The 57,671-nt window shown below is 45.0% G+C and carries 42 protein-coding genes and 2 tRNA genes (1 of these 44 only partly in view); 23 read left to right on the top strand and 21 right to left on the bottom strand.

Annotated features, from left to right (window positions below):
* Positions 1–2,434, top strand: partial view of a M16 family metallopeptidase gene (locus ACRD7A_RS00680; protein ID WP_430809409.1) — the 3' portion only. The gene continues 494 nt to the left of window position 1, outside the view; only the last 2,434 of its 2,928 coding nucleotides appear in the window; its start codon lies beyond the left edge, outside the window; the stop codon is at positions 2,432–2,434.
* A 152-nt stretch (positions 2,435–2,586) separates the two neighbouring features.
* On the opposite strand, the gene ACRD7A_RS00675 is transcribed toward ACRD7A_RS00680, so the two are convergent.
* The 5 genes from ACRD7A_RS00675 to ACRD7A_RS00655 form a co-directional block, all read right to left on the bottom strand.
* Positions 2,587–3,420 carry a tRNA threonylcarbamoyladenosine dehydratase gene (locus ACRD7A_RS00675; RefSeq protein WP_430809408.1) on the bottom strand — a complete coding sequence of 278 codons (834 nt, stop codon included), beginning with the start codon at positions 3,418–3,420 and terminating at the stop codon, positions 2,587–2,589.
* A gap of 74 nt (positions 3,421–3,494) precedes the next feature.
* Positions 3,495–4,718, bottom strand: coding sequence for a phosphoserine phosphatase SerB (serB, locus tag ACRD7A_RS00670; protein WP_430809407.1), 1,224 nt, complete (start codon positions 4,716–4,718; stop codon positions 3,495–3,497).
* 647 nt (positions 4,719–5,365) lie between these two features.
* Entirely contained in the window at positions 5,366–7,063 is a 1,698-nt protein-coding gene (locus tag ACRD7A_RS00665; RefSeq protein WP_430809406.1) for an alpha-L-fucosidase, read from the bottom strand.
* Positions 7,064–7,081: 18 nt separating this feature from the next.
* Positions 7,082–8,179, bottom strand: coding sequence for a carbohydrate-binding family 9-like protein (locus ACRD7A_RS00660; RefSeq protein WP_430809405.1), 1,098 nt, complete (start codon positions 8,177–8,179; stop codon positions 7,082–7,084).
* Positions 8,180–8,194: 15 nt separating this feature from the next.
* Entirely contained in the window at positions 8,195–10,462 is a 2,268-nt protein-coding gene (locus ACRD7A_RS00655) for a family 20 glycosylhydrolase (protein ID WP_430809404.1), read from the bottom strand.
* Between the two features lie 766 nt (positions 10,463–11,228).
* On the opposite strand from ACRD7A_RS00655, the gene ACRD7A_RS00650 reads away from it, so the two are divergent.
* A tRNA-Gly gene (locus ACRD7A_RS00650) sits at positions 11,229–11,301 on the top strand.
* A 57-nt stretch (positions 11,302–11,358) separates the two neighbouring features.
* Positions 11,359–11,430: transfer RNA gene (locus tag ACRD7A_RS00645), tRNA-Thr, on the top strand.
* 254 nt (positions 11,431–11,684) lie between these two features.
* Here the strand turns inward: ACRD7A_RS00645 and ACRD7A_RS00640 are convergent.
* Positions 11,685–12,116, bottom strand: a complete 432-nt coding sequence (locus tag ACRD7A_RS00640; protein WP_430809403.1) for an HvfX family Cu-binding RiPP maturation protein — start codon at positions 12,114–12,116, stop codon at positions 11,685–11,687.
* A gap of 213 nt (positions 12,117–12,329) precedes the next feature.
* Between ACRD7A_RS00640 and ACRD7A_RS00635 the strand changes: the two genes are divergently transcribed.
* A complete protein-coding gene (locus tag ACRD7A_RS00635; protein WP_430809402.1) occupies positions 12,330–13,631 on the top strand; it encodes a Na+/H+ antiporter NhaC family protein in 1,302 nt (433 codons plus the stop codon).
* Between the two features lie 16 nt (positions 13,632–13,647).
* On the opposite strand, the gene hflC is transcribed toward ACRD7A_RS00635, so the two are convergent.
* From hflC to ACRD7A_RS00620, 3 genes are read right to left on the bottom strand one after another with little or no spacing between them, the layout of a single operon-like run.
* Entirely contained in the window at positions 13,648–14,592 is a 945-nt protein-coding gene (gene hflC, locus ACRD7A_RS00630) for a protease modulator HflC (RefSeq protein ID WP_430809401.1), read from the bottom strand.
* Positions 14,582–15,580: an FtsH protease activity modulator HflK gene (gene hflK, locus ACRD7A_RS00625; RefSeq protein WP_430809400.1), complete on the bottom strand. Its 999-nt coding sequence runs from the start codon at positions 15,578–15,580 to the stop codon at positions 14,582–14,584. Before hflK ends, hflC begins: the two co-directional genes overlap by 11 nt.
* A 27-nt stretch (positions 15,581–15,607) precedes the next feature.
* The gene (locus ACRD7A_RS00620) at positions 15,608–16,192 is read right to left on the bottom strand and encodes a DUF4136 domain-containing protein (protein ID WP_430809399.1); all 585 of its coding nucleotides are present in this window, start codon (positions 16,190–16,192) and stop codon (positions 15,608–15,610) included.
* A gap of 254 nt (positions 16,193–16,446) precedes the next feature.
* Here ACRD7A_RS00620 and ACRD7A_RS00615 point away from each other — a divergent pair, with 254 nt between their 5' ends.
* Complete coding sequence (locus ACRD7A_RS00615; protein ID WP_430809398.1) at positions 16,447–19,005, top strand: M1 family metallopeptidase; 2,559 nt, start codon at positions 16,447–16,449, stop codon at positions 19,003–19,005.
* A 223-nt stretch (positions 19,006–19,228) separates the two neighbouring features.
* Here ACRD7A_RS00615 and guaB read toward each other — a convergent pair whose 3' ends face one another.
* A complete protein-coding gene (gene guaB / locus ACRD7A_RS00610) occupies positions 19,229–20,698 on the bottom strand; it encodes an IMP dehydrogenase (protein WP_430809397.1) in 1,470 nt (489 codons plus the stop codon).
* 275 nt (positions 20,699–20,973) lie between these two features.
* Between guaB and ACRD7A_RS00605 the strand changes: the two genes are divergently transcribed.
* From ACRD7A_RS00605 to ACRD7A_RS00595, 3 genes are all read left to right on the top strand, one after another.
* On the top strand, positions 20,974–22,881 hold the full coding sequence (locus ACRD7A_RS00605; protein ID WP_430809396.1) for a RecQ family ATP-dependent DNA helicase: 1,908 nt from the start codon (positions 20,974–20,976) through the stop codon (positions 22,879–22,881).
* 31 nt (positions 22,882–22,912) lie between these two features.
* Positions 22,913–23,842, top strand: coding sequence for a tRNA (adenosine(37)-N6)-dimethylallyltransferase MiaA (gene miaA / locus ACRD7A_RS00600; protein WP_430809395.1), 930 nt, complete (start codon positions 22,913–22,915; stop codon positions 23,840–23,842).
* Between the two features lie 206 nt (positions 23,843–24,048).
* Positions 24,049–25,452 (top strand): adenylate/guanylate cyclase domain-containing protein, encoded by a 1,404-nt coding sequence (locus tag ACRD7A_RS00595; protein WP_430809394.1) that lies wholly within the window; start codon positions 24,049–24,051, stop codon positions 25,450–25,452.
* A 7-nt stretch (positions 25,453–25,459) separates the two neighbouring features.
* Here ACRD7A_RS00595 and ACRD7A_RS00590 read toward each other — a convergent pair whose 3' ends face one another.
* A complete protein-coding gene (locus ACRD7A_RS00590) occupies positions 25,460–26,497 on the bottom strand; it encodes an acyltransferase family protein (RefSeq protein WP_430809393.1) in 1,038 nt (345 codons plus the stop codon).
* A gap of 297 nt (positions 26,498–26,794) precedes the next feature.
* Entirely contained in the window at positions 26,795–28,837 is a 2,043-nt protein-coding gene (locus ACRD7A_RS00585; protein WP_430809392.1) for a M3 family metallopeptidase, read from the bottom strand.
* 157 nt (positions 28,838–28,994) lie between these two features.
* On the opposite strand from ACRD7A_RS00585, the gene ACRD7A_RS00580 reads away from it, so the two are divergent.
* The gene (locus ACRD7A_RS00580) at positions 28,995–29,960 is read left to right on the top strand and encodes a DUF6588 family protein (protein WP_430809391.1); all 966 of its coding nucleotides are present in this window, start codon (positions 28,995–28,997) and stop codon (positions 29,958–29,960) included.
* Positions 29,961–30,092: 132 nt separating this feature from the next.
* Here the strand turns inward: ACRD7A_RS00580 and ACRD7A_RS00575 are convergent, their stop codons facing one another.
* Positions 30,093–30,626, bottom strand: coding sequence for a nitroreductase family protein (locus tag ACRD7A_RS00575; protein WP_430809390.1), 534 nt, complete (start codon positions 30,624–30,626; stop codon positions 30,093–30,095).
* 91 nt (positions 30,627–30,717) lie between these two features.
* Here ACRD7A_RS00575 and ACRD7A_RS00570 point away from each other — a divergent pair, with 91 nt between their 5' ends.
* Positions 30,718–31,482: a YdcF family protein gene (locus ACRD7A_RS00570; RefSeq protein ID WP_430809389.1), complete on the top strand. Its 765-nt coding sequence runs from the start codon at positions 30,718–30,720 to the stop codon at positions 31,480–31,482.
* Positions 31,483–31,532: 50 nt separating this feature from the next.
* Here the strand turns inward: ACRD7A_RS00570 and ACRD7A_RS00565 are convergent, their stop codons facing one another.
* Both ACRD7A_RS00565 and ACRD7A_RS00560 read right to left on the bottom strand, forming a co-directional pair.
* Positions 31,533–32,078: a hypothetical protein gene (locus ACRD7A_RS00565; protein WP_430809388.1), complete on the bottom strand. Its 546-nt coding sequence runs from the start codon at positions 32,076–32,078 to the stop codon at positions 31,533–31,535.
* A 10-nt stretch (positions 32,079–32,088) separates the two neighbouring features.
* Positions 32,089–32,286 (bottom strand): hypothetical protein, encoded by a 198-nt coding sequence (locus ACRD7A_RS00560; protein WP_430809387.1) that lies wholly within the window; start codon positions 32,284–32,286, stop codon positions 32,089–32,091.
* 141 nt (positions 32,287–32,427) lie between these two features.
* On the opposite strand from ACRD7A_RS00560, the gene ACRD7A_RS00555 reads away from it, so the two are divergent.
* Positions 32,428–32,949: a DUF4251 domain-containing protein gene (locus tag ACRD7A_RS00555; protein WP_430809386.1), complete on the top strand. Its 522-nt coding sequence runs from the start codon at positions 32,428–32,430 to the stop codon at positions 32,947–32,949.
* Between the two features lie 160 nt (positions 32,950–33,109).
* Here the strand turns inward: ACRD7A_RS00555 and ACRD7A_RS00550 are convergent, their stop codons facing one another.
* Positions 33,110–34,777: an alpha-amylase family glycosyl hydrolase gene (locus ACRD7A_RS00550; RefSeq protein WP_430809385.1), complete on the bottom strand. Its 1,668-nt coding sequence runs from the start codon at positions 34,775–34,777 to the stop codon at positions 33,110–33,112.
* A 222-nt stretch (positions 34,778–34,999) separates the two neighbouring features.
* Between ACRD7A_RS00550 and ACRD7A_RS00545 the strand changes: the two genes are divergently transcribed.
* A complete protein-coding gene (locus ACRD7A_RS00545; protein ID WP_430809384.1) occupies positions 35,000–35,734 on the top strand; it encodes an acyl-[acyl-carrier-protein] thioesterase in 735 nt (244 codons plus the stop codon).
* 12 nt (positions 35,735–35,746) lie between these two features.
* Here the strand turns inward: ACRD7A_RS00545 and ACRD7A_RS00540 are convergent, their stop codons facing one another.
* On the bottom strand, positions 35,747–37,933 hold the full coding sequence (locus tag ACRD7A_RS00540; protein ID WP_430809383.1) for a B12-binding domain-containing radical SAM protein: 2,187 nt from the start codon (positions 37,931–37,933) through the stop codon (positions 35,747–35,749).
* 403 nt (positions 37,934–38,336) lie between these two features.
* Between ACRD7A_RS00540 and ACRD7A_RS00535 the strand changes: the two genes are divergently transcribed.
* Entirely contained in the window at positions 38,337–40,571 is a 2,235-nt protein-coding gene (locus tag ACRD7A_RS00535) for a TonB-dependent receptor plug domain-containing protein (RefSeq protein WP_430809382.1), read from the top strand.
* Positions 40,572–40,692: 121 nt separating this feature from the next.
* Here the strand turns inward: ACRD7A_RS00535 and ACRD7A_RS00530 are convergent, their stop codons facing one another.
* Complete coding sequence (locus tag ACRD7A_RS00530; RefSeq protein ID WP_430809381.1) at positions 40,693–41,790, bottom strand: phosphotransferase enzyme family protein; 1,098 nt, start codon at positions 41,788–41,790, stop codon at positions 40,693–40,695.
* 167 nt (positions 41,791–41,957) lie between these two features.
* A complete protein-coding gene (locus tag ACRD7A_RS00525; protein WP_430809380.1) occupies positions 41,958–43,076 on the bottom strand; it encodes an AI-2E family transporter in 1,119 nt (372 codons plus the stop codon).
* Between the two features lie 256 nt (positions 43,077–43,332).
* Here ACRD7A_RS00525 and ACRD7A_RS00520 point away from each other — a divergent pair, with 256 nt between their 5' ends.
* The 7 genes from ACRD7A_RS00520 (at position 43,333) to ACRD7A_RS00490 (ending at position 49,661) form a co-directional block, all read left to right on the top strand.
* Positions 43,333–44,757, top strand: coding sequence for a hypothetical protein (locus tag ACRD7A_RS00520; protein ID WP_430809379.1), 1,425 nt, complete (start codon positions 43,333–43,335; stop codon positions 44,755–44,757).
* Complete coding sequence (locus tag ACRD7A_RS00515; RefSeq protein WP_430809378.1) at positions 44,744–45,745, top strand: endonuclease/exonuclease/phosphatase family protein; 1,002 nt, start codon at positions 44,744–44,746, stop codon at positions 45,743–45,745. Before ACRD7A_RS00520 ends, ACRD7A_RS00515 begins: the two co-directional genes overlap by 14 nt.
* A gap of 86 nt (positions 45,746–45,831) precedes the next feature.
* Positions 45,832–46,407: an RNA polymerase sigma factor gene (locus ACRD7A_RS00510; RefSeq protein WP_430809377.1), complete on the top strand. Its 576-nt coding sequence runs from the start codon at positions 45,832–45,834 to the stop codon at positions 46,405–46,407.
* A gap of 44 nt (positions 46,408–46,451) precedes the next feature.
* Positions 46,452–46,793 (top strand): hypothetical protein, encoded by a 342-nt coding sequence (locus ACRD7A_RS00505; RefSeq protein WP_430809376.1) that lies wholly within the window; start codon positions 46,452–46,454, stop codon positions 46,791–46,793.
* Position 46,794: 1 nt separating this feature from the next.
* Positions 46,795–47,304, top strand: coding sequence for a hypothetical protein (locus ACRD7A_RS00500; RefSeq protein WP_430809375.1), 510 nt, complete (start codon positions 46,795–46,797; stop codon positions 47,302–47,304).
* Between the two features lie 96 nt (positions 47,305–47,400).
* Entirely contained in the window at positions 47,401–48,294 is an 894-nt protein-coding gene (locus ACRD7A_RS00495) for a hypothetical protein (RefSeq protein ID WP_430809374.1), read from the top strand.
* Between the two features lie 245 nt (positions 48,295–48,539).
* Positions 48,540–49,661 (top strand): PLP-dependent cysteine synthase family protein, encoded by a 1,122-nt coding sequence (locus tag ACRD7A_RS00490; RefSeq protein ID WP_430809373.1) that lies wholly within the window; start codon positions 48,540–48,542, stop codon positions 49,659–49,661.
* Between the two features lie 23 nt (positions 49,662–49,684).
* Here ACRD7A_RS00490 and ACRD7A_RS00485 read toward each other — a convergent pair whose 3' ends face one another.
* On the bottom strand, positions 49,685–50,476 hold the full coding sequence (locus tag ACRD7A_RS00485; RefSeq protein WP_430809372.1) for an EI24 domain-containing protein: 792 nt from the start codon (positions 50,474–50,476) through the stop codon (positions 49,685–49,687).
* 95 nt (positions 50,477–50,571) lie between these two features.
* Between ACRD7A_RS00485 and purB the strand changes: the two genes are divergently transcribed.
* The 3 genes from purB to ACRD7A_RS00470 all read left to right on the top strand — a co-directional run bounded on the left by purB (position 50,572) and on the right by ACRD7A_RS00470 (position 54,638).
* Complete coding sequence (gene purB, locus ACRD7A_RS00480; protein WP_430809371.1) at positions 50,572–51,927, top strand: adenylosuccinate lyase; 1,356 nt, start codon at positions 50,572–50,574, stop codon at positions 51,925–51,927.
* A gap of 137 nt (positions 51,928–52,064) precedes the next feature.
* Complete coding sequence (locus ACRD7A_RS00475; protein WP_430809370.1) at positions 52,065–53,885, top strand: ABC transporter ATP-binding protein; 1,821 nt, start codon at positions 52,065–52,067, stop codon at positions 53,883–53,885.
* A gap of 84 nt (positions 53,886–53,969) precedes the next feature.
* The gene (locus tag ACRD7A_RS00470; RefSeq protein ID WP_430809369.1) at positions 53,970–54,638 is read left to right on the top strand and encodes a hypothetical protein; all 669 of its coding nucleotides are present in this window, start codon (positions 53,970–53,972) and stop codon (positions 54,636–54,638) included.
* Between the two features lie 149 nt (positions 54,639–54,787).
* Here ACRD7A_RS00470 and ACRD7A_RS00465 read toward each other — a convergent pair whose 3' ends face one another.
* On the bottom strand, positions 54,788–56,326 hold the full coding sequence (locus ACRD7A_RS00465) for a SulP family inorganic anion transporter (RefSeq protein WP_430809368.1): 1,539 nt from the start codon (positions 56,324–56,326) through the stop codon (positions 54,788–54,790).
* Between the last annotated feature and the right edge of the window lie 1,345 nt (positions 56,327–57,671).

Raw genomic sequence — 57,671 nt, 5'->3', positions numbered from 1 at the left:
TGCCTCACGCGTTAATGCCGGTACCTCCTACGAATCAACCGTTTATATGTGTGAGATTCCCAAAAATGAACTGGAACGATGGGCACGCCTGGAGCACGAACGCTTCACCGGGCTGGTGCTTCGCCTGTTTCATACCGAGCTTGAAACGGTTTACGAGGAGTTTAACATGTATCAGGACATGGACGGACAGCGCGCCTCAGAGGCCATGATGCAGGGCTTGTATAAGAACCATCCTTATGGCCGCGATATAATTGGTTTGCCCGAGCATATTAAGAATCCCTCCATGGAGGAGATTTATAAGTTCAAAGATCAGTTTTATGTGCCCAATAACATGGCCATTGCGCTGGCCGGCGATCTGGAGTTTGAGCCCACCATACAGCTGATTGATAAACACTTTGGACAACTGGAGAAGAAAGAGCTGAGCGAACCTCAGTTTACCGCTGAGGAACCCATAACGGAGCCTGTTATTAAAGAGGTGGTGGGGCCGGATGCCGTGAGTTTACAAATGGCTTTTCGCTTTGATGGCATCGGCAGCGATGATGAGCTGATGGTTGACCTGATCAGCTCTATTCTTTACAACGGACAGGCCGGATTAATTGATCTTAACCTGGTGCAAAAGCAGAAGGTACTGAGCGCCTACACTGGATCGTGGTTTATGCGCGACTACGGCATGCACATTTTCCGGGGCAAGCCACGCGAGGGACAAACACTTGACGAGGTAAAAGATTTATTGCTGGAGCAATTGGATAAAGTAAAAGAAGGTGATTTTGAGGAGTGGCTCATCGAGGCCATTGTCAATAAGGAACGCTTGGACTTTATGAATGCCCTTGAATATCCTTTCTACTCGGCCTACTCGCTGATGAATGAATTTACCGGTGGCCGATCGCATGCTGATGTATTGGCCAGTCTGGATAAGATGAAGCAGATAACCAAAGAGCAGGTAATGGCCTTTGCCAAGGAAAAATATGCCGACAATTATGTATTGGCGTACAAGCGCACCGGTGATAACAGTGCCCTGGTGAAGGTTGAAAAACCGGCCATCACAGCGGTGCCGGTCAATCGCGAACTGCAATCTGATTTTGCCGAAGATTTCCTCGCCACGGAAGTGAGTGACATCGAGCCTGTCTTTGTTGATTTTGACAGCAAGCTGCATAAGGAAACCCTGAAGCCAGGTCTTGACTTCTTCCACTCGAAAAACGTAAACAACGGTCTATTCCGCCTCAACTATGTAATCGACCTGGGTAAGAATCACAACCTACAGTTTCCGCTGGCCGTTGATTACCTGCCGCTATTAGGCACCAATCAATATTCGCCCGAAGAGCTACGCAAAGAGCTGTTTCGCCATGGCCTTAGCCTTTATGTAGATGCAGGAAGCGAGCGCTGCTATGTTACCGTGGCAGGTCTTGACGAAAAACTGGAGAAAGGCATCGAGATACTCGAACACATCATTCATAATGCCAAGGCCGACCAGGCAACCTACGACGAGTTTGTAAGCAGTATCTTAAAGAAAAGAGCTGATGCTAAAAAGAGTCAGGGACGCATCTTCAATGCCATGGTTGATTTTGGCCTATATGGAGAAAAATCGCCCCGCAAACACCTGCTTAGTGCCGAGGAGCTCAAATCTATCAAACCCGAAGAGCTCACCCGTCAGCTCAACGAGATGACCTACTATGAGCACAAGGTTTATTACTACGGTCCATCGTCGCCCGCAACAGTTACTGGCCTGCTGACAAAGCACCATACCACACCCGATGAGCTGGCTCCACTGCCACAGGCTGTTGAGTACGAAATGCGAAACGATGAGCAATCCAATGTGTATGTGGTGGATTACGACATCAACCAGGCCAATATTCTGCTGCTGGTGAAAGATAGACCTTTTGATACCGAAATATTACCTTATGCAGAGGTGTTTAATAATTATTTTGGTTCGGGACTCTCATCAGTAGTGTTTCAGGAGATACGCGAATCGAAGGCATTGGCCTACTCCGCCGGCGCCGGTTATATCAATGCAAGCAAACATAACAAGGATAACTTTATCTATGGTCGCCTGGGCACACAGGCCGATAAGCTGGGCATTGCCACAGCCACACTAAAAGAACTGATGAATGAGATGCCACGCGCCGAAACACAATTTAAGCAGGCCTGCGAAGGAATTGTAAAGCAGCTTAATACCGAACGCATTACCAATAAAGACCTGTTTTGGGAATACTTGTCCAATGCCGACCGGGGCATTGATTACGATGTGCGTGAAGATATTTATAAGAAGGCCGAAAATATCTCATTGGATGAGTTTGAAACCTTTTTCAATGAACACATTAAAGGCAAAAACTACACCTACATGGTATTAGGTCGCAAGTCGGACCTGGACAAGAAAGCCCTGGCCAGTCTTGGTAAAGTACACGAACTGGCTTTAGAAGATATTTTTGGTTACTAGTATTTGTCTATAAGTGTCTAAAGTAGAGATATCCGAAATGGATATTTCACCCAATAACACTAAGAAACGCAAAGGCGCAAGCGATTGATTTATAATTCAAAACCTTGCTTTCTTTGCGTTTTTTTTAATTTCGCGTACTTTGCTAGATATTTTTATGCTTCTATAGAACTCGCTTCCAATTCGCGATATTTTACCTCTTCGCGTATCCGCTGAATAACCAGACCCGCCATGGTAAAACCAAATATTCCGGTTACATGTGCCAGACTTCCGTTGATGGAAGCCTTTTTAGCATCCCAGGTATGTCTTGCCAGCGCAGGATCGCCTGGCAGGGCTTCATCCTCAGCCACACCATCCTCCTCATCGCTTACCTTCAGCAAATAGGCACCTTCGTTTTCGAGTACCTCATCGCTATAAACACACGGAAAGTACTGCTCATCCACTTGCCATTTACGTAACATCTTACGCACTTTACGAGCCAGCGGACAGCCTTGTACCTTCCAAAAAGAAGACACCCTAACGCGCGTAGGATCCACCTTTAAGGCAGCGCCCATCGATGATACAAAAATAACATTAAGCCCCACGGCATGTCTGATCAGGTGTGCCTTGCTACTCAAACTATCAATGGCATCAATCACAATATCATAATCCTCCAGCCTGAATTGATCGGCTGTATCGCGACCATAAATCTGCTGTATCGGTGTTACCTGTGCATCCGGATTAATTTCCAGCAGTCTGTTTTTGAGCGCCTCCGTCTTAACCTGCCCTACCGTTTTACATGTGGCCATCAGCTGACGGTTGATATTGCTTACATCTACCCGGTCACTGTCAACAATGGTGAGATGCCGAAGACCGGTGCGTATTAGACTCTCGGCACACCAACTTCCTACACCGCCAATGCCAAATAAGATGGCCCTTTTGGTGGCCAAAGCCTGCATCACTCCCTGCCCCATCAGCAGCTCAGAACGATGAAAAATACCCTTACCCATAATCAAATCAAGTTATTGGGCGGCAAAAATAATAAAATTATTTAGCGAGAAAGCACCTCTGAATACTCTTCCGCTTAGATATTTATCTCACGATCTCTGAAGCCCAGAAGGTATAACAAAGCATCGAGCCCGATGGTAGATATATGATGGCGGGCTGATGCACGCACACGCGGCTTGGCATGAAAAGCAATTCCCAGACCGGCCAGCTTCAGCATGGGTAGGTCATTGGAGCCATCGCCCACGGCAATCACCTGCTCCAGGTGAATATCCTCCTTAAAGGCCAGTAGTTTAAGTAATTCAGCTTTCTTTTCGCCATTCACAATTTCTCCGCTATGACGCCCGGTCAGCTTCCCTCCCTCAATCTCCAGTTCATTGGCAAAAACATAGTCAATATCCAGCTTGCTCTTCAAGTAATTGCCAAAATAGGTAAATCCACCCGATAGGATGGCTGTTTTGTAGCCGTACTTCTTCAGGGTCTTGAACAGACGCTCGGCACCCTCGGTAATGGGCAACTGCTCGGCAATATCTTTCATTACGCTTTCATCCAGTCCCTTCAACAAAGCTACCCGCTGAATAAAACTTTCGTTGAAATCGATGTCACCCCGCATAGCTGCTTCGGTGATGGCTTTCACCTCAGCCCCCACCCCGGCTTTCTCTGCCAGCTCATCGATCACCTCGGTTTGTATCAGTGTTGAATCCATATCGAAACACACAAGACGACGGTTACGACGAAAAATATTATCGGCCTGAAAGGCAATATCAACGCCTGACTCACCTGAAATATCAATAAACTGTTGTTTCATGGCTGCTCCGTCCTTGGGTGTGCCCCTAACCGAAAACTCTACTACTGACTTATCATTACCCTCGTGATCATCGAGCAACACACGGCCACTAAGGCGCGAAATATAATCGATATTAAGACCTTGTGCCGATATGATACGCGTTACTTGCGATAATTGACCGGCGCTTAGCTTGCGGGACAGCAGGGTAATAATAAATCGTTCTTTTCCTTGCTGCCCCACCCAATCGCGGTACTTTTCTTCGGTAACGGGTGTAAACTTAAGGTTGAGTCCCAGTTCATAGGACTGAAAAAGTAATTCCTTTAGCACCGGAGCCGATTCAGCCGCAGCAGGAACCTCAAATAATATGCCCAGCGCCAGGTCGTCGTGGATAACTGCCTGACCAATATCCAGAATATGAACGCCATGATGTGATAAGATATCAGTTAGTTTGGCCGTTAGTCCGGGCTTATCTTCCCCTGATATATTGAGCAGTATAATCTCTTTCTTCTGGTGCATAATATTCGATTAAGTGTTAATAGCGATGTAAAACTACGAAATTATAAAGATTTCAAGGCTTGTCACTTATAATTTTACACACATCGACTCCCCCTGCCTGATGCACTTCTTCAATAAAACCTCGGCCACACATCCGCTAAACCCTCCTATTATGGCGGCGCACCAAAGAAATAGGTTATGAGCTTTGGCCGTGATGATAGAAGCACAGTTAAAACCAAACTCTGATCCCCATCCCACCGCCTTAGGCGCTGTACTTCCCCTTGCTTTCAATAGCAAAGGGAAGAATGCTGTAGTATAATCAAATGTAACTCTACCGCCAACAGACACGGAGTATTCAACTGCGCTGCAGTTGCTATGATAACATGACCGATACCCTGTCTTGCGCACAGGGCTATTAATATGAAATCCCTTCGGGATTAATTCCAGCTTAAAATGAATATCATGTTTCTACAAACGAACAAAGATTCTTTCCTTATGCAAACCACACCCAAACCCAGAGGGGTTGAATATGAATAACCGCAGGTGACAACCTGCGGCACCATGTGCGTACACATCCCGACCAACCCCTAAGTGGGTTGAAGGTAAAAAAAAGGCCTTGAACAATACAGAATATCATTCAAGGCCTTTACAACCAATATTATTTAGCTTTAGTTACTCTCAATCACATGGCCCTTACCGCGATACAGGTCAAGTTTACCGTCGAGCAGTACGGCAATCACCGTCATGTCTTTATCCAGTACTTTTTCCGGCACATCAATATAAGTGATGCCCGGCACTTCGCTCCAGTACTGTTTTCCAATGACCTTATGACTCAATTTAGTGCCATTGCCAACTACCCAGATGCGGTTAATTTTATTCTTCAAACCACGAACCACTAGGGGACCGTTATTTTTACCATCCACCATCAGGTACAAAATGGTTTTATCTTTCGACAAGGCTGTTGGACCGTTATAGTGTCCTCCGGGAATGGGTTCTCCCATGTCGGCAAGAGCAATTTTATGCTTCTCGCGCCAAGCCTCATCTTTCATCACCTCGGCGGTTTCCAATGTCTGCAATGCAGTTACGGGGTTTACCAGCTTGATACTCTGCTTCAGATCAACAGCAACAACCGTCATGGTTGGGTCGCACTGCTGTGCATCCAAATCGATAGCCAGAAAACTGTCCTCTGCACGGTACGGCAGTGTCGCATCGGAACCCACCAGACGAACCTTATCAATATCTACATCAAGGCCGCTTACCATAACAGGCTGCTTAGGTTGACGATCGATATACAGATATAGTGTTTTTCCATCTTTTGACACAGCCGATGGGCCGTTGAAATATTTATGATCGATACCCGCTCGTGTTCCGTAAATGGCCTCACCGTGCTTTCCTGTCCACCGACCGAACTCTTTTAAAATATCGAGCTGTGGTTGCGGAATACTGCCATCCGCTTTAGGACCAATATCCAGCAAGAGGTTTCCACCCATGCTGATACAATCCACAAAGATACGGATCAGCTGATAAGGTGTCTTATAATTATGGTCGTTGTGCTGATAACCCCATGAGTCGTTCATGGTCATACACAGTTCCCAATAGGGATTATTAGGCTTGTTAATGGGCACGCCTTGCTCGGGCGTATCATAATCGCCATAGCCTTGCAGACGGCTGTTCAAAATGATGTTCTTATTATATTTCAGCATCAGATCGCGCAGCTCACTGGATTTCCACTCTTCAGCCGAATGCTCCCAGTCGCCATCAAACCAATACAGGTCGGGATTAAAACGACCGGACAGCTCATTCATCTGCTTGAAATAGAAATCGGTGAAGCGCGCCCAGCGCTGGGGATCATCGGTGTAACGCTTCTCGTTACGCAGGTGTGCCGGATAATCGGGGTACGACCAGTCGATGAGTGAATAATACAGTCCCACCTTAAGTTTCTCCTTGCGCAAGGCCTTCACGAAAGGAGCCACTATATCCTTGCCGGACGGTGTATGCTTCACGGTGCTGTAATGATCTGTTTCCGTATCCCACAGCGCCACACCATCGTGATGCTTGGTGGTGAGCACCGAATATTTGGCACCACTCTCTTTGATTAGCCGTGCCCATGCTTCAGCATCGTACTTGCTTGCTGTAAAACCTTCCAACTGCTTCATGTAGTCGTCGTAGTTGATGTAACCGTTAAAAAACGACCATGATTCATCGATACCATTCACGGCGTAGATACCATAATGAATGAAGATACCCAGCTTAGCATCTTTGAACCACGCCATGCGTTTATCTTTTTGCTTGGCCGTCTCTTCTTTTTGTGCCTGGGCAGGCATCAGCGCCAGCAAAAAACCAATCAGTAATAAAAATTGCTTCATAATTATAAAGATAAGATGTTATTTTTTCGTTCTCCAGGTGCGTCCCTCGTTATTGATGTGCCACTGATAATCGCTTTCGGGTCGTGTAGCAATGGCCTCGAACAAGGAATTGGTTACCGCCAGGGAAGTCACATATTTTGTTGCGGGCAGCTTCAGCTTGTGTAAAGCTGTCAGCTCATCGGTATAGCGCCCGGTGGCATGACGGTATAAACGCTGTGCATGATAGACGCTGTACAGCTCCCATTTCACCAGCTCATCATCATTGAAAACAAAAGCCTCTTCGCCCTTGCCAGCTTCCACATCCGAGAATTGCAGGAAACCCCATGTCTCGGGACGATGCATGGCAATAAAACCCTGTGGCGACCACACCCAGTTGTTCTCCGGGTAGGACTTATTGGTATCCGGGTTAATACGTTTGACATATTCGCCATCCTTCACGTCGAGCTGCCACTGCACACGGCTAAAGTTAATGCGCCACTGATTGCCGGCTTTAGCAGGCACTCCCCCATTATATTCATTAAGCACATCCAGTGGAAAAGCCATCTCTATCGACCATCCTTCATCAAGGTCATCAGGTTGATTGATGGTGCCTTGCAGATGAACAGCCGATTTCAGGCCATTGATATCCCAGTGATTGATGGCCGGCCCTCCATCGCGATAGGGCTTGGCCAGCATCAGATCCCACACGGTATTAAAGGCATTCACTTCAAACTCGTAATAACCGTGCGTATCACCATCAGGATCAATAAAGACCTCAAAATCATTGTCATAATAAATCACAGCATCGCGCTCGGTAATCGTAGCCCATAGGTGCGGCTCTTCCAAATACGCGGCAATGTACAGGTAGTTATCGTCCCACAACATCTTGGCCCGTGTAGCCAGCGAAGGAGCCGGCCTTTTATCACCCTCTATATCAACGAATAGATCAGTCCAGGGCGCTTGCTGCCAGGCAGCCTCATCCAGCTTACCATCAATATTTAAAGCTTCTGCAGTGCGATAACACACATACTGTTTGGGATGAAAAGGCGGCAAATCAACCTTCCCTTCTAAGGCCTCCTCAGCATGACCACATGCAGCCAGCAAGAGCAGGGATAAAAATGATATAATCTGTTTCATATTGAATGCTTCTGATTAATTTATCTTACAAAATAGCTCAGCGGGTTGTACCAGGCGCTTCTCCTGCCCCGGTGTTTCCACAAAAACTTCCTGTACGGCACCGCCGCCTATCTGACAATAGATAAGCTGCAGGGGATGCAAACCGGCTTTTAAAGCAATGGATCCCCGGCGCATACGCGGTCCGTGACTTGGGTTATTATCAACAATAATGTTCCCATGTACAGACAATTGATCGCCATCATCGGAGTTCGTATAAAAGGTGTAAACCCCTTCTTCTTCCGCTTTGAAATAGCCTTCAAATACCAGGGCATAGTTGCTTTGTCCCTCGTATTGCCCCAGGCCAAAGTCATCTACACGGGTCTGCGCAGCGGCAATGTTGGTCAGGGGCACGTCTTTACAGTTCCAGTAACGCCCTTCTACATAGCTACGATGCAAGCCTGGTTGCACACTTGCCTCCACCGCATCAGCTGGTGTCTGCTGCGTGTATTTCGCTTCGTATATTTTACTGAACACATCGCCTTTATAAGCACGAAAACGCACGGTACAGGCCTGATCGATAGCCACGGGTCCTTCATAGACAGCCGATTGTTGTGTGGGCGTTGATCCATCCAGTGTGTAATACACCGTCATACCCTCCAGCGGTATCTCCAATTGAAAGGCTGTATTTTGGATAAACACTGTTTCATCTTCGTAAGCACCCAATACAGGCAAATGATAAAACAGATCCTGACTTTCGAAATAACGATAATGACGCGGCAAACGCTCCTCAAACTTACTATAGCTCTTCAGATCTTTTGCTGTCCATCCACTCTCGGCCAAGGCCAGCATACGTGGCAAAGATTGATAGTAGAGGCGATCCGTATTGGGAATTCCCTCGGTCCATATATTGGCCTGAACCCCCAGCACGCGGGCAGCCATGGCCTCGGTAAAGTCATCGGGCACCGGCTCAAAGTTATACACTTTACTCAGCGGGGTAGCAGCGTGTGTGAAATCGAAATAATACTCAAAATCAGGAGTCACAATCACATCATTTCCGTTTTTAGCAGCATCGCGAATGGTATTGGGTGCCCAGTTGCGCCACCACATTACGGTTGAGTGCTCGCTAACGCCACCTTCCACAATCTCGTCCCAGCCCATCAGCTGCTTACCCTTGGCTGCAAGGAATTCTTCGATATGATGGTTAAAGTGTGATTGCAGTTCATGTTCATTCTTCAGCCCGGCTTTACGGATGGCACGCTGACACTTCTTACAGCGCTTCCACTCATCCTTATTTACCTCATCGCCCCCAATATGAATGTATTTCGATGGAAACAGCTCGGCCACCTCACTTAGCACATTCTCGATAAACTCGTAAGTGCTTGCCTTTCCCAGACATGCCGGGTAAGAAAAATGCGTGCCCCATCCTGCTTCGCCACTGCACGAAAGGTAAGGATAGTTATCGATGGCCGCCTTAAAGTGACCGGGAATATCGATCTCAGGAATTATTTCAATGTTACGTTGCTGACAATAATCGATCAGCTCCTTCATCTGTGCCTTGGTATAAAAACCACCGTACATTCGCTTACCATTAATGATGCGGTAGTGTTTTTCAGGGATAATAAAGGTGGCATCTTCGACGGCTTTCTCCAGACAGGTGCTATCCTGCCCGTTGTGCTCGCGCCAGGCACCCATCTGTGTTAACAAAGGGTATTTATCAATCTGCAGTCGCCACCCCTGATCGTCCGTGAGATGAAGGTGCAGCTTATTAAGCTTATAGTGTACCATCTGATCCACCATCTCTTTCACCTCCTCCAGATCGAAGAAATGACGCGACACATCAAGGTGCATGCCGCGGTAGACAAAACGAGGCGCATCCTCAATGGTGCCGCAGCGCAGTTGGAAAGTACCGGCATCGCCCACAGGAAGCATCTGCACCACACTATGAAAACCGTATAACCAGCCCGCTTGAGAAGAGGCCGATATCGTTATTTTTTCAGTATCCACCACTAAGCGATAGGCTTCGTTCGACAGGGAAGCATCGTACATTAGCAATAAGGGGGTAGCATCACTCCCCTGGCTGAAAGTAAGGGCGTACTGATCGGCTTTGCTCATCAGTACATCGCGCAAAGTGACCCCTTCGGCATGATTGGCCTGCAGGTTAAAAGTCTTATCACTCGTTAGATATTCATCGGCATAACGCAGCGAATTAGGTTGTGGAATAATACTATAGGTCTCGATCACTTCCGTCTCTCGGCAGCTTATTAGCAGCAGCATCAACGAAATACTAAAAATAAATTTATTCATTGCAGATATATTAATTGTCACACAAAACTACAAAGACCTTTATTAAATCTGCTCGTGCCATTGTTCTGAAAAGGTAAATAAATGTTCCTACCCTTGCTTTAAGGCCCACATAGGATGAATCAACAAGAGAGGCATCACAAAATTTTAATACCAGATGACATCAAGTGGTAATATCATGTGTGCACTTGAATCGGCCTTGTTTGATGACCCATAAAGCAAGATGAAATTGCCGTAAAGAACGAATATTGTATCACTGCAAATTAGTATTTGCGCATCTAATTTCACATAGTTCTTAGTTGGAAGAGTTCGACGATTGTAGGCCATAAAGGGCCGTTGGATGAGGGAAGCAGCCAGAACCTAAATTCTCTTTTTCTTCGCATATCTTCTACAATGCCGCAAAATGCGGAGCTATTCATAAAAGCTACAGTAAAAATACTATTGAATAAAATGAATGGAGATCTGGGGCAACTCTCCAAGTCGAAACTACCCTTATAAATTATCCGAAGCCAAATTTATTATCTGTCGCAAAAAATCACGCAGGGCACAACAGTGGCAGTTTTCCGGATATTTGAAAGGGTGAGTAATTGTCCATGAGCACGTTGCGAATATCACACAAAAACAGGCACACACATTAACAGAAGAGCGGAACAAAAAAAAATCGTTTTCACATCAAAAAAATCCCTTCTAAAATTTGTAAGCTTTATAAAATGCTTTACTTTTGCATCGCTGTTGAGAACAACAGACACCCGCTACACGAGCGGGATACGCGAAAATAGCTCAGTTGGTAGAGCACGACCTTGCCAAGGTCGGGGTCGCGGGTTCGAGTCCCGTTTTTCGCTCAGGTTTAATAGTGATTGAAATTGGATGTATCACTTGATAAAATTCGATTTTAATTTGCCGATGTAGCTCAGGGGTAGAGCGCTTCCTTGGTAAGGAAGAGGTCACGAGTTCAATTCTCGTCATTGGCTCAAAATAAAAGGCTATCTCAAATGAGATGGCCTTTTTTGCGTTTGTAAGGTTGTGAATTTAGTCATTCAAATATCTATAGCCACAGGTGACAACCTGTGGCGTTCATCACACATTATTCACCAACCCCGGAGTGGGTTGAATAGCAATAACCACAGGTACCACCCATTTCCAAGATTACAACTGTGCACTTATCGGATGACTGATTATACAAACTTCTACTAAGTCATCCGATAAGTTTTCAGAACTGAAGCTTTTATATTTTATTAACGATAGCCTCGTCGATACTAAAACGACCCGGCCCCTTGCTGAACAAAACAAATAACATAACCAAATAGTACAAAGGAACTTCAAAGCCACCATCGGCAGCTGAAAAACCATTACCCAAGTGCACCGTAAAGATGGCCAACAACATAATAAACATAAGAGGGATACTAATATAGCGCGTGAAGAATCCTAACATCAATAGGAAAAAACCAGCAAACTCAACGGCACCGGCAAGCAATACACTAACGGTTGGCAATGGGTAATGCAGACTTGCAAACCATTCTGCCGTAGCGGGAATATTGCCAAATTTGCGAATGGCAGGATCATAAAATCCATAGGCCAAAGTTAAACGCATAGCCAGCAAAGCCCAATCTTCGGTTTTTGCTGAAGCCGTGTTAATAAAGTTAATTACACTCTTCATAGATTTGGATTTAGTGAATAAAATAATATTAACAGCTAGGTTTGTAAAAGTCAGGGGACAAGTTATAATTATTATTTAGCCTGCCACAGGATATAGTGCAAAAATGTTAATTTTTGTTTACTACTCTCCTCCTATGAATTGATCATACCACAATAACAATCACTTTCGCCTGTATTTTTAGTAATATTGCAGCGCAAAACAAAAACCACATTAATGAAAGATTTAAAAGCCAAAGCCCTGTTACCAATAGGGGTATTCATCGTTATATACCTGGCACCCGGACTGGTCAGTGGTGATTTTTATAAAATGCCCATCATCATACCCTTTCTCATTGCCGCCTTTATTGCTCTTTTCATGGCGCCCGGAAATACAACAGCAAGCAAAATGGAAGAGTTTTCCAAAGGCATGGGGCATTCAGGAATTGTGATGATGTGCCTGATCTTCATGCTGGCCGGCGCCTTTGCCAACCTGGCCAAAACCATGGGAGCTGTTGATTCCACCGTGGCCATTGGTCTGTATTTTTTACCCAGCGAGATATTACTGGCCGGCCTATTCGTTATCAGCTGCTTTATCTCCCTATCGGTAGGCACCTCGGTAGGCACCGTGGTAGCAGTTGTACCGGTAGCCATCGGCCTGGCTGAAGCGCTGGGCATTCACCCGGCCATTACTGTAGGAGCCACCATTGGCGGTGCCATGTTTGGCGATAACCTATCCATCATATCCGATACTACTATTGCCGCCACCCGCACCCAAAACTGCCAGATGAAAGATAAATTTAAGGCCAATATAAAGCTGGTGGTTCCCGCCGCACTGGTCTCCATCCTAATCTACACCCTCATCCCCTCGAAAGAGAGCGCCCCCAATGTCAGCATTACCCTTATCGACGGCATTAAACTACTACCCTACCTGATCGTGCTGCTCACTGCTGCTCTGGGCATGAATGTGTTTCTGGTATTGGGTCTGGGCATTGTACTAACCGGCACCATCGGCCTGATCAATGGCGATTTTACTATCTGGTCGCTTTTCTCCTCCATCAGCAATGGTATGATGGGTATGGCAGAGATAATAATGGTGTCCTTACTGGTGGGCGGCATTGTTCATGTAGTGCGACTCAATGGCGGTATCGATTATCTAATTAAACACATTGGTAAACGCACAAAGGGCAGTAGAGGAGCCGAATTCAGTATTGTTACCATGACCGGCCTGATCAATGTGTTTACGGCCAACAACACCATTGCCATCTTAATGTCGGGCTCCATTGTCAAGGACATTGCCGAACGGTTCTCCATCAGCCCCCGACGATCTGCCAGTCTGATGGACACAGCATCGTGTTTGGTGCAGGGCATACTGCCCTACGGCGCTCAAATATTGGCAGCAGTTGGCCTCGCCGCCGGCACACTCAGCCCTTTCGATATAATGAGCTACCTGTTTTATCCCTATCTGATGGGACTAACAGTTGTGCTTTCTATTGCATTAAAAAAGCCTGCCCGAAAAAATAACCAGGCAGGCTCTTAATATACCAATAAGCGATTTACTTACTATCTTTCAGGTACTTATAAAACTCACTGTCGGTTGACAGAATGATGTGTGTTTGCCCATCAAAGGTACGCTCGTAGGCCTCCATGGACTTGATGAAACTGTAAAGCTGACGCGCCTGTGGCGATTTATCGTAAGCACCGGCATAGATAGCAGCCGCAGCTGCATCGGCTCTACCTTTTATCTCCTCTGCCGTTTTATAGGCCTCCGATACAATGGATTTCAGCTCGCGATCCTTCTCACCATTAATGCGTGAGGCTTCGCCCTGGCCTTCCGATTTAAACTTATCGGCGATGCGGTAGCGCTCACTCTTCATGCGCTCATACACTTGAGTGCGTACTTCCTCAACATAATTGATTCGCTTAATACGAAAATCAAGAATTGCGATACCCAGCTCTTTAGCTTGTTCGTTGGATGCCTTTTGTATCATCTCCTGAATCTTATCACGCCCTACGGAAATGGTGGCCAGGCTATCGCCTATCATCTCGCCCACTACCCCGGAGGATACCGGCTTACGATTGCTGGCTCTTACAGCCTCTTCGATATTATGCTTGGCAATGAAATTACGCGTCTCGCCATCCAGTATATCATCCAGTCGCGAATAGGCACTGCGTTCATTGGTCATCCGCTTATAAAACTGAAGCGGATCGGTGATTTGCCAGCGCGCATAAGTATCCACAAAAATAAACTTCTTATCCTTGGTAGGTACCTGATTGGGGTCGCCATCCCACTCCAGATAGCGTTTATCGAAAAAATGTGTAGTGTGGATAAAGGGTACTTTAAATTTCATGCCGGGGGTGGTAATGGCATCGCCCACCGGCTTACCAAATTGAGTAACCACCACTTGTTCTGTCTCATCGACGATATAGGTAGCCTGCGAAAAAAAGAAAAGCACCACAAGCCCCAGAACGATAAATATGATTGACTTCTTATTGTCCATTGTTCACTGTTTTTTGTTTAGAAAGCTGCATTTGTAATAAGGGCAATACATTACTGCCGTTCTCATCGGTTATGATTTTCTGACCCAGGCGAGGCATCACATCCATCATCGTTTCCAAATACAAACGACGACGCGTCACCTCCGGTGCCTTGATATACTCGCCATACAAAGCATTGAAACGAGCCACATCACCGCGTGCATTGTTAACACGTTCGGTAGCATAACCCTCAGCCATCTGTATGGTTTCCTTGGCCTGACCCGCTGCCTTGGGTATCACCTTGTTGTACTCCGCCTTGGCCTGATTAATCAGGGTTTCTTTTTCCTGCTGCGCCTCATTAACAGCATTAAAAGCGGCCTTCACAGGTACGGGTGGGTTAACATCCTGCAACACCACCTGCTCTATTTTAACACCTAACGAATACTCATTGCATATTTTCTGCATCAGCTCCTCCAGTCTTGAGCTTATTTCGGCGCGTCCAATGGTCAATACCTCATTCACGGTGCGATCGCCCACGATCTGTCGCATGGTCGACTCTGAGATGTCACGCAGTGTACCTTCGGGATTACGCACCTTAAACAGGTAATTATAGGGGTCATCGATACGATACTGCACAACCCACTCCACATCTGCCAGGTTCAGATCGCCCGTCAACATCAGCGACTCCTCATTACTGCCTCCGCCCGTGGCATAAGATGATTTAACACCGGCACGGCTGGTACGAAAGCCAAACTCCATTTTCTGCTGTCGCTCAACGGCCACCTTATAAACTGTTTCCATAAGGGGGATTTTGTAGTTAAGACCGGGATCCACGGTGCGCACATACTTACCAAAGCGCACAATTACCCCCACCTCCTCGGGGTCGATAGTAAAAAAGGCTGTCCAAGCCATAAGGGCTACTAAAAGCATGACCACAACAGACCGGATGTTTTTTAATAGTTTCTCAAGCACACCACCGGATGTGTTGAGATTAAATTGATTTGATGTCATATTAATAGATTTGTAGTTTGTCAGTTATTATTTTTTAGGGTATTTCCGTACTATGGATCTAACCACATACGGAATGCTTTTCTTTCTGATTTGAGGATTATCGTCAATGGTCTTACTCGCAGCACTCTCCCATATCAATTGCTTTTTTTGTGCGTCGTAAACCGAGCACACCAGGGTGCCCACCTGGTAGTTCATCTCCTGAATTTGAGTAGTACTATAACCGCCAAAACCTGGACCATAGGCCCAACCTGGCCCGTAACCATAGTAACCTCCGAAGCCCATATACATATTCATGGAAGGACGATGGGTAGTAGTAGCTGTTTTTTGCGTACGCTCTTCGTTAATTAAAAACAGACTCACGACTAAATCGGCACCTTGCCCCTTATCCAGGCGCTTAAGTCCCCGTTTTGCAAATTCCTCCTCAAAGGAAGCTTCTATGCGCCTGCGATCAAAATCATTCAGCGCATCGGTCGTTCTTGCATCCCACCCGTAAAAGACGTAGGTAGTAAAGGTACTGAAATCCACTGTTTCATCATAGTCCACGGTGGTTTTAATACCTGTGCAGCCTGCGACAAGTAACAAACAAAAAGCAAGGGTCAGCATTTGTTTCATCTTCGTATGTTTTTATCGTTAATCTGTGAAAGTAAGGAATTATGTTTCAATCATGACAAACTGAAGCTAAAAAAGTTTGAACACACCACCGGCGACCGATGATATTTATCACTAAAAAGCCATAATTAACACCGATTCATTACTTTTAGCTTTCAAAATTCATAATTACCCAAACACCCCTATAAGTTTGAACATCCAAATTGCACACCGAAAGATGATCAAATTTATTTGGGAGTTCCAAAAAATAGATACAAATGAGAAAAACGGCTCTTTTCCTTTTATCACTCTTTATATTATTATCATGCTCATTACCGGAGCAGCCCATGCCCGGGGAAGGGGTGAGCAGGCAGCTGGCTCAGCGTCGTGCGAGACTTATCAGTGAGCTGCACTATCACCTTTCCATTAGCGTGCCGGAACGGGCCGATGCCCCCATTAAGGGACAGGCGCTGATACAATTTAACCTGGCAGATAATCAGGATATTTATCTGGATTTTAAAGCCGATAACGAACAGCTACAGCAGCTCATCATTAATAATGACACCCTGCCACAGCCCGCCATCATTAATGAACACATTAAACTCAGTAAGAATCAACTGCAAGAGGGCAGCAACTCCATAGCTATCACTTTTCTATTAGGCGATGGTCCACTAAACCGCAACAACGACTATTTTTACGCATTATTTGTTCCCGACCGAGCCCGCACTGCCATTCCCTGCTTCGATCAACCCAATATAAAAGGCCGCTTTGCTGTCAGCATGGACTTGCCCGAAGGCTGGATCGGAATAGCCAATGGCAAAGCCCTGACCCGGCAAGGAACGGAGGGACGCACACAGCTTACTTTTGCCCCGTCGCAACCCATCAGCACCTATCTGTGGGCTTTTACGGCAGGCCGCTATCACTACGACTCTATTCAGTGGAAAGATAAAACCATTGGCCTGTATCACATGCTTGATGACACGCTTAGATACCAACGAAACATCGATGAAATATTCCGACAAACAACCGCTTCCCTCGATTGGCTGGAGGAATACACCGCCTACGAATATCCCTTCGACACCCATAACCTGGTGGCCATCCCCTCCTTTCAATTTGGTGGCATGGAGCATCCGGGAGCTACCTATTTTCGTTCTGAGAAACTTTTCTTGGATGCCACGCCCAGCAGAGACGAGGAGCTGGCGCGCGCCAACCTAATAGCGCACGAAACGGCTCACCTATGGTTTGGCGACCTGGTAACCATGCCCTGGTTCAACGAAGTATGGCTCAAGGAGGTATTTGCCAATTTTATGGCCGATAAAATTACTCGTCCCTGGTTTCCCGACATCAACCACCAACTGCGCTTTTTGATGGCTCATTTCCCCGCGGCCTACAGCATCGATCGCACAGCAGGTGCCAATGCCATTAGTCAGCATCTTGACAACCTGAAGAATGCAGGTACTGTGTATGGAAAAATCATCTACCACAAAGCGCCCATCGTAATGAAGCAGCTGGAAAATATGGCGGGTGAGGAAAATCTACAAAGGGGCATCCGCGAATACGTGGCTAAGAATACCTTTGGCAATGCGTCGTGGAACGATTTAATCAGCTGCATTGATAAATACACCGAGACAGACCTGAACGTATGGAGCCGGGCCTGGGTGAATGAAGCTGGTCGTCCTGTGCTGTTTTTTGAACCCTCGGAACAAGACAAAAGCTGGAAGCTGAAACAGGTGGCCGAGCATGAACATCTGGCAGCGGCGGACACCTATTGGCCTCAGGAGATTAACCTGATGCAGGACCATCAGCATTATCGCTATCAGATGTACGATGCTAATATTACCATCGATGCTGAACCGGATCGTCTGAACAGCCTTTTTTTGGCTGATGACAAAGGCTACGGACTAGTGCGCCTAACCCAACCACAAATTAACTATTGGTTAGACGAAACCCACACACCAACAAATGAATTACTACGTGGCCGCCTTGCCATTAACCTAAACGAAAACTTCCTGGATAGCAGCATCAATCCCCGGGCTTTTATAAAATACTTGAGCCATAGAATAAGTGAGGAACAGAATAGTTTATTGCTAAACCAATACGCTAGTCAGCTGCAAAGCACTTTCTGGCACTTCATACCGTCAGCAGAGCGAAAAACCATAGTGGCTGCGCTGGAAGATGCCTTAATCAATCGCATTGGAAAGGAGGAAACGGTGGCCAACAAAAAAATACTACTCAGGCTTTGGAGCCATATCTACCTAAGTAAGAAAAGCGAGCAGAAGCTTACCCAATTACTGCTTGGTGAGACCGAACTTGAAGGAATGCCTCTGAGTGAGAATGATAAAATGCGCTTACTCACCCAACTGTGCCTGCGCAACCATCCGGAAGCTGACAGCTTGCAGCAAACCACACTAGGACAGCTAAAGAACCGCCACAACAGAGAAAAACTACGCTTTTTACTACCTTCTCTGTCAGACAAGTCAAGTGAGCGCGATGCTTTCTTCCGCTCTCTCAGCCTGCACGAAAACCGCACAAAAGAGGCATGGGTACAAAACGCCCTTGCCAACCTACACCATCCGCTGCGCACCGCACATTCCATCGCTTACCTACCACGCACCCTTGAGCTACTGGAGGAGATACAGCGTAAAGGAGACATCTTCTTCCCCATTGGCTGGCTGAGGAACAGTTTTGGCGGACATTCATCAGAAGCAGCGTATTTGGTAGCCAGGCAGTTTTTAGATAATCATCCGGACTACCCCGAGCATCTTAAACTGAAGATTTTGCAAAATATAGACATGACACAGCGCGCCTATCTGATTAAGGACAAATACCGGAAGTGAGGTGGAAAAGTCTGAATACAAGACTTAAAAAAACAAATTGCGGTTGTTCAAAAACATTACTGGTTCACGCAAAGTGCGCAAAACAAAAAAAACGCAAAGGACACAAAACTATGAATAATAATATTCTATATTTTGCGTCCTTTGCGAAATTCTTAGCGCTCTTAGCGTGAAATTTTATTTTTGAACCCTTTCGTTTTATCTTATCAATTAAACGATTACTAGATTATCTCGAATAGTTAGGTGCTTCACGGGTAATGGTCACATCGTGAGGGTGACTCTCACTAACCCCTGCATTGGATATTTTGGTAAACTGCGCCCTGTGCAAAGCATCTAAGTCGGCAGCACCACAATAACCCATACCGGCACGCAAACCACCGATGAGCTGATAGATTACCTCATACAAAGTACCTTTGTAAGGAACTCTAGCTGAGATACCTTCAGGCACCAACTTCTTAATATCATCCTCCACATCCTGGAAGTAACGGTCTTTAGAACCTTGCTGCATGGCCTCCACAGAACCCATACCACGATAAGCCTTAAACTTACGCCCGTTGTATATAATAGTATCACCCGGTGACTCATCCACACCGGCAAATAAACCACCCAGCATAACAGCATGACTACCGGCAGCCAAGGCCTTCACAATATCGCCCGAGTAACGAATACCACCATCAGCAATCACGGGCACACCGGTACCCTCCAGGGCTTTCGACACATCGTAAATGGCTGATAACTGCGGTACGCCCACACCGGCAATCACACGCGTAGTACAAATGGAACCGGGTCCAATACCCACCTTAACGCCGTCAGCACCGGCTTTTACCAGGTCAAGGGCGGCTTGAGCTGTGGCTATATTACCTACCACTACTTCCAGCTGCGGATACTTCTCTTTTGTTTTCTTCAACGTTTCCAAAACACCCACGCTATGACCGTGAGCCGTATCAATCACAATGGCATCCACATTGGCAGCTACCAGGGCATCGATGCGCTCGAAAGTATCTGCGGTAACGCCAACTCCAGCAGCCACACGCAAACGACCTTTTTCATCTTTACAGGCATTCGGCTTATCCTTGGCCTTGGTAATATCCTTGTAAGTCACCAAGCCTACCAGTTTGTTGTTTCCATCAACAACGGGCAGCTTCTCAATCTTATATTGTTGTAGTATGGCGGCCGCCTTCTCAAGGTTGGTTGTTTGATTGGTTGACACCAGATTTTCAGTAGTCATCACCTCATCAATTGAGCGACTCATATCGGGCTCAAAACGTAGATCGCGATTGGTAACGATACCCACGAGATAGCCGTACTGATCAACCACCGGAATACCACCAATCTTATATTCCTTCATCAGATCAAGCGCCTGACCCACCGTGCTTCCCTGCAAAATAGTAACAGGATCGTAAATCATACCGTTCTCGGCACGCTTAACAGTTTCTACTTGCTTGGCCTGATCGGCGATAGGCATATTTTTGTGTATCACACCAATACCACCTTCGCGTGCAATAGCCATGGCCAGGCTGGCCTCTGTCACCGTGTCCATTGCAGCTGACACAATAGGTGTGTTTAGTACAATGTTTTTAGAGAAACGGCCGTTTAATTTTACATCGCGTGGCAATACCTGTGAATAGGCAGGAATAAGTAAAACATCATCAAATGTTAAACCTTCCGATACGATTTTATCCTCAAGAAATGACATGGAACCTTTAGTTTTGAAGTTTAAAAATTTTGGCAAAAGTAGTAAAAAAAACATCACAGCTACTTTATCAGCTAAATATTACAAAGTTATTTTTTGATAGTCAACTCACACTACCTGATAATAAACCAAATAAAATGATGAAGTGGTTATTTGAAAAATCGGTAAACTGTTAATTCGTAACTTCTCAATTCACCATTTCATCAGTTTACCAATTCATCAGTTAACCCGTTCTCCCCGCTTCGCTCTTATCTCAAATAAAACTACCTTTGCAAGGCATGGATATCTTTCATCATATATTAAAGCAATACTGGGGCTACGAAGCTTTTCGTCCCTTACAGGAGGACATTATCCGCTCGGTGGCTGCCGGCAACGATACCCTGGGACTGATGCCCACCGGAGGCGGTAAATCCCTTACTTTTCAGGTGCCTGCGCTCGCCAAAGAAGGCCTGTGCATTGTTGTTACACCCCTTATTGCCCTTATGAAAGACCAGGTGGAAAACCTGAAACAGCGTGATGTAAAGGCGGCTGCAGTCCATTCGGGTCTGTCGCGCGATGAAATCAATATCATTTTTGACAACTGTGTCTATGGCGGCATTAAGTTTCTGTACATGTCACCCGAGCGTTTGGGCACCGACCTTTTTAAGGAGAAAGTGCAGCAGATGAATGTAAACCTGTTGGCCATTGACGAAGCGCACTGCATATCGCAATGGGGTTACGACTTCCGCCCCTCCTACCTTACCGTGGCCGATATACGCCCTCTGCTACCCGACACGCCCATACTGGCACTGACCGCCACGGCCACGGCTGATGTGGTGGATGACATACAGGAACGTCTTCTCTTTAAAAAGAAAAACGTTTTTCAAAAGAGCTTTAAACGAGATAACCTTGTTTACGTGGTGCGTCCTGCCGAAGACAAAGAACAACAACTGCTGAATATCATCAGCAAAGTACCGGGTTCGGCCGTTGTATATGTGCGAAGTCGTAAAAAAACCAAAGAATATGCTGAGCTACTGATTAAACATGGCATTTCAGCAAGCTCCTATCATGCGGGCATGCCTCAGGAGGTGAAGGATCAGCGCCAAAAAAGATGGAGCGAGGGCGAGCTGCGCATCATCGTATCCACCAACGCCTTTGGCATGGGCATTGATAAAGCAGATGTTCGCCTGGTGGTGCATATGGATGCACCCGATTCGCTGGAAGCCTACTTTCAGGAAGCCGGACGTGCCGGACGCGATGGCAAGAAGGCCTACGCCGTGCTCCTATGGTCCGACAACGACCGGGTGCGCCTCCAACGCAGTGTAGCGGTCAGCTTTCCCGAGAAAGAGAAAATACGCAATGTGTACGAGGCATTGGGCAACTTCTTTCAGCTGGCGGTGGGAAGTGGATTTGGCATGGTATATGACTTTAACCTACAGCTGTTCTGTAAGAACTACCGCATGAATATGATGTTGGTATATAACAGCCTGAAGATATTGCAACGTGCGGGTTATATTGAGTTCACCGAAGAATTGCAGTTGGCGGCTAAAGTACACTTTATTATGCGACGCGAAGAGCTTTACAAATTTCAGGTGGCCAACGAGGATTTTGACCATTTCACCAAGCTTCTGCTTCGCTCCTACACCGGCTTATTTACCGAGTATGTGGCCATTAACGAGGAACTGTTGGCCAAGCGCCTGACCACCACGCGCGACACCGTATATCAATACCTTGTAAAGCTCAGCCGACTGGGCGTAATCAAATACATACCACAGAAAAAAACGCCCTTGATCAGCTACACCACGGCACGCGAAGACAGCAAGTACATTGAGCTGCGCAATGAAGTTTATCAGGATCGTAAAGATAGATACGAGAAACGCATACAGAGTGTGATTGATTACGGCACCACGCACCACCTGTGCCGCAGTAAGCAGCTACTGCGTTACTTCGGACAGCAGGGCGGCGAGAACTGTGGACTGTGCGATGTGTGTCAGAGCATAAAAAAGACCGATCTTACCGTGCCAGACTTCGAGAAAATTGAGCAAACGCTACTGAAGACACTCAGTAAGGAAGCAATGGATTTTGATCGTTTACTGATGACCACCAATATTCCGCAGGCTAAGCTCACAAAGGTGCTGCGCTGGCTGGAAGAATACGAGCGGGTATTTGAAAACGAAGAAGGACGGCTACAAATACGCAATAACTAAACAATTTATTAAAGTTTTGAAAGAACATCAGATGGAACAGTACGACTCACCCTATAACCTCATTGTCATCCTGGGCCCTACTGCCTCGGGCAAAACCACTTTTGCGGCTCACCTGGCACGGGCGCTCAAGGGCGAAATCATCAGTGCCGACTCGCGACAACTGTACCGCGGTATGGATCTGGGTACCGGTAAGGACATTGAAGACTACACCATTGAGGGATACACCATTCCCCATCATCTGATTGACATCGTAGATGCCGGCTATAAGTACAATGTATTTGAATATCAGGCCGACTTCTTTAAAGCCTTTGAACAGGTGCAGGCCAATAAACACTGGCCAATTATGTGTGGTGGCACGGGTATGTACATTGAGTCGGTACTGAAACAGTATAAACTGATAAATGTACCGGTCAACCAAAAGCTGCGCGATGAGCTACAGGGCAAAGACCTAAAAACACTGAGTGCCCTGCTGTCCGAATATAAAACCCTGCACAACCAAACCGATACCGATACGGTCAAACGCGCCATACGCGCCATCGAAATAGAAGAATATTACAAGAACAACCCGGAGCTTGAGGTGAAGCTACCCGAGATAAATCCCTTAATCATTGGGGTGAACATTGACCGCGAGGCCAGACGTCGTAAAATAACGGCTCGCCTGAAAAAGCGACTCCAAGAAGGTATGATTGACGAAGTAAAGCAGCTGCTGGATAAGGGCATTGCCCCCGTCGACCTCATTTATTACGGCCTGGAGTATAAGTTCCTTACCCAGCATGTAATGGGCGAACTTAGCTATAAACAAATGTTTGATAAGCTGAATGTGGCCATCCATCAGTTTGCCAAACGACAAATGACCTGGTTCAGGGGTATGGAACGTCGCGGTTTCACCATACATTGGGTAGATGCCTTTGAGCCAATGGATCAACGCATAGAACGCGTAACATCGCTTCTAAAACCATAGGTAGTATTACATTTGTAATTCATGCTCTCGATCAGGACGTTTATCCATTATTTGACGCCTATCGTAAATAAAAGCAATATTTTTTGCCCTACTAACGTACTATCGGATAGACATTTTACCCAAAGGCCTTAACTTAATCTGCCTCCGCTATTTTTTATATGTGTATGCAATGCATTATTTTAAGGCTCAATATAAATTCCCAAGCAATGGAAAGCATTGAAGATTATATTCTGAGAATTACCAAACTAGCCAATCGCAACAAGGAACTAAACGATCAGCTACAGGGACTTGTTGGCCGCTACGAAATTATTCAGAAGCAGAACGAAAAATACCTGAACCTATTGTCAGAATATTCCTACGAAGAAATTGAAGAACGCCTGAAGATGCCATCGAAAAAGCGTGTTAAACGTTTTAAAATGGTATCTGTTTTATATGCCACCGTGAAAGGTTTCGACCGCATCAATGGCAACCCCCATGCTCAGAAACTCATTGATGCCCTGGATGAGCTTTACCTTACCTTTGACGATATTGCCAAAAAATATGGCGTGCTGAAAGTAAAAACCATCGGCGATACTTTCCTGTTTGCCGGCGGTATTCTTGAAGAAAACCGCACCAATCCCATCGACGTGGCAAATGCAGCGCTGGAAATGCAAACGGCTGCCAAACGCTGTATAATCAATGGCGACACCGAGCCCTTCTGGCAACTGAGCATCGGCATTCACACAGGTCCGGTGCTGGGTGAGATAACCGGTAAGAAAAATTCGCCCTACACACTCACCGGCGAGAGTGTAAATATTGCCTCACGAATGGGCATGGCCTGTAATGGTGGTGATATCAATATATCGGTAATGACCTATGAACTTATTAAGGAGTTTTTTAGCGTGTCAGAAAACGGCAAAATGCCAGCAAAGTACAAGGGTTTCCTCGATATGTTCACCGTGAAGGGAATATTACCCAAGTTATCGCTTGAAGGCAAGGGACTACTGCCTAATCGTAATTTTCATACAAAGTACAGTCTGATTCAGTTTATGGATATTCAGGAAGATTTACTGGATATACTGGAACAGAAACTCCCCGAAGACCTCTATTACCACAATATCAAACACACCATTGATGTAGTAACTGAGGTGGAGCTGATTGGTTGGGCCGAAGGGTTGGAAGAAGAAGAGATTCTCCTACTCAAACTGGCCGCCCTTTTTCACGACAGTGGACACACCATCGACTACAAGGAGCATGAGATGCATGGCGCCAATATTGCCCGTGATATTTTGGGTAACTATCACTATCCGCAGGATCAGATTGACACGGTGTGCCGTTTAATTCTGAGCACTAAATTTCCGCCAGAGCCCAAGGATAAGCTGGAGCAAGTGATCTGCGATTCAGACCTTGACTACCTGGGGCGCAGTGATTTTATCCCGGTTTCCAACACCTTATTTCAGGAACTGAAAGAGCGCAACATGATTGGCACTTTTGACGAATGGAATCAACTACAACTAAACTTTATCAGAGGTCACCAGTACCACACCGAAACAGCACGCAGCCTAAGGGAAGTAAATAAACAAAGCCAAATAGAACGCCTTGAGAGCCTGCTACAGGTGGATGAAAAATAATAATGCATCACCAGGACGTCGCGCTTAAAGAATCCGACACGGGTTCTTTTTTTTGAGCTTGACCAACAAAAAAAGGCAGATATTTATTTAAAAATAAAATAACTGGTACCAACAAAAAAATCTGCAAAACAGCATAAAAAGCAGCGTTAATAGGAGTAAAAATAACTTCATGTTGGAAGACAAAAAGAGCCACCCCTTTTATCATTGTCATTGCCAGCAAATGAAATGCTAAAATCGGCAATGTATTGCAACCCAACCAAGTTAATGGTTTCCAACTCGGCACGACTTTTAACAAGGCAAAAAGCCATATAAATGCTAATATTGCATTGAAATACATAAGAACAAGGAATTTTCCATATTGACCATTGTGCACACCAACGATTTCGTTTAACTGAGACGTGTACAAGTGAACTGCAAAACATAGTGTGAAAATCGGAAGTTCCCACCCTTTAATTGCTTCTGCCAAATCAATCCTTTTAAATATCCTCCCCGTAAAGTAAAACAAATAAACAACCAGGGCAATATCAATACTCCATGGAAGATGATAACCCAACACTTGAAAAGCACCCATACCAATAACAGGAAAGACCAAAGTGGCCAATATTTGAAAGGGTAATCTTAACTTAGAAACAAAATAATCAAGCATTACAACAACGAAAAGAGTTGGAAGAAACCACATAGGAATACCCCATTGCATATATTCAGACCCTCCCTGAGCATAAAATACTCCTATGAAATTATCCAACGGATCACTTTTTAAAATAGCCTTATTACCATAATAACGCCCTACGAAAAACCAAAATAAATAAAGGACTATGCTAATCAGAAAATATGGAGCCATCAAATGTCTGATATATTTCTTAAGAACATCCATAAAAGGCAAATGACTTTTAGGGCTACTCACAAACCCTGAAGCCACAAAAAAAAGTAATACGGAAAATGATTGAAAGTAAAATCTTATGGCTGAATTAAGATCATTGTGTTGAAAAACAACCATGAAAATAGCTACTATCTTAAGAGTATCAATATAATGCAGTCTCTTCATAAGATGACTTTTAATAGCGAAAGTTCCTAACAAACAATAATGAAAGCGCTAAGATAACAATTACAATAATTATACTGCAAGAATACAATACTGTAAAATAAAAATCACAACCTACTTAATGTCATCTCTCAGAAAACTTTACCAAAAATACCAAGCTAACAGGCTCTATCGAACCTTATTAACTTGGCATTATTAGTGTTTCTTATCTAAAAGTTGATTGATTAACATAGGCTGCATTTACAATATTAACAAGCTACAAATCAGTCTACTTTTATACAACTCACCTCATTAATTAACTTACGCCTCCTTCAACAGTCCGCTGCGCTTTAGCAAGGGCTCAACTGATGGCTCGTGCCCCTTAAAATTCTTATACAGAGTCATAGGATGCGCAGTACCACCTTTCTCCAGTATCTCCTTCCGAAAACGTATTGCCGTCTCTTTATCAAAAATACCCTTTTCCTTAAAGGCCTCAAAAGCATCGGCATCGAGCACCTCGGCCCATTTATAGCCATAATACCCGGCAGCATAACCACCATCAAAAATATGGGCAAAGCCGGTGGAAAAAGCCGTTCCCTCAACCAGTGGAAAAAGCTCGGTAGCCGCCATAGCCGCCCGCTCAAAAGCAATCACATCGCCCTCAAAAGCTGCATCCAGCGAGTGCCAGGCCATATCATTAAGGCCAAAGCTCAGCTGCCGCACCATGGCATAACCACTCTGATAGTTTTCGCTATCGATAATTTTTTGAATCAGTTCATCCGGAATCAGCTCGCCTGTTTTATAGTGGACGCCCACATCCTTCAACCATTCCTTCTGAGTGGCCCAGTTTTCCATAATCTGCGAGGGGAGCTCCACAAAATCGCGGTACACATTGGTTCCGGACATACTCTCATAGCTCACCTTGCTTAACATACCGTGCAGGGCATGGCCAAACTCGTGCAAAAAGGTCTGTACCTCATTAAAGGTCAACAAAGAAGGCTTATTCTCCGTGGGACGGGTAAAGTTACAAACGATAGAAACATGCGGGCGCACATCGCCGTTATTATCACGGTATTGCTCCCTGAAGCTGGTCATCCATGCACCTCCCTGCTTGCTTGTACGCGGATGATAATCCACGTAAAAAACACTAAGGAAAGTACCATCAGCATCATACACTTCATAGGTCTTCACCTCATGGTGATACTTTGAGATTTGCTTATTTTCCTTAAAGGTGAGTCCGTAAAGTCGTGTGGCTAATCCCAACACACCCTGCTCTACCTTCTCAAGCTGAAAATACGGACGCGTGGCCTCGTCATCCAATCCGTAGCGCTCCGCTTTCAGCTGCTCGCTGTAAAGAGCATAATCCCAGCGCTCCAGCTTTCCATCCAATCCCCGCGTGCGGGCATAGTCCTCCACGGCCTTCACATCTTCCCGTGCGGCATCAATGGAAGCATCCAGCAATTCCTGCAAAAAGCCATTGACCTTATCGGGATGTAAAGCCATATTTTCTTCCAGCACAAAATGCGCATGGGTGGCATAACCTAATAGCCTGGCTTTCTCCACACGCAGGCTAACAATCTTCTTGATGAGCTCCTTGTTGTCGTGCTGATTGTTATTATTTCCTCGCTTGGAATAGGCCATAAACATTTGCTTGCGCAAATCCCGGTTAAGGGCATACTTCATAAAAGGCATATAGCTGGGAAACTGTAGTGTGAAAATCCATCCTTCCTTACCCTGCTGACGGGCCAGTTCAGCGGCAGCATCCAATACTCCTTCGGGCAGGCCTGCCAGCTCCTCCTGGCGGGTAACATGCAACTGAAAGGCATTGGTCTCGGCCAGTAGATTTTCACCAAACTGAAGCGTCAGCTTTGACAGCTCTGTGGTTATGGCACGGTAACGATCACGTGCTGCTCCTTCGAGCAAGGCACCACGACGAACAAAGCCCTTGTAGGTTTCCTCTAGCAATCGCTCCTGCTCGCTGGACAGCTCACGCCGGCTCTGGTATTCATATACCTCCTTTACTTTGCGAAATAAATCGGCATTGAGCCATATATCATTGGAATAATCTGTGAGCAGAGGCGATACCTCACGGGCAATGGTCTGTATCTGCTCATTGGTTTCAGCATGGTTTAGATTAAAGAAAATATGGCTGACTACACCCAATTGACGTCCCGCCTTTTCAAGCGCCACTATGGTATTATAGAAATCGGGATGAGCCGTATCATCAACAATCTGCTGAATCTCGGCTTTTGCACTTTTTATTAACTCTTTGAAAGCAGGTAGGTAGCTTGCTTCATTAATCCGTTCGAAAGGGGGTGTCTGATAGGGTGTATCAAACTTCTTACTTAAAATATTAGATATCATTGTCAAACTATCTTTTTAAAATTGCTACAAAGGTAAGCATCATAAACAGGAAAATTCACATCCTATAAACAAACCTTTTTCAATAACGTTCGTTAAACAAGCGCTGACGCCTCGCATCGGGGCCATTATCGTATAATAACAACCTATACATATTGAAATGAAAAAAGTTAAACTACTTCTCGGGCTTGCACTCATCGCGAGCTCCCCTATCTTCGGACAAGGACAAATCATTGATTTTCTGAAAGCCGGTCAGGCCGATGCCAATGTACTGTCAGAGGCCTACCTACTTCCCTATGGCGAGATGCTGGGCGTTAACCTCAACAGTGGCTGGTACAACTCTGCCAAAGTACACAAACTGGGAGGCTTTGACATTACCGTATCGGCCAGTTACACCAAGGCACCGGGCAGCAAGAAAAGCTTTGATCCAAATGCGCTTCCCCTGTCAACGGTAGCCCCCAAGCAAACAGGCATGGCTCCCACCATGGCAGGCAGCGACAGGCAAAGCATGGATTTTTACCTACAGGGTGATCCGCAAAGAAATACTATATTAAGTATGGAAGGTGCCGATGCAGACATATTCATCAGCCCCATGGTACAGGCGGCTATTGGCCTGCCCTTTCACACCGAGATAATGGGACGCTTTATGCCCAAAACCAGCTTTGGTGATTATGGCAATGCCGGACTTTGGGGCATTGGTCTCAAGCACTCCATAAAAGATTACATCCCCTTTGTGAAACGCGTTCCGTTTTTACATACCTCTATACTGGCGGCCTATACCGATTTTGATGCCAAGTTAAAAGTATCAGAGGCAGGCATTGGACAGGGTAATCTGAAAACACAGGCCGGTGCTTTTACCACGCGTTTACTTGTGGGTGTGAATATTCCCGTGGTGTCTTTCTACACAGGGCTGGGCTATGGAACCACCACCAGTAACTTCGACCTCAAAGGAGCTTTCAATGGCTATGAAGATATCGACACTCCCATTGCTTTGGAATATAAAACTGATGGCTTTGACTTTAATGCCGGCATGCGCATTCGCCTGGGCATCATATCACTGCATGGTGATTACAGCATTGGCGACTATGACGTAATTACCGCCGGCTTAGGCATTAACTTCCGTTAGACACGTAAAATTTACCTCGTTATCAACGAAACAAAAAAATAAGCAAGCCCGCAAGTTTAAGAAATGCTAAACTTGCGGGCTTGCTTATTATCTTTTGTCTCAGCAGAGAGAGTAGCGAATTATCAAAAAAATTTACTTCAAAAGGGGTTTACCATAAGTTTGATCAAACACAATCTCAGAAAAAGGCTTGCGCTTCTTCTCCGGCACTTCATCGCGCAAAGGATACCCAATGGGCAATAAGGCAATGGGTTCTATATGGGTGGGCAAATTCAGTACATCACGCACAATCTTAGGATCGAAGTGACATACCCAGCAAGTACCCAAGCCCAACTCTGCTGCGCGTAAGGTAATATGATCCACTGCTATGGCCGCATCCACATCACAGTGATCCTTATCGTCTATTTTACGCTTCCACGACTCTTCGTGATCGCCACAAACCACAATGACCTGTGGAACTTTTTTAAACCACTCCCGATCATAAGCCGCCTTTAAGGGTTGCAGATTATCGTCCTCCGAAACCAGAATAAAACGCCAGGGCTGTCTATTGGCAGCCGAGGGAGCCATACGACCAGCCTCCAGCACCTCAACAAGCAGGGCTTTAGATACTTTCAGCGACTTATACTCGCGCACTGAGCTACGCTCACGAAGAAGTTGGTTAAAATGCATAACAGAGAGTTTTGTTGGATTGCTTACTTTGTTTTTTCTTTACAACAAAATTAAAAGGACTATGCTAACTTCCAAACTTTAAGCTAAGCAAATGTTTTTCTTACTATCTAAAATCCTGAGCTTCCTTTTGGTACCATTTAACTGGTGCCTACTGCTTTTGGTGCTTGGCTTTCTGCTTAAAAAGCAAAGACTAAGAAAGATCATACACCTCTCAACACTTGCTATCTTCCTGTTTTTCTCCAACACCTTTATCTTTCAACAATGCGTTTCAGGTTGGGAGCATCCGGCCGAAGCACTTGAAAAGCATAAAAACACACAAGGCAACCTTGTTATTTTAGGCGGCCTTTCGAGCTACGATGACGAAACAGGTCGTATCCACTTTAAAGAAGCCACCGATCGCTTACTACAAGGCTTACTATTGTATCACGATCGTCCGGAAAGGAAGATAATCATCAGCGGTGGCTCGGCTGAAATCTATTTTGATGAACGTCCCGAAGCTGATTACCTGCATGAGTTCCTGATTAAAACAGGAATTCCCTCACAAAATATTCTCTTTGAGGTCAACTCACGCAACACCTACGAAAATGCCCTTAACACAGCAGCACTCATGGACAGTATGAATATGGACAAAAGCATTATACTGGTAAGCTCGGGCTTTCATCTGCCACGCGCCATCGCCTGCTTTAAAAAACAAGGCTTTACAGTGAAACCACTGGCAGCACACACGCTCAGCAATCATCAGCCCCTAAAGCCGGCTGATTATTTTCTGCCATCGCTCAACACCTTGCAATGCTGGCCACTACTTACCAAGGAATGGGTAGGTATTCTGGTTTACAAACTAAAAGGATATATCTAGGTGAACGCGCACTGCGCCATAAGAGCAATTTGTAAAATAAATCTTATCACTTAGATACCCACGCCAAAACCTACGCTGAATATGGGTTCCCAGGCCTTATAGGGTGAGTTTTTATCCTGAAGAATATCAAAAAGCACCTGAACAGACACAAAACTGCGCTTTGAAACCATCTGTCGGTAGCCTCCTCCAATATATATGAACGGTACAAAGTTACGCTCTTTAGCTGTTGTCAATTGTGAGTATTGTTCCATGCTATAAGCGGCAAATTCGCCGTGGGCAAATAGGTTGGGTACAATATTGTACTGCGTAAACATGCGACCGCCAAACTGATTATAGGTAAGCGGTGGATCATAACGCTTATGTTTTGTATATTGATACTCAATACCCAAACCGGCATACACCTTTTCATTGAGCCGTGCTCCAATCAGCGGACTGATCATAACATTGGTGTAATCGCCGAAAGTTAAGCCGATACTACCACCGGTAAATAGCTTGTCCTTAAAAGATTTCTCTACTTTTGCTTCATTTTCCTGAGCTCTAGTCAGCGCCACACCACAAAATAACATCAGCGTGAACAGCAATGCCTGATATTTCATAGGATAAGGTTTAAATACAACCACAGACAAAACCATCAGCCAGGCCTTTCAATAAGTCATCTGCCTTATGTTTTTCCTCGTCGCTGCCCTCACATGCTTTACACACCGGCAGATTCACCCGACGGTTATAAAGCACATCATCACCTACAATAAGGGCATTACAAACAAAACAAAGAATGGTCTTGACATCTGATTTTTCCTGTGGCATAATAATTGATCCGTGTTTGAAAAGTTACAAAATATATAACAAAGTTATCGTCAAAAAAACAAAAATCAATATCCTGTTTCAATTATGGACTCTTTTGGTTATTTTAGATACACAAAGATATCACCTTAAAATTAAGTTGTTATGAGACTTATCACAAATATTACCCTATTGATGGCCATCGCTTTATTACCACTCAATAGCGCGGCTCAAAAAAAGAAAGATAAAAAAGAACGTCGTTTGGAGCAGTTTGCCGAAACGCAGAAGATGATCAACAACAAACAATTTATTTTTGTGCCCGACAGAGCCTATCCACAAGGCGGCCGCTCCATTGATTTAACCACTAACTATGGTTTCATAAAAATTATGGGCACAGAAAGTGCAGGTGACATGCCCTTCTTTGGCCGGGGCTACTCGGTGCCCTACGGCGGCGATAGCGGCATTAAATATGAGAAAACAAGCATTGAGAAAGAAAAGACAGAACTCAATGAAAAGAAAATGCGCATCTCCTACAGTTTTGAGGCGCAAGGTGAAAATGACCGATTCCGTATACGAATGGACATAGGATATAATGGTGGCACCTCGGTTCATATAACCAGCAACAACCGCAGCCAGATTAGCTACAACGGTAAGGTGTCGGTCTTAGATAATAAAAAAGACGAATAGAACGGTGAATACGAGACCTATTGAGAAATAGCAATTCCATTGAAAATTCAACCATGCTGTGGTTGCTAATATTCATATCGAATCATAGCCCTGCACTTTGCGCAGGGCTATTTGCATTTAACTTCCTCTTGATTAATGTGATAAAAGCTAGGAATGTAATTTAATAAGCCAGTAAAAGAATATCATGGTCCGTATTGAAATGTAAACGCCCCTTGCTTACTTGTGCCTTTTTGCCTGAGTAGTAATCGGTAACATTATCACCCTCATTAAACACTCCATGCACCTCAACTGTCTTTTCACCGTGCGGCAGGTCAAGCCCCACCAATACTTTATCCTCATAATCGGCCGACTGATAGCTGCGGGTAAAATAATAGGGCTGCTCACTGAGCATACGATGAACACCAGCACCCACTGAGGGATGCGCAACTCTGAACTGTCCCAGTCGCTGCCAATGATGCAGAATATTTTGCACCGGCACGCCGTTTACCTTCTCATTGGCTGCCAACGCCTCCCAATTCATAAAAGAGCGCAGCGTGGCATCGCCCACCGTGCCCTCTATATCCAGGCTACGACCCGTTTCGTCGCCATAGTACACCTGCGACATGCCCGGACACAGTAGCAGCTTGGTACCGGCCTCTAACACTCGTTTCCGCTGCTTATCAAAGGGGCCGCCGTCATCGTGCGACGATACATAATTCATAATACTCAGCTCCTTTAAAGGGCCATTAAGAGCATCACTGTATTTCGAGAATATCGCCTCATAGTCCTTAGCGGCATCATGTTTAAACTCAAAATTAATAAGGCCTTGCATACCATGCGCAAAGTAATCGACCTTGCGATCACCAAAATCAAACCAACGACCGCCAGAAACTCCATAATTATATACTTCACCTACCATAAAGAATTCATTGTCATCCAGCACTTTTTCCGGATGCGCTTCCTTCCACTCTGCGAAAGCCTTCATCGCTTCCCTCCACAAATCGGCCCACACCGACTCTTCAGTATGCTTGACTGTATCGAGCCGAAAAGCATCAATACCATATTCGCGAATGTAATCCGTTAACCATTTGATGATATAGTAACGCGGTGTGCGCGGATAGCCCGTGGCATTAAAAAAGTCATCCAACTCAGCCATCTCCTGCTGCAAACGTCCTTCTTCCGCCCACTTATCCAGCAATGCTTTGGGCAACTCAACGGGTGTATCGCGCTCGGTGCGTATATCAGGCAGGTTCTCCACCAAGGTGCAGGTCACCGTCGATTCATAATCCTGATAGCGACACTGAGGATCTGTACGCACCCAATCATCTCCCCACAGTGGATCCTTCGCAGTAACGGGTCCTGTGTGATTAATCACCACATCCAGCATGATACGAATACCCTGTTCATGAGCAGCCTGCACCAGCTCGGCCAACTCTTGTTCAGTTCCAAAGTTAGGCTCCAACGCTGTCCAGTCCTTCGTCCAATATCCATGAAAACCGTAAGTATTTCCCGTGCCTTCATCTACAGCCCCGTGAATTTGCTCCACTACAGGACTAAACCATATAACATTAATACCCAAGTCGGCGAAATATCCCTCCTTGATTTTCTGGGTGATTCCCTTCAGATCGCCTCCCTCAAAACCGCGTAAAAGACCTGTTTCTTCTGTGCGATTGAAATGCACATCGTTGTGTGGATTTCCGTTATTAAAACGATCGGTAAGCAAAAAATACACATTAGCATTCTCCCAAACAAAGGGAGTGTCAACTGAGGATTGATGCACCTCATTTTTCTTACCCGAGCAGGACAGCAAACTAAGGAGTGCCAGTAGCAATGGATATTTCAGTATCATAATATTGAATTTTAGTTTCAGGTAAAATTAACAAAGCTAAGCAACTCCATCATTAGCGGGTGCTTTATAAAAGCAATCAAACACACCTAAAGACTTAAATATTAGATTATTAAACATAGTTAAGCCCTTTATTTTTTCACACTTCACATTTCCGAAAAGGTTTGCGGAAAGGCAGAAAGGTATAAAAACCCTATTTTTGCCTGTAAATTAATATACACAAACATGAGTGCATCGTTAAAACTAAATACCCACTATACCGTCAGTTCAGCCGATACCGATATGTTTTCGCGCCTGAAGCTGAGCGCCATGGCCAATTACCTGATTCAATCGGCCATCAGCTCTGCCGAGCAACTGGGCTTTGGCTTTGCCGACCTTAAAAAGGAGCATCTTTTCTGGGTGCTGAACCGACTGGATATTGAACTTCATCGCCCCATTATGTGGAGTGAAGAGCTGAGCGTTGAAACCTGGCCTAAAAACATTGAACGCATCTTTTACATTCGCGATTTCGTGGTTCGCGACCGGCAGAATAAGGTAGTTGCCAAGGCTACCTCGGCCTGGCTGGCCATTGACATCAGTAGTAAACGCCCCGGTAACTTCAAGGCTGAAAAGATGGCTGTTTTCTCCCGTCTGAAAGATGTGCATGCCTTAGACTACTCCCCCGTAAAACTGGGTGCTTTCGATGGAAAAAAGATTGCAGAACGTCATCCCAACTATTATGATATCGACCTGAATAAACATGTTACATCAACACGCTATATCGATTGGATGATGGATGCCTTCCCTATTGATTTTCACGAGCAACATTATCCGCAGCACTTATCCATAAACTACCTGAAAGAAACCATGCCCCATGAGCCCATTATCCTGCACCATCAGGAAAATGAAGAAATACATCTTTTCGAGGGCTTTAATTCCCAACAGGATAAGGTGGCCTTCAGGGGAAAAATCACCTTTTAAAGCGCGTAATGATTAGATAATAAGCAGGCCGGCCTGCTTGAGTTGCGAGAAGGTGTAACTATTGATAAACTTATTGAAATCGCCCAGCTGATGTGCTTCATAGGCTTCCTGAAAAGCATCAAGGCGCATCAGCTGAGAGCTATCAACACTTATCTGTGTCAGCACACCCTTCAACCAAAGAGCCAATCGCTCTTTCATCTTTATTTCAGCCTGCACCTTGGGCCCCATAATCAATAGGGTAGCCATGCGCACATCTTTCTTCGCCTTTCGTTTCACAAAGTGTTCAATAAGGGGTGGCTTGGCCAGCCAAACTAAACGATTGTCAGGCCTTATACTAATGGCATCGTTAAGCTCCTGCTCAATAGAATGAGGAGAGTGCGTGGTTGACGGCACTTTAAAATCAAACCAACTGTGCAACGGCATATCAAAGCCAAGCCCATGCATATAATTAAAAATTGCTTTTTTCAGACCCGGCCCAAAAGGTTCGTGACAGGTACCCCTTTGATCCACAAACTCTAGGTCATTATTGGCAAAGGCACCATTTAAGCCACCGCTTACAGTCACCCCAAAACTTTCGGGCTGCAAACCTACTGGACTGTGTGCCGTAAGCGCAAATTGGTGCCAGAAACCAGAATGTACAATGCCCAGCTCAAACAACTGTCGCACCACCTCAAGGGAGTCAATGGTTTCCTGCGCCGTTTGCGATGGGAAACCATACATTAGGTAGGTATGTACCATAATGCCGGCATTACTAAAGTTTGCAGCAACATTACTGAGCTGACCAATACTAACCCCTTTATTAATTAGCTTCAATAAGCGATCTGATGCCACCTCAACACCCCCTGCCACCGCCACACAGCCACTCTGCCTAAGCAAAAGACACAGATCGGCGGTAAAGTTCTTTTCAAAGCGGATATTCGTCCACCACACTACCTTAAGTCCACGGCGCAGTATCTCCAGTGCCAGCTCTTTTAAAAGAACGGGAGGTGCTGCCTCATCAACAAAATGAAAACCTGTCTTCCCGGTTTGTGCCACTAAGGCCTCCATGCGATCTACAGTAGTGTTTATGGATGAAGGAGCATAGCGTCCGATATAATCAAGTGAGCCATCGCAAAAAGTACACTTCCCCCAATAACAACCATGGGCCAGGGTTAGCTTCAGCCAATGACCATCAGACCAAAGCCGAAACATCGGGTTGGCCACCTCCAGCACCGAAAGGTACTTATCCCACTCCACATCGCTGTAGTCGGGTACGCCCAGCGCATTTTGCGCCACATCAGCTTCCGGTGCTCCATCCATCAGCTCCACCTCCTCATTACGACATACGAAAGTACGCTTCAGGTCGCTAAGAAGGCGACCTCCACGCATATAATCGAGGATACAGGCAATGGGCTGCTCACCATCGTCGAGGGTGATAAAATCGCAAAACTCAAAAATGCGCGCATCTCTTAAAGATCTCAGTTCGGTATTCACGTAACCCCCTCCCATCGAAACCTTAATGTGCGGATGCTCACGCTTAAGATATTGCCCAATGCGCAGGGCTCCCATCAGGTTGCCCGGAAAGGGAATAGTAATTAACACCAGCTGAGGCTTATGCTTATCAATAGCCGCCGATAGTTCCTCTATTAGCAGCCATTCAATAAAGCTTGGCAGCTGTTGTAAATAGGCATAAAGTGCATCGAAGGAAGAAGCTGAGCGCCCCAGACGCTCGGCATAACGACTAAAGCCAAAGTTCTCATCTACCGTCTCAACGATAAAATCAGCCAGATCTTCGAGCAACAGGGTGCAATAATGCTTGGCCTTATCAAGCAGCCCCATGCTACCAAAGGCAAGAGCCTCGTCCTGCAGTTGATTGAATCGCGATGCCTCGGGCAAGAGCTGTCCCTCACATATATTCTGCGCCTCAATGATGGTGGGGACCTTCAAAAACTGCCGTACCCGATGAATACAAGAGACATATTCGGCACGCAGGTAATAAATACGACGGGCATTCTCCGTTACCAGCTTATTTTTGTCAACCACAGCAAATAACTGTGTCAAGCCCTTGGCCGTAAACAACCTATCCATTACACGAATACCTAAATCGACTTGTGCCGAAGGCGTCTTTTGCGTATTTAAAAAACCCTTGAGATAGGCAGTGGCCGGGTACGGTGTATTTAACTGGGTAAAGGGTGGTGTGAGCAATAAAACCTGTGACATATGCAATAATTAATAGCACAAAAGTACACAAATACAGCAAACCCTATGTGTTTGTGCCCACGATAACGACAAATTCCCACAGAAGCCTATTTTTTGAAGGATCATCAAAAAAAAATCACGAAATGGACTTTTTTTCGCATGAAGCGTAACCTTTAATCAGCTACACCGTAGATCTCGCTCGGGATACTATTATTGAACATACAATTTAAAAATGTTGAATGTTTAGCTGTAAAAAATATTCCAATAAAAAACATGGCATTCGTCACTAATGCTCGTTTTTAATATAAAGAATGAAAACTTTTATTATTTATAACTAGTCAGCTATGGCCATTCTAAATGATCATAATTAAATACAAGTTAAAACTATTAATCAACAAAAAACAACTAATCAAATTTGATCTTTATGAAATTAAGATTTTTTCACACAGTGCTTTGCGCACTTATTTTCAACACCTTTACTATCCATGGACAGTCGACAAAAAAGGACACTATCGACTATTTTAATCTGTCCCTTGAAGACTTGATGAATCTGGAAATTGTTGCCGTATCCAAAAAAGCAGAAAATAGCTTTGATGCTCCACTTTCATCGTCCATTATCACGCGCGATGAAATCATCAACTCAGGCGCCACTTGTATTGAAGAAGTATTTAAGCTCATACCTGGATTCATCGTGCGCGAAGAATCAAATGGCAACTACGACATCCACATCCGTGGCAACGATAATGTACCACCGGGCAACTTCACCTTCTTTAGCGAAAACTCCATGTCGTTAATAATGATTGACGGACGGAAAGTATTTAACAACATGAACGGTGGAACATTCTGGGAAACCTTACCGGTGAGCCTGACAGATGTTGAACGCATCGAAGTGATCAGAGGCGCCTCAACAGCCCTTTATGGCCCCAACGCAGTAAGTGGAGTAGTTAATATTATCACCCGAAAGCCAATGGATAAAACAATTGGTGTAGATGGGACCGTGCAATTTGCTAATGCCGCCACTACAATAGGTGACTTAGCCATCAGCTCATCGTTTGCCAATCACAAACTAAAAACCCGCTTAAGCACGAACTTTGAAGAGCGCGAGCGCTTTAGTGATAATTATTACAACTGGTCGCAAGGAGGCTACACTGATTACACCGAATTAGTGGATTACATCACCACTAATCCCACTATGATTAACGATCTGGCCTATGCCAATCCTTCATTGGCCAAACAACGTTTTGGCGCCAATGCATGGGTCTCTTATGAGGCCTCCAAGAAAGTTAATTTTTCTGTAGCAGCAGGACTACAGAACTCCGAAGCCCAAACTGTATTCATGGAAGGATCGAAAACACCCCTGACAACCAGATCATCAGAATCGTTTTATTTCAACTCCATTTCAAACATAGCCGATTTAAACCTGCAAATAGCGGGCAACTATGGCACACAAGACATATATGCAGGTAGTTCAACCGCCTCGAAATACGATTTTCATACGCTTGACTTCCTGGCTGAATATGATTATTCGATTGGCAACTTAACCCTGCGTCCGGGTGCCAGCTATCAACACATTGTGCACGACGACACCCCTTATATCCCGGAAGAAAAACCAGGTTCGGGCAATTTAAACCGCCGATCAACCTTATCGAACCTGGCTTATTATTTAAGGAGTGATTACCAGGTTAACAAACGACTAAGACTCATAGCTGCAATCAGAATGGATCATTACAACAAGCCTGAGAAATCTTATCTGAGTTATCAGCTTATCGGAACATATAAGCCTAATGAACAAAATCTTATACGCGCCTCCTTCTCTAAGGCCAACCGTGGCCCGGTGATGGTTGACTTCTATGCCAGCTACACCGAAGGCGATACCAATCCCGGTTCAACATTATTGGAATACGTGGGTAAGAACGACATGAACCTACCTACCAGCCATGTTTTCGATTTCGGTTACCGGACTCAGGTAAGTGATCGGCTTCAAATTGATGTAGAAGCATTCTTGTCAACCACTAAGGAATTTCCAAGTTTTGAGCCCTCAGTAAAGGCACCAACGGCAGATGCGCCGTATTTACACATCACTTACCAGTATGATAATAGCAATCTGGTGTCACGACAAATCGGCGCCAGCGCACACTTCCTTTATAAACCCAACAAACAATTGCATTTTAAACTGTTTACGACTGTCCAAAACACCAGACTGAGCAATCTGCAAAAAAAGCGCATGCCAATGTTAGTAATACCTGACAACTCCATTCCAGGTGGCCCCATTTTTCAAAATCCTGTATATGAAACAGTCGATCAAACACACAAACAAACACCAACTATCTTTGGCGGATTTTTGGCCAACTACATGCCCACCGACAAATTAACCGCTTTTGCCAATCTTTATTATTGCTCGAAACAACAATACGTGCATGATTATGAATACTCGCAGTTCCATTATTTAAACCAACAACTCAACTCCGATTACACAGGGACAGGTGCCGCATCAGTTAAAGGCAATGCAACGGTGAGTATCAAAGTAGCCTACAAAATATACCGAAACAACAGCATCTTTATCAATGCCCGAAATACATTTAATTCTAAAACACGTCAGTTTGGCTTCGCCGACCCTGCGGGTGGCCTTTATTTAGCAGGTATCAATATCAAGCTGTAGCGCCAATTTATTACACCAACTTGGTAGCATAAAAAAACCCGGATGATCATCAGACCATCCGGGTTTCTATTCTAATTATCAGTAGAGATTATCTTTTCATACAACCCCTTTCCAGCTAATCTTAAGCTGAATATTTTTTCACGATGGCTTCCATCTTATCGTACTGCTCTTCCATACTCTTTAGCAGCTTAATCTGTGCACGTGTACGCACCAGATTATGGTCAGGAGCATTCACCTTATAGTAATTATCACCATCAATATAATCATCGAGGAAACGAACGGCCTGTTCGTAGGTCAACAGCTTGGCACCAAAGGCAAGGGTATCGATTTCTGCTGGCGTCAGCACATCCTTGGTCTCTTCCATAAAGCCTTTGATAAAGCCTTCAAACAGATCAATGTTCATACTCACTTTATCCAGGTCACGGTCATCTTCCAAACCAGTGTTGGCTCCGTTTCGTATGGCATCGCCAATGTCGTAACACACATAGCCGGGCATTACCGTATCCAAATCAATCACACACAGGATATTGTCGTTCTCATCAAGCAATACATTATTAAACTTTGTGTCTTGATGCACAATGCGTTCGGGAAGAATTCCCTCGCGACCCATTTGTACAATTTTCTTATACTCTTCTGAACGCGCCATCAAAAAGTCCACCTCTTCCTGCACTTCTTTCAATCGTCCCACCGGGTCTTGCTTAACACGCTCTATGAAGTTAAGGATGCGCATTTCGGTATTATGGAAATCGGGCAAAACCGGATAAAGCGGCTCTCCCCCCAAGTCGGACAGGCGACTTTGGAACTGACCGAATGCCTTACCACCCACATAGGCCTGATTGGCGTTAGATAGTTGATTATAGGAACGGGCATTTTCAATAAATAAGAACATGCGCCAGTAATTACCAGCCTCGTCCTTTATATAACCTTTGCCATCAACAGTATCAATAGGAGTCAGCACCTCGCGCTTCAGGTCACTCCCCTCAATCTTCTCCAGCTTCGAGCGCAGATGATCAGTAACCCGTTGAATATTGCGTGTTAGCTCAGCCACATTCTTAAAAATGTGATGATTCACAATCTGCAACAAATAGTTAGGAGCTTCATCTTCCTTGGTCACCACTTTATAGGTAGTGTTGATCAAACCATCCCCAAAAATTTTTGCTTCACTATAAGTACCTTCAATGTTGAAGTGCTTAACAATGGCTTCTATATTCGTTTTCATATCAGCAAGTTTTTAGTTGCGGCAAACTTAAATATTAACTTTTTAACATCCTACGTTTTGTTATTTTTATTTTACACCAACTTTCCTTTCCTTTCTTTTATAAAATCATTCGTTCCTAAACCGAACAAAAATATCATCGCTAAAGTGTTAAAACACTTCCATCCCAGCTATTCTTCACTTCCCCCATTATCCAAAGGTTTCTCTTTTGACTCGTGCAGTACAAAACGCTTGTAGTACGAAGTAATAACTGAAGTAAGCGGCAGGGCCAGCAGCATTCCAATCAAGCCCATTAGGCTGCCCCACACCGAAAGTACCAGCAGCACAATGGCCGGATTCATGCCATAGGCCTTCCCCATGATACGTGGTACAAGTACAGTTTCCTGAATAAGTTGCACCAGCGCTAAAACAATCAGCACCAATAGTGCCACCTGCCAAAAGTTCTGCTGCGACTCCATGGCCTTTAGCAAGGCCAGAAGCATGGCCGGTACAATACCCACAATCTGCAAGTAGGGCACAATATTTAAAGCTCCGATAAATAAACCGATAAGAATGGCCATGGGAAGGCCAATAATCTTAAAGCCAATGGCCAGCAACACACCTACAATCAGTGCGATTAAACCCTGAGATCGAAAATACAGGTTCATAGAATGCCCCAGGTCGTCAATGATTTCGCCGGACACTTCGCGATAGTGAACCGGTATAAGACCGAGTCCCAAGCGGCGCAACTTACGAAAATCCATTAGTATGAAAATGGTGTACAATACCACCACCAATAAACCTACAATAGCAGCAATAACGTGCATCGAACCGGTGAAGAGGTTCCAGAAACCGGGCAAAACCTTTTTCAGAAACTGCGAGATATTCTCCAGACTCAGGTAAGACACCAAATCAGAATCACGAATAAGCTCACGGATGCTCTTATCCATATCAAAGGGCAAGATACCCCTTACATCCACCGACTGCATGTAGGCATGAATCAGGTGCACCATCTTATTCATTTCCTGTATAAAGGTGGGTACCAAATAGAACATGATAAGCGACATGATAAAACCCACAACGGTTACCGTTATAAGTACAGATGCCCCACGATGCTTCACGCGAAGACGATGCTGAACAAAACCCACAAGCGGATCGAGCAGATAGGCTATAAATATTGCAATAATAAAAGGCCCCAGTACATTTTTAAGGGCATTAACAACATAAAGTATGAAACCAAAAACCAGGGTGGTTAATACCATTCTAACAACCCGATCGAAGGTATAAGGGCGCGGTTGAAAATCTTGCATAAAATAAAAATTTCAGGCCAAATTAATAAAAGCAAAGCAAATTTTAAACACTTTATAATAATGACCGTACTTTCGCGTTTGAAAGTTGTTAAGCACCTCTTTGTGATAGCTTGTTAATTTTTGTAAATATTTTTTGATTAAATGTAAAAAAATGTATTGTTTTTTGATCCAACTTTTAGTATTTTGCACACTAATAAAGCCCACAGAAAACAATGCATGATCATAGGCATTGCCACTTGAGAAAAGTGAAGAAGATATGAGATGGATTGACCGCAGCATATTATTAATTTTAAGCATTTTAACACTCCTTGCCTGCGAGCGGGAGTTTGTTTTTCGTGGTGACGAAGAAGGTTTAAGCTTCTCGTCCGACACCATTATGTTTGATACAATCTTCACTTCCATCGGCTCTACTACCAAAAACTTTAGGGTCTATAACCCATACGACGAAGACATGACCATAGAAGCCATTGAATTGGCCGGTGGCGAAGAATCTGATTTTCGTCTTAATATCGATGGCAATTCCAATAATCTGGCCGAGGGCATTCGGGTACGCGCCAAGGACAGCCTCTACATTTTTGTAGAAGTAACCATCGACCCAGTTGGCAGCAATCAGCCCTACGTGGTGACCGATTCCATTTACTTCAGAACCCGCGAAAAGGTGCAAACCGTGCAACTAGTAGCCTATGGGCAAGATGTGGTGCTTATGCGTAAAGAATGGCTCAATACGCAGACCCTAAGCAGCGATAAGCCTTATCTTATCTATGATTTCATTGTGGTCGACTCAGCCGAGACCGTAAGCATCGACCCAGGTGCTAAGCTTTACTTCTATAAGGATGCCAGTATGCTGGTGCTGGGAACCCTCCATGTGAACGGCACAAATGAAGAGCCCGTAGTATTTGCCGGCCACCGGCAAGAAGAGTGGTATCACAACAAACCGGGTCAATGGGGTTACATCCATCTGCTGCCGGGTTCCGGATCATCTACCTTCAACCACTGCATTATCCGCAATGGTATGATGGGCATTCTGGCCGACTCGGTGGGTTTAAACAGTGCACCTATCGCTATTAACAACACCAAAATAGAACATATCAGTACCTTCGGCCTGTTGGCACAAACAGCCAACCTCGAAGTGGCCAACTGTGTGTTTGGCGATTGCGGTAACAGCTCGGCAGCGCTCACCGTCGGTGGAAGTTATCAGTTTCACCACTGTACCTTTGCCAATTATTACGACTGGACATTCAGGAATAATCCAACCGTTTTTCTGAATAACTACTACATCGACACCAATGACGAGGAGCAGATTATTCCCCTTGAAGAGGCGGTCTTCAATAACTGCATAATATACGGCAACAACATTTCTGAGTTGGGCTTTGACTTGCGCTATGCCAACGATGAATTCCCCGAAAATGATGCCAGCTACCTGTTCAATAACGCCATAATCAAGCTATCGGAGGATTTTGACATTTCCGATGAATCGAAATTTATTGACATCCAGAAAAATGCCGATCCGGCTTTCATGGATATAGCGGGTTATAACTATCAACTCGATACCCTGTCACCGGCCAAAGACAGTGCTTCCTTTAAGTTGGCAGAGCCCTACCCCTTTGATATCATGGGCAACAACCGCCTGCAGGATGATGGCCCGGATTTGGGTGCCTACGAACGTTATGAAAAAAAATAAACACCTGCTATTAAGCCTTATCACGCTTTTCTTTAGCACCCTCTCCATTGGGCAAGACAGCACTAAAACTGCCTACAGCCTGATGTTTTACAACGTGGAAAATCTTTTTGATTGTGTGGATGACTCATTGAAGCAGGACGAAGAATTCTTACCCTTAGGGGATAAGCGATGGAACGAGCATCGTCTTTACAGAAAGGTACAAGGCCTGAGTAAAACCATACTCGCTATAAACGAATGGCAGCCCCCCACCTTAATTGCGCTGTGCGAGGTGGAGAATGCTGAAGTACTTAAAAAACTGATCTACCAAACTGGCCTGTCTGCCCTAAACTACCGTTACATACATTTCGAATCACCCGATAGAAGAGGCATTGATGTGGCGCTACTCTATCGCAGCGCTCACTTTGATACACTGCACACAACCACCATCGTAACTTCCAATACTACCGAGCACTTTTTCACCCGCGATGCCCTTTATGTGAAAGGATGCATCGGTCACGACACTCTTCATATTGTGGTTAATCACTGGCCCTCAAAAAGAGGTGGAACCGTTGCTTCTGAATACAAACGCATGACCGTATCGCGCATCATTGCAGCCCGCCTGGACAGCATTCGCCGGGCTGCCCCCCACAGCAAACTGGTAGTGATGGGCGATTTTAATGCCGACCTGGAAGCACCATCCCTTCAACACCTGATGAAAACAGCAGGGCTTCAATCAAGCCTTGAGGCGATGAGAAAAACTCCGAAGAAGGCATCTGGCAGCTATAAATACCAGGGCAACTGGTCCTATATTGACCATATTTTGTTAGATGCCGAATGGCTCAAAAACCCGACTTACGAGTTTTCACTCCACCTTGCCGAACTGCCCTTCCTACTGGAGACTGACAAGCAATATAGCGGCTATAAACCCAAACGAAGCTATGCCGGACCGCGATATATCGGTGGCATCAGCGACCACCTTCCTCTGCTACTGAAGATAAATAAACAGTAGGCGCACGGATAAAATCAGCAACTTTTTTTAGCTTTCGGTGCAGGATAATTTGCAGCTTGGCGTCATACCCTTACAGAGAAAGTTCAATGACTAAGGAAAAACTATTAACCCATAAGGCAATTGAAGGTGATAGAGATGCGTTCCGGCAAATCGTGGAGCTGCATCATAGAATGGTCATACACATTATCCTGTCGTATGTAAACAACAGCCATGATGCTGAGGACATTGCCCAGGAGGTGTTCATTGAGATGTATCGCTCCCTGAAAAAGTTTCGTGGCGAAGCAAGCCTCTCTACATGGCTCTATCGCCTCGCGGTTAATAAAGCACTGGACTTTATCAGACAACGTAATCGCCAAAAACGAGGAAGCGGACTGGTAAGCGCCCTGGAAAAAAGCGAGATGGAAGCACTAAAAATAAGCCACCATCAGCAAAGCGACGATGCCATTGAAGAAACGGAACGTCGAAATCTTTTGTACGCAGCCATTGAACAACTACCCGAACGGCAGAAGAATGCCCTGGTGCTATCGCAAATAAAAGAGCTGAAGCAACAAGAGGTGGCCGACATTATGAAAACGTCGGTCTCATCCGTTGAATCGCTGCTGGTTAGAGCGAAACGCAAACTAAAAGAGTTATTAATAAAACACAAAGAAGAAATTTTCTGAGCAGGATAATTCATTTTTTATCGTCATATAAAATGAGTGTGGATATGAAAAAGCCAATGAAAGAAAGACAAGACATAGATCGGTTGCTGGAGGAGACACTGAATCATCGGTATGCACCATCGCCCGGCTTTGTGGATAATGTGATGGCAAGAATTGATAAGATGGATAACATAAAGCCCTCCATGAAATACATAAGCATTGGCCTTCAGGTGGCCGCAGCCTGTGCCGGTCTTATCTTACTGATTAATATACTAACACTACGCTCATCCATCAACCAGGAGAATGAAAACGACTGGACAAGTGTTTATGAGAATAACACATCGCCCGACTGGTACGATTATTACAATGGCGATACCTTTTTAGCCACTAACATAAACCGCAAGTAGAATGAAGAACACATGCAAAATATGCTGGACTATCCTTACCCTTTTCTTGTTGGGTAATATCATACTATTGGGCATATGGTGGTTGAAAACGGATGCTGAGCCCAATGTTCAGAAAAAAAACTACGATAAGGAAGAACATCGCATGCGCATGCATCGCCACCTGCTGAAAAATGCAGAAATTAATGAAGCGCAGTTTGATGAAATGTATGGCTTGTGGAAACAGCATGCCAGGCGCATACGCAGCCACGAATCAGCCATTGACAGCCTGCGAAAGCGGCTAATGAACGAAACCTTCAACAACAACTCCGACAGCGTGGAAGCCGGACGGCTGATTGATCAAATAAGCCGGCAGCAAAAGCTGATTGAGAAATCTAACTATTATCACTTTAGACAATTACGCGGAGTGTGTGAAAACGACCGGCAACGTGAGTTGCTTGACCAAATGTTTAAAGAACGTATCATGCGAGAGGGCCCGAAGAGACGTTTCCGGGGCCGACGACACAGACACTAATCAATATTTGTACTTGCAATGAACCACTTAGCATAAGCGCGCTTGCTGAGCTGTAATTGCTGTACCCTTATGTTGAACATTTTAAAACACAGACCAATGAAAAACAGATATTTATTATTAACCGGAATATTCTGCCTGTCGATACTAACAGCGACAGCACAACGCTACAATGGCCGGCGTGCCCAATGCGCTAATTTTGAAAATCGCAATTGCCGTATAGATAATCTAAGCGACGAGCAGGAAAGTAAGATTAATCAGGAGCGCATCAGCTTTCAGAAATCCGTGCAACAGCAACATAACCGCTTGGGTGAGTTGCGTGCCCAAAAACGAAGTATCGAAACCACAACGCCCCTTAACAAGGAGGCTTTGAACAAGGTGTTAACAGAAATAAACTCCATCAATACCAACATTCAAAAGAAAAGGGTACGTCATCATCAAACCATTAAGTCCTTTTTGAATGAAGAGCAAGGCATTGCCTTTGACAGCCGAAGACAACGGCAAGATGCCGGATGCTATTATGGCGAAGGCATGAGAAGCGGTGCCGGAAAAGGACATGGAATGCGCCCCGGAAAAGGGAGACGGGGATCTGGAAACGGCATGAATGGTAGCGGCTACGGACAACAAGGGAAAGCTTATCAACAGGGACGTGGTAATGGCGATGGATGGAGGCAACAAGGAACTCCAATGGTATCGGATGAAGTACGCGAAAACCTTAGAGCTTTGCACCTTTCAATGATGAAGGAAACTCAACCCCTGAACAACCGCTTAAATGAGCTGAAGGCACAACAACGCACACTAACAAGTGGTGAAACAGTAGATCTGAAAAAAGTGGATAAGAACATTGATGAGCAAGCAGCCATTAAACTTAAAATAGCAAAACTACACGCTGCCAAACGAAGTGAAATGCGCGCACAGCTCGGCGATGAGGAACAACTCATGTTCGACAGACATCGTGGGCAACACGCTCACCATAGAGAAATGAGATGGTAATACACGTAATAACTGAAACGAGGAGGCCCGAAAATGTAGTTTTATTTTCGGGCCTCCTCGTTTTTTGGGGGGAAGATCTCATAAACAAGAAATCACATCAGCCTCAATTTATCACATCTCCCTACTCCACAACAACCTACACTTAACATCGGCCAATATAATTGTAAGTGTGTCACCCGAAATGATTTTATAGGTGTCTTATAAAGTAATTAAGTACTAATAAGCCCCATTAAAACATCTATACTATGAATGATCATCTATTTAAACGGATGCAAGGCCTGTCAACACTCATCGGCAACACCCCTTTGCTGGCCATTGAATTTGAATACAAAGGCACCAAAAGAAAGATTTATGCCAAGGCCGAATTTTTAAACCTGACCGGTAGTATCAAGGATCGTATGGCCTTTCACATCCTCAACAAGGCTTATGAGAGTGGTGAGTTAAAAGACGGCGACCGCATAATAGAAGCCACCAGCGGCAACACGGGCATTGCCTTTTCAGGCCTTGGCCGCGCTATGGGCCATCCGGTAACTATCTTTATGCCCAATTGGATGAGCCAGGAGCGTAAAAACCTGATTAAGAGCTTTGGAGCAAACATCCGACTGGTGACTCCCGAAGAAGGTGGTTTTTTAGGCAGCATCGAAATGGCCAATCAGCTGGCTACCGAGAGCAATAACACTTTCCTGCCCCGTCAGTTTTCCAACTTCGATAATTGCGAGGCCCATTACAATACAACCGGACCTGAATTATACTGGCAACTCCGTTTTCGGGGTTTAACACCCGATGCTTTTGTGGCCGGCGTGGGCACGGGGGGCACGGTAATGGGCGTGGGCAAATTTCTGCGCGAACAAATTCCGGGCATTAAGATACACCCGCTGGAACCCTCCAACTCCCCCACCATGACAACGGGCTACAAAGTAGGAAAACATCGAATTCAAGGTATCTCCGATGAGTTTATCCCCACCATTGTTAAATTGGATCAACTGGATGAGATCATTAGTGTGGATGACGGGGATGCCATTATGATGGCACAGAAGCTGAGCACTGCCCTGGGACTGGGTGTGGGCATATCCAGCGGCGCCAACTTTATTGGCGCTCTTAAAATACAGGAGGAACTAGGCCCTGATGCCGTCGTAGTAACGGTATTTGCGGATGATAACAAGAAATACCTAAGCACCGACCTGGTGAGGGAAGAGCCCGTAAAGGCAGACTTCCTATCCACTGGTGTTTCACTGCTGAGTTACGCCGCCTATAAAAGAGTTTGCCATACCTGCTGCGATCCTAACGAATGTTTGGAAGGGTGCCACAGCGAGTCAGCACCAACGCCAGTGCTACCCTCCTGTCCCCGAAGAGAAGCAGTGCTATAATTCTATACATAAGCAGGGCCTTATCACACCCCAAGGCCCTGTTCCTTTTCAAGGGCTTCTGTAGCGGCCAAGGTAGCAGCTACAACCGATACAATCGATACAAATCCGGCCAACATAACACCAACATAAGGAATCAGCAATACCAAAGAAAAAACAAAACCACTACCCACAGCCAACCCCCTGTTTCGCCGCATAAAGCGTACACTGTAGTCAAGCTTAAATCGCTTTCGTTCGAAGGTGTAATCCAAAAAAGAAAAACCATAAAAGTAGGCCGAGACTAAAAACAGCGCAAGCGGCGTGAAATAGCCTATGAGCGGCACGAAGCTAAGGATAATCAGCATAAGGGTGAGCCCTAACTCCACGGCTAAATTGCGCAGTGCTAACAAAACGCCCCGCATAATATCGCTGATAAACTGCCGAAAATCAAAAGGTATTTTACGCCCTGTAATGATTTCTTCGGTTTTCTCCGACAGCAAGGCAAAAACAGGAGACAACAGAATAATGATAAGATACCCACCCACGTAGGCATAAAAAATAAAAAACATCAGCCGCAGCACCAACCATACCAATCCTTTTATGATAGCCAACAACCACGAGGCACCCCAGAAATCCCAGGCTTCACCATCCATAACGTTTGTTAACGCCATCACCAGATCATCACTAAGGGCTGATACTGACCATAACCCAAGGATAAACAGCAACACATTAAAAAGAATGGGAAAAATAAAATACCCCCCAAGTTGATTGCGAAACATAAATGATATAGCTTGCCCATAAGCCCTTAAGCCCAAACGAAAGCCTTGTCTGTTATTCATTAAAAACAAATTATTATTAAAATGATAAGCCATCAAAACTAAGCTTTTCGGCTAAAATTTACTATTTTTGCACTGCCAAAAAATCAAATAGAAAAATGATGGATATTCAATTATTGACTGCCATATCTCCCGTTGACGGAAGGTATCGAAACAAAGTAGATGGATTAGCGCTGTATTTTTCAGAGTATGCGCTCATACGCTACCGGGTGCTTGTTGAAATAGAGTACTTTATTGCACTTTGCGAGCAGCCACTCCCCCAATTGGCCAACTTTGACAAATCGCTGTATACCGAATTGCGTAAAGTATACAAAAATTTCGAACTGGAAGATGCCGACCGCATCAAAGAGATTGAGTCCATTACCAACCACGATGTGAAGGCAGTTGAATATTTTATCAAGGAGAAATTTGATGCCTTGCAACTGGAGGAGTACAAAGAATTTATCCACTTTGGCCTTACCTCGCAGGATATTAACAATACAGCAGTACCCTACTCACTGCGTGACGCTGTACACGATATTTACTACCCTCTGCTGGAAGAGCTTATCCAAACACTGGATGAATTGGCTTCGGATTGGAAAGACATACCCATGCTGGCCAAAACACATGGTCAGCCCGCTTCGCCTACTCGCTTAGGCAAAGAAATGAAAGTATATGTTGAACGTCTGAACAAACAATTGGCACTACTTAAGGGCATACCCTGCTCAGCTAAATTTGGCGGTGCTACAGGTAACTTCAACGCGCACAACGCGGCTTACCCGCAAATTGACTGGGTAGACTTTGGCAACCACTTTGTCAACGACATCCTGAAGCTGGATCGTGAGCAGGTAACCACACAAATATCCAACTACGATAACATGGCTGCATCCTTCGATAACTTCAAGCGCATCAATGTTATTCTATTGGATCTGTCACGCGATTTCTGGACCTATATCATGATGGAATACTTCAAGCAAAAGATAAAGAAAGGTGAAGTAGGTTCAAGTGCCATGCCCCATAAGGTTAACCCCATCGACTTTGAAAATGCAGAAGGCAACCTGGGACTTGCCAATGCCCTCTTTGGCCACCTGGCAGAAAAACTGCCTGTATCGCGTTTACAGCGCGACTTAACCGACTCTACGGTGCTGCGTAACATAGGGGTGCCGATTGCCCACTCGGTTATTGCCATTCGTTCGCTTGCAAAAGGACTGGGTAAATTGCTCTTAAATGAAAATGCCATTAAGCGCGACCTGGAAGCCAACTGGGCCGTTGTAGCCGAAGGCATTCAAACCATACTGCGCCGCGAGGGCTATCCCAATCCCTACGAGGCACTGAAAGCATTAACACGCACCAATGAGGAGATTAATGCCAAAACCATGGCCGCCTTCATTGACACACTGGAAGTATCGGAAGAAGTGAAAGAAGAAATGCGCGCACTGACGCCTCACTCCTACACCGGCGTTTTTAAGATTTAATAACAAGGATACTATTTGTGATTCGGGCAGTAAAACAATACTTTTACTGCCCGTTTCATTATATCTAAACTTAAGCCGGTTGGTAATATTACAAGATGCGAACAGGCACACCAGCACACTTAATAAAAAAATAAACAATGAGGGATTTTTTCAGAGTACTGCATATCTATCTACCTCCATATAAAACCAAACTAGCTTTAACGTTTTTATTTAACCTACTAGCAGCTATCTTCATCGTATTCTCCATGCTATCGATGATTCCCATGCTACAAGTTATTCTGGAAGATGATAAAGAAGTGCACACCTTAATGGCCTGGGCGCTGGATAAAGACGTCTTGTTCAATAATCTAAACTACTACATTACTCAAATAAAAGCACAATACGGCCCGGGGGCTACCCTCTTCTTTCTAGGCCTGTTTGGTATTGTTGCCACTTTTCTTAAAACCGGTTTTACCTATCTGGCCTCCTATACCATTACCGGCATTCGTAACGGTATAACCCGCGATATACGAAAAGCCATTTATAAAAAGATGATTGAACTACCTTTGGGCTTCTACAGCAACGAGCGCAAAGGCGATATGATGGCACGATCAACAGCTGATGTGCAGGAGGTAGAAGCATCAGTAATGTCGTCACTGGATATGTTGCTTAAAAATCCCATTATCATCATAGTAGTGCTTATCTCCATGCTGGGGGTAAGTCCTGAACTTACCTTGTTTGTTTTTATAGTATTACCCATTGCCGGGTTCATCATTGGCCGCATTGGTAAAAGCCTGAAGAAAACATCGCAGGAAGGGCAAACCAAACTGGGTCTCATATTGGGTATAATTGAAGAATCTCTTTCGGGACTGCGCGTCATTAAAGCCTTCAATGCTGAAAAGCGTTTAGCTGACCGCTTTGAGTCGCAAGTGGAAAGCTACCGCCGCACCATGAATCGCCTGCAACGACGACGCCACCTGGCACACCCCACCAGCGAATTTCTGGGCACCATCGTTTTTGTTATCATATTTTGGTATGGCGGCTCGCTAATCCTCAAAGGAGATGAAAACCTAAGCATGGCCGTATTCATGACCTATCTGGGTATGTTCTACCAAATAATCAACCCTGCCAAAGCATTCTCACAGGCAGCCTACAGCATTCAAAAGGGTATGGCCGCCTACGAGCGCATCGAACAGGTATTAGATGCCGACCTGGGCATTAAAGAGCACGACGGATCAGAATCGGTATCTACCTTTAAAGAACAGATAGAATACCGCAACATTAGCTTTGCCTATGGTGAAGTAAATGTACTCAAAAACGTGAGCCTAACCATTCCACAAGGCAAAACCATTGCGCTGGTGGGACAATCGGGCAGTGGGAAAACTACTTTTGTGGATTTACTACCCCGCTTCTACGACGTACAGCAAGGTGGTATTTTTATAGACGGAAAAAATATTAAAGACATCAAATTATTCGACCTACGTGAATTAATGGGCAATGTTAACCAGGAGGCAATACTATTTAACGATACCATCTATAATAACATTACCTTTGGCGTAGAAAATGCAAGTGAAGAAGCAGTAATCAATGCCGCCAAGGTAGCCAATGCGCACGATTTTATCAGTGCCACTGAAGAAGGTTATCAAACCATTATTGGCGATCGCGGCAGTAAATTATCAGGCGGTCAACGTCAGCGCCTGAGCATAGCGCGTGCCATCCTCAAAAACCCACCTATCCTGATCCTTGACGAGGCCACATCGGCGCTGGATACCGAATCGGAACGACTGGTACAGGATGCTCTGGAAAAATTGATGCAAAACCGCACTTCACTGGTAATTGCACACCGTCTGTCAACCGTGCGCAATGCCGATAAAATATGTGTATTTAACGAGGGCCGCATTGTAGAAACTGGTACGCACGATGAATTAATTGCTCAGGATGGCATCTACAGGAAACTGCATGCCATGCAAATGAGCTAAGCGATACGGTATTTAGCATTTTTTAACGTTAAAAACGCAACCTTTTAGCACCTATTTTGATATTAGTTAAGAAAGGAGTTGATTATGAGGTTGAAAGATTTAGTAAGCGTTGCAGCGGGCATCGTCATTTCGTCGGTGTTAGCAACGCAAGATGTTGTTGCACAAAAAGCAAAGCGCTATCATAAAGTTGGCAACTTAAAAGTAGATACCGGCTTTAATAAACAATACTTCGATGATTTTATGATTCCCTTTCAGGAATTCAGCGACCTGCACAATTGCAAAATAACCATTAAAAGTAAAAAGATACGCACGACCATGGCAGCCCGCCCTCAGTTTTTATCTTTACTATTGGGCAAAAAAAACCGACGCTATGTTATTGTAGTCAATAAAGATAAATCCTTTGAAGGTGTCCACCTAAAACACGTGCCTCCAGCAGCACGCATTGGCTTATTTGCCCACGAGCTGATGCACATACGCGATTACGAAAGTCGAAAAGTGAGCGGTGTTATGGAACGTGGTATTCAGTACCTCACCCATAAAGGCAAAAAAAAAGTGGAACACTATACTGACAGCTTAACCATTGCAGCAGGCTTTGGCCAGCAATTACACAACTGGGCCGCTTATGTGCTCTACGATTCAGATGCCTCTAAAGAATACAAATTCTACAAAGAAAATATATACATGACACCGGCATGCATCCTCACACAAATAGAGGAAACATTACCTCAACAACAAACAGGCCTTGAACTCTGAAATGCTTAGCGATCTTTAAACAGCAGCAGTAAAATATAAAAGCCGGTAAAGATTTAATCTTCACCGGCTTTTACTTCATTCAACTTAAAAACGCCATCCCTGGTTTAAGGCATCATCCAATCGCTAAACATGGCCATGCCCCAAGCAGGTTAAGCATCGTACACCACCATAAACTTGCGCTTATCGGGGTTAATGGAAATATCAATCTTAGCCGTTGCCAACAGGTCTTTACATCCTTTCGACAAATTAACAAAGGCAATATCCTTATTATACTCCTGGTACTTATCATTTAACTTTCTGATGGCTTCAATACCACTCTGATCTACAACACGACTACGTTCGAAATCAACAATAATCTTATGCTCGTCATTTTTAACATCGAATATTTCTGCAAAAGCAGTTGTTGATCCAAAGAAAAGCGGGCCATGGATATCGTAGTGCTTAATGCCATTTTCATCGGTGCGTATGCGGGCATGAATGCCGGTAGCATGATCCCAGGCAAAGGACAAGGCCGACAGTACAACACCAATAGCAACCGCCAGCGCCAGATTATGGAATACCACAGTTACAACAGCTACAATCACCATTATCATAAAGTCATCCAATGGTGTCTTCTTGAAATTTTTGATACTCGACCACTCAAAAGTGCCATAGGCCACCATAAACATCACACCAATAAGCGCAGCAACAGGTATCATTTCAATCACCGGTGATAGAAACATTATAAAGGCCAATAGCGTTAAGGCAGCTACCAAACCTGACAAACGACCCCGCGCCCCTGAGTTAATATTGATCATACTCTGACCAATCATGGCACAACCACCCATACTACCAAACACACCGGATATGCAGTTGGCTATACCCTGTGCCATACTCTCGCGATTACCACTACCCCTAGTGTCGGTACGCTCATCAATAATGGTAAGTGTCAGCAGACTCTCAATCAAGCCTACACCGGCAACACTCAAGGCCGGAAGAAAGATGATTTTTAAAGTGGCCATACTGAATAAATCAGCCGGATAATCAGTAAACACAGAAGGCAATCCACCCTGCATCGACTTACCCTTTAGCAGGTTGAGTACCGTAGGCGTTTCAACTCCCGGCATAAAAGAAATAGCAGCAATAACCAAAATAGCTACCAGGGCCGAAGGAATAGCCTTGGTAAAACGGGGCAAATACACCATTATAAGAATTGTTAAGGCCACCAAAGCCATCAGGGTATACTGCTTAGCGCCTGTATAGTAAGCAAATTCGCCCGCTGCATCGCTTCCAAACATGGGAAACTGCGCCATGAAAATAACGATGGCCAGACCATTTACAAAGCCCAGCATAACAGGATGCGGTACAAGACGAATAAATTTACCCAGACGCAAAGCCCCAACCGCCAGCTGCATTAATCCGCCCAAAATGATGGTTGGATACAGATAGGCCTCACCGTATTCCTGCACCGTAGCCGCCACCACCACGGCGATAGCACCTGTAGCACCGGATATCATACCCGGACGCCCTCCCAGCAAAGCAGTAAAAAAGCCCATGATGCACGCAGCATACAGACCAATTAGTGGATCAACACCCGCAATAAAAGAAAAGGCAATTGCCTCGGGAACAAGCGCTATGGCAACTGTTATCCCTGACAAAATCTCTATTTTAATATTTGAACCTTGAATAAGTTCTTTGATAAAAACCATGTATCGTTAGTTTAAAAATTTACACACCTCAACCCACGCACCTAAATGCACGCAGCATTCAATATTTGAAAGGGGAGCATTGCCGATATGGCAAAAATTAAAGGGTATTTAATTAGCGGGCACAAAGATAGAAATAATCGTGCTAAGCACGAAAATTTTTATTGGCAGGCAACTACATCTGTGGAATTAGAGTAATTTTTTAAAAGCACACTCTTCCCTTTGCTTTTGAAGGCAAGGGGAAGTACGACGCCATAGGCGGCGGGATGGGGATCGCAACGGAATTTCGCAGCATCGGACGGCTCCTTATGTGCATCCTGTTTAAAGGGAACCATGCCTGACATTCAACCCACTCCGGGGTTGATGATGATGAACATTGAACACCACAGGTTGGCACCTGTGGCTATTGATATTTGAACCCTTCGGGTTCCAATCCAACATCATATGATGAATATCCAAGACCCTCGATAGATTAGTGCATGAATGCAGCTGTTTTTGAGCAATAAAGGATCGCATCTTCCCTTCATTAAAGCTGCGATTCTAAAACATGCACACTCTTCACTTTGCTTTTAAAGACAAGGGCAAGTACGACGCCAAAGGTGGCGGGATGGGGATCATAACGAAATCTTGCAGCAACGAATCGCTGCTTTATCTGCTTAACGGAAAGCAGATGCGATCCGAAAACACCGGACGGCTCCTTATCTGCATCCTGTTTAAAGGGAACCATGCCTGACATTCAACCCACTCCGGGGTTAATGATGATGGACATTGGACACCACAGGTTGGCACCTGTGGCTATTAATATTTGAACCCTACGGGTTCCAATCCAGCATCATATGACGAATATCCAGGACCCTCGATAATTGATGCTAGAATACCGCTGGTTTTGAGCAATAAAGGATCGCATCTTAGTCACATAATGGATATTAAAGCTGCGATCCTGGAAACTAGCACACTCTTCCCTTTGCATTTGAAGACAAGGGGAAGTGCGACGCCATAGGCGGCGGGATGGGGATCGCAACGGAATTTCGCAGCAACGGATCGCAGCTCTATCTGCATAACAAAAAGCAGATGCAATCCGAAAACACAGGACGGTTCCTTATGAGCATCTTGCTTAAAGGGAACCATGCCTGACATTCAACCCACTCCGGGGTTGACGATGATGGACCTTGAACACCACAGGTTGGCACCTGTGGCTATTAATATTTGAACCCTACGGGTTCCTATGCAGCATCATATGATGAATATCCAAGACCCTCGATAATTAGTGCAAGAATCCGGCTGTTTTTGAGTAATAAAGGATCGCATCCTAGCCACATAATCGATATTAAAGCTGCGATCCTAAATA

Source organism: Carboxylicivirga longa (genome assembly GCF_050589825.1).
Classification (GTDB): domain Bacteria; phylum Bacteroidota; class Bacteroidia; order Bacteroidales; family Marinilabiliaceae; genus Carboxylicivirga; species Carboxylicivirga longa.
Note: the sequence above shows the minus strand (reverse complement) of the source record. Positions and strands in the feature narration are given on the sequence as shown.

Excerpts from the sequence above, each read along its gene's own strand:
- ACRD7A_RS00485 (WP_430809372.1), bottom strand. The coding sequence starts at position 50,476 with ATGAATAACAGACAAGGCTTTCGTTTGGGCTTAAGGGCTTATGGGCAA.
- ACRD7A_RS00560 (WP_430809387.1), bottom strand. The coding sequence starts at position 32,286 with ATGCCACAGGAAAAATCAGATGTCAAGACCATTCTTTGTTTTGTTTGT.
- ACRD7A_RS00510 (WP_430809377.1), top strand. The coding sequence starts at position 45,832 with ATGACTAAGGAAAAACTATTAACCCATAAGGCAATTGAAGGTGATAGA.
- hflK (WP_430809400.1), bottom strand. The coding sequence starts at position 15,580 with ATGACATCAAATCAATTTAATCTCAACACATCCGGTGGTGTGCTTGAG.
- ACRD7A_RS00490 (WP_430809373.1), top strand. The coding sequence starts at position 48,540 with ATGAATGATCATCTATTTAAACGGATGCAAGGCCTGTCAACACTCATC.
- ACRD7A_RS00580 (WP_430809391.1), top strand. The coding sequence starts at position 28,995 with ATGAAAAAAGTTAAACTACTTCTCGGGCTTGCACTCATCGCGAGCTCC.
- ACRD7A_RS00565 (WP_430809388.1), bottom strand. The coding sequence starts at position 32,078 with ATGAAATATCAGGCATTGCTGTTCACGCTGATGTTATTTTGTGGTGTG.
- ACRD7A_RS00550 (WP_430809385.1), bottom strand. The coding sequence starts at position 34,777 with ATGATACTGAAATATCCATTGCTACTGGCACTCCTTAGTTTGCTGTCC.
- ACRD7A_RS00520 (WP_430809379.1), top strand. The coding sequence starts at position 43,333 with ATGAGATGGATTGACCGCAGCATATTATTAATTTTAAGCATTTTAACA.
- ACRD7A_RS00515 (WP_430809378.1), top strand. The coding sequence starts at position 44,744 with ATGAAAAAAAATAAACACCTGCTATTAAGCCTTATCACGCTTTTCTTT.
- purB (WP_430809371.1), top strand. The coding sequence starts at position 50,572 with ATGATGGATATTCAATTATTGACTGCCATATCTCCCGTTGACGGAAGG.
- ACRD7A_RS00660 (WP_430809405.1), bottom strand. The coding sequence starts at position 8,179 with ATGAAACAGATTATATCATTTTTATCCCTGCTCTTGCTGGCTGCATGT.
- ACRD7A_RS00535 (WP_430809382.1), top strand. The coding sequence starts at position 38,337 with ATGAAATTAAGATTTTTTCACACAGTGCTTTGCGCACTTATTTTCAAC.
- ACRD7A_RS00545 (WP_430809384.1), top strand. The coding sequence starts at position 35,000 with ATGAGTGCATCGTTAAAACTAAATACCCACTATACCGTCAGTTCAGCC.
- ACRD7A_RS00655 (WP_430809404.1), bottom strand. The coding sequence starts at position 10,462 with ATGAATAAATTTATTTTTAGTATTTCGTTGATGCTGCTGCTAATAAGC.
- miaA (WP_430809395.1), top strand. The coding sequence starts at position 22,913 with ATGGAACAGTACGACTCACCCTATAACCTCATTGTCATCCTGGGCCCT.
- ACRD7A_RS00470 (WP_430809369.1), top strand. The coding sequence starts at position 53,970 with ATGAGGTTGAAAGATTTAGTAAGCGTTGCAGCGGGCATCGTCATTTCG.
- ACRD7A_RS00675 (WP_430809408.1), bottom strand. The coding sequence starts at position 3,420 with ATGGGTAAGGGTATTTTTCATCGTTCTGAGCTGCTGATGGGGCAGGGA.
- ACRD7A_RS00615 (WP_430809398.1), top strand. The coding sequence starts at position 16,447 with ATGAGAAAAACGGCTCTTTTCCTTTTATCACTCTTTATATTATTATCA.
- ACRD7A_RS00590 (WP_430809393.1), bottom strand. The coding sequence starts at position 26,497 with ATGAAGAGACTGCATTATATTGATACTCTTAAGATAGTAGCTATTTTC.
- hflC (WP_430809401.1), bottom strand. The coding sequence starts at position 14,592 with ATGGACAATAAGAAGTCAATCATATTTATCGTTCTGGGGCTTGTGGTG.
- ACRD7A_RS00555 (WP_430809386.1), top strand. The coding sequence starts at position 32,428 with ATGAGACTTATCACAAATATTACCCTATTGATGGCCATCGCTTTATTA.
- guaB (WP_430809397.1), bottom strand. The coding sequence starts at position 20,698 with ATGTCATTTCTTGAGGATAAAATCGTATCGGAAGGTTTAACATTTGAT.
- ACRD7A_RS00570 (WP_430809389.1), top strand. The coding sequence starts at position 30,718 with ATGTTTTTCTTACTATCTAAAATCCTGAGCTTCCTTTTGGTACCATTT.
- ACRD7A_RS00530 (WP_430809381.1), bottom strand. The coding sequence starts at position 41,790 with ATGAAAACGAATATAGAAGCCATTGTTAAGCACTTCAACATTGAAGGT.
- serB (WP_430809407.1), bottom strand. The coding sequence starts at position 4,718 with ATGCACCAGAAGAAAGAGATTATACTGCTCAATATATCAGGGGAAGAT.
- ACRD7A_RS00620 (WP_430809399.1), bottom strand. The coding sequence starts at position 16,192 with ATGAAACAAATGCTGACCCTTGCTTTTTGTTTGTTACTTGTCGCAGGC.
- ACRD7A_RS00540 (WP_430809383.1), bottom strand. The coding sequence starts at position 37,933 with ATGTCACAGGTTTTATTGCTCACACCACCCTTTACCCAGTTAAATACA.
- ACRD7A_RS00595 (WP_430809394.1), top strand. The coding sequence starts at position 24,049 with ATGGAAAGCATTGAAGATTATATTCTGAGAATTACCAAACTAGCCAAT.
- ACRD7A_RS00575 (WP_430809390.1), bottom strand. The coding sequence starts at position 30,626 with ATGCATTTTAACCAACTTCTTCGTGAGCGTAGCTCAGTGCGCGAGTAT.
- ACRD7A_RS00640 (WP_430809403.1), bottom strand. The coding sequence starts at position 12,116 with ATGAAGAGTGTAATTAACTTTATTAACACGGCTTCAGCAAAAACCGAA.
- ACRD7A_RS00635 (WP_430809402.1), top strand. The coding sequence starts at position 12,330 with ATGAAAGATTTAAAAGCCAAAGCCCTGTTACCAATAGGGGTATTCATC.
- ACRD7A_RS00665 (WP_430809406.1), bottom strand. The coding sequence starts at position 7,063 with ATGAAGCAATTTTTATTACTGATTGGTTTTTTGCTGGCGCTGATGCCT.
- ACRD7A_RS00605 (WP_430809396.1), top strand. The coding sequence starts at position 20,974 with ATGGATATCTTTCATCATATATTAAAGCAATACTGGGGCTACGAAGCT.
- ACRD7A_RS00500 (WP_430809375.1), top strand. The coding sequence starts at position 46,795 with ATGAAGAACACATGCAAAATATGCTGGACTATCCTTACCCTTTTCTTG.
- ACRD7A_RS00585 (WP_430809392.1), bottom strand. The coding sequence starts at position 28,837 with ATGATATCTAATATTTTAAGTAAGAAGTTTGATACACCCTATCAGACA.
- ACRD7A_RS00475 (WP_430809370.1), top strand. The coding sequence starts at position 52,065 with ATGAGGGATTTTTTCAGAGTACTGCATATCTATCTACCTCCATATAAA.
- ACRD7A_RS00525 (WP_430809380.1), bottom strand. The coding sequence starts at position 43,076 with ATGCAAGATTTTCAACCGCGCCCTTATACCTTCGATCGGGTTGTTAGA.
- ACRD7A_RS00465 (WP_430809368.1), bottom strand. The coding sequence starts at position 56,326 with ATGGTTTTTATCAAAGAACTTATTCAAGGTTCAAATATTAAAATAGAG.
- ACRD7A_RS00495 (WP_430809374.1), top strand. The coding sequence starts at position 47,401 with ATGAAAAACAGATATTTATTATTAACCGGAATATTCTGCCTGTCGATA.
- ACRD7A_RS00505 (WP_430809376.1), top strand. The coding sequence starts at position 46,452 with ATGAAAAAGCCAATGAAAGAAAGACAAGACATAGATCGGTTGCTGGAG.